Source organism: Baaleninema simplex PCC 7105, from assembly GCF_000332355.1.
Lineage (GTDB): Bacteria > Cyanobacteriota > Cyanobacteriia > Cyanobacteriales > Geitlerinemataceae > Baaleninema > Baaleninema simplex.
Map to the genome: position 1 here is coordinate 1634609 of NZ_KB235958.1, position 46817 is coordinate 1681425.

The 46817-nt window shown below is 53.0% G+C and carries 38 protein-coding genes and 1 pseudogene; 25 read left to right on the forward strand and 14 right to left on the reverse strand.

Features of this window, described 5'->3' with window-relative positions; translation table 11 throughout:
* The first annotated feature begins 155 nt into the window (after window positions 1-155).
* Together GEI7105_RS0109230 and GEI7105_RS0109235 are read left to right on the forward strand one after the other, a co-directional pair.
* On the forward strand, window positions 156-731 hold the full coding sequence (locus GEI7105_RS0109230) for a Uma2 family endonuclease (RefSeq protein WP_017660191.1): 576 nt from the start codon (window positions 156-158) through the stop codon (window positions 729-731).
* A 29-nt stretch (window positions 732-760) separates the two neighbouring features.
* Window positions 761-1093, forward strand: coding sequence for an MGMT family protein (locus tag GEI7105_RS0109235; protein WP_017660192.1), 333 nt, complete (start codon window positions 761-763; stop codon window positions 1091-1093).
* On the opposite strand, the gene GEI7105_RS0109240 is transcribed toward GEI7105_RS0109235, so the two are convergent.
* Both GEI7105_RS0109240 and GEI7105_RS0109245 read right to left on the reverse strand, forming a co-directional pair.
* Entirely contained in the window at window positions 1090-1914 is an 825-nt protein-coding gene (locus tag GEI7105_RS0109240; protein WP_017660193.1) for a Uma2 family endonuclease, read from the reverse strand. The genes GEI7105_RS0109235 and GEI7105_RS0109240 overlap by 4 nt on opposite strands.
* A gap of 44 nt (window positions 1915-1958) precedes the next feature.
* The gene (locus tag GEI7105_RS0109245) at window positions 1959-2696 is read right to left on the reverse strand and encodes a Uma2 family endonuclease (protein WP_017660194.1); all 738 of its coding nucleotides are present in this window, start codon (window positions 2694-2696) and stop codon (window positions 1959-1961) included.
* A 183-nt stretch (window positions 2697-2879) separates the two neighbouring features.
* Here GEI7105_RS0109245 and GEI7105_RS0109250 point away from each other — a divergent pair, with 183 nt between their 5' ends.
* The 3 genes from GEI7105_RS0109250 (at window position 2880) to GEI7105_RS0109260 (ending at window position 5913) form a co-directional block, all read left to right on the forward strand.
* A complete protein-coding gene (locus tag GEI7105_RS0109250) occupies window positions 2880-3485 on the forward strand; it encodes a nitroreductase family protein (protein ID WP_017660195.1) in 606 nt (201 codons plus the stop codon).
* Between the two features lie 81 nt (window positions 3486-3566).
* Complete coding sequence (locus tag GEI7105_RS0109255) at window positions 3567-4679, forward strand: alkene reductase (RefSeq protein WP_026097535.1); 1113 nt, start codon at window positions 3567-3569, stop codon at window positions 4677-4679.
* Window positions 4680-4800: 121 nt separating this feature from the next.
* Window positions 4801-5913, forward strand: coding sequence for an alkene reductase (locus GEI7105_RS0109260; protein WP_026097536.1), 1113 nt, complete (start codon window positions 4801-4803; stop codon window positions 5911-5913).
* A gap of 803 nt (window positions 5914-6716) precedes the next feature.
* Here the strand turns inward: GEI7105_RS0109260 and GEI7105_RS0109270 are convergent.
* Window positions 6717-6896 carry a hypothetical protein gene (locus GEI7105_RS0109270; RefSeq protein WP_017660198.1) on the reverse strand — a complete coding sequence of 60 codons (180 nt, stop codon included), beginning with the start codon at window positions 6894-6896 and terminating at the stop codon, window positions 6717-6719.
* Between the two features lie 41 nt (window positions 6897-6937).
* Here GEI7105_RS0109270 and GEI7105_RS0109275 point away from each other — a divergent pair, with 41 nt between their 5' ends.
* Window positions 6938-8137 carry an argininosuccinate synthase gene (locus GEI7105_RS0109275; RefSeq protein WP_026097537.1) on the forward strand — a complete coding sequence of 400 codons (1200 nt, stop codon included), beginning with the start codon at window positions 6938-6940 and terminating at the stop codon, window positions 8135-8137.
* A gap of 107 nt (window positions 8138-8244) precedes the next feature.
* Here GEI7105_RS0109275 and GEI7105_RS0109280 read toward each other — a convergent pair whose 3' ends face one another.
* Window positions 8245-10596, reverse strand: a complete 2352-nt coding sequence (locus tag GEI7105_RS0109280; RefSeq protein WP_017660200.1) for a heavy metal translocating P-type ATPase — start codon at window positions 10594-10596, stop codon at window positions 8245-8247.
* A 249-nt stretch (window positions 10597-10845) separates the two neighbouring features.
* Here GEI7105_RS0109280 and GEI7105_RS34650 point away from each other — a divergent pair, with 249 nt between their 5' ends.
* A complete protein-coding gene (locus GEI7105_RS34650) occupies window positions 10846-12192 on the forward strand; it encodes an RNA-guided endonuclease InsQ/TnpB family protein (protein WP_017660202.1) in 1347 nt (448 codons plus the stop codon).
* On the opposite strand, the gene GEI7105_RS37005 is transcribed toward GEI7105_RS34650, so the two are convergent.
* Window positions 12088-12849 carry a hypothetical protein gene (locus GEI7105_RS37005; protein ID WP_051044131.1) on the reverse strand — a complete coding sequence of 254 codons (762 nt, stop codon included), beginning with the start codon at window positions 12847-12849 and terminating at the stop codon, window positions 12088-12090. The two genes, GEI7105_RS34650 and GEI7105_RS37005, sit on opposite strands and share 105 nt — an antisense overlap.
* Before the next feature lie 546 nt (window positions 12850-13395).
* On the opposite strand from GEI7105_RS37005, the gene GEI7105_RS0109305 reads away from it, so the two are divergent.
* On the forward strand, window positions 13396-15231 hold the full coding sequence (locus tag GEI7105_RS0109305; RefSeq protein ID WP_202804392.1) for a ShlB/FhaC/HecB family hemolysin secretion/activation protein: 1836 nt from the start codon (window positions 13396-13398) through the stop codon (window positions 15229-15231).
* 137 nt (window positions 15232-15368) lie between these two features.
* Here GEI7105_RS0109305 and GEI7105_RS0109310 read toward each other — a convergent pair whose 3' ends face one another.
* Together GEI7105_RS0109310 and GEI7105_RS0109315 are read right to left on the reverse strand one after the other, a co-directional pair.
* On the reverse strand, window positions 15369-16274 hold the full coding sequence (locus tag GEI7105_RS0109310; protein ID WP_017660206.1) for a class I SAM-dependent methyltransferase: 906 nt from the start codon (window positions 16272-16274) through the stop codon (window positions 15369-15371).
* Window positions 16275-16327: 53 nt separating this feature from the next.
* Window positions 16328-17266 carry a hypothetical protein gene (locus GEI7105_RS0109315; protein WP_202804393.1) on the reverse strand — a complete coding sequence of 313 codons (939 nt, stop codon included), beginning with the start codon at window positions 17264-17266 and terminating at the stop codon, window positions 16328-16330.
* 1024 nt (window positions 17267-18290) lie between these two features.
* Here GEI7105_RS0109315 and GEI7105_RS33305 point away from each other — a divergent pair.
* The 3 genes from GEI7105_RS33305 to GEI7105_RS0109340 all read left to right on the forward strand — a co-directional run bounded on the left by GEI7105_RS33305 (window position 18291) and on the right by GEI7105_RS0109340 (window position 24292).
* Entirely contained in the window at window positions 18291-20579 is a 2289-nt protein-coding gene (locus GEI7105_RS33305; RefSeq protein WP_017660210.1) for an Ig-like domain-containing protein, read from the forward strand.
* Between the two features lie 79 nt (window positions 20580-20658).
* Window positions 20659-21414 carry a peptidylprolyl isomerase gene (locus GEI7105_RS0109335; protein WP_017660211.1) on the forward strand — a complete coding sequence of 252 codons (756 nt, stop codon included), beginning with the start codon at window positions 20659-20661 and terminating at the stop codon, window positions 21412-21414.
* Window positions 21415-22237: 823 nt separating this feature from the next.
* Window positions 22238-24292: a DNA polymerase III subunit gamma/tau gene (locus GEI7105_RS0109340; RefSeq protein WP_017660212.1), complete on the forward strand. Its 2055-nt coding sequence runs from the start codon at window positions 22238-22240 to the stop codon at window positions 24290-24292.
* Between the two features lie 251 nt (window positions 24293-24543).
* On the opposite strand, the gene GEI7105_RS0109345 is transcribed toward GEI7105_RS0109340, so the two are convergent.
* Window positions 24544-25956, reverse strand: a complete 1413-nt coding sequence (locus tag GEI7105_RS0109345; RefSeq protein WP_017660213.1) for a glycosyltransferase family 2 protein — start codon at window positions 25954-25956, stop codon at window positions 24544-24546.
* A gap of 128 nt (window positions 25957-26084) precedes the next feature.
* Between GEI7105_RS0109345 and ebsA the strand changes: the two genes are divergently transcribed.
* From ebsA to GEI7105_RS0109365, 4 genes are all read left to right on the forward strand, one after another.
* The gene (gene ebsA, locus GEI7105_RS0109350) at window positions 26085-26564 is read left to right on the forward strand and encodes a type IV pilus biogenesis protein EbsA (protein WP_017660214.1); all 480 of its coding nucleotides are present in this window, start codon (window positions 26085-26087) and stop codon (window positions 26562-26564) included.
* A 149-nt stretch (window positions 26565-26713) separates the two neighbouring features.
* Window positions 26714-27787 (forward strand): phosphotransacetylase family protein, encoded by a 1074-nt coding sequence (locus tag GEI7105_RS0109355; RefSeq protein ID WP_017660215.1) that lies wholly within the window; start codon window positions 26714-26716, stop codon window positions 27785-27787.
* Window positions 27788-27935: 148 nt separating this feature from the next.
* Window positions 27936-28442: a hypothetical protein gene (locus GEI7105_RS0109360; RefSeq protein ID WP_017660216.1), complete on the forward strand. Its 507-nt coding sequence runs from the start codon at window positions 27936-27938 to the stop codon at window positions 28440-28442.
* Window positions 28443-28465: 23 nt separating this feature from the next.
* On the forward strand, window positions 28466-28882 hold the full coding sequence (locus GEI7105_RS0109365) for an MAPEG family protein (RefSeq protein WP_035492494.1): 417 nt from the start codon (window positions 28466-28468) through the stop codon (window positions 28880-28882).
* 64 nt (window positions 28883-28946) lie between these two features.
* Here the strand turns inward: GEI7105_RS0109365 and GEI7105_RS0109370 are convergent, their stop codons facing one another.
* Complete coding sequence (locus GEI7105_RS0109370) at window positions 28947-29795, reverse strand: pentapeptide repeat-containing protein (protein ID WP_017660218.1); 849 nt, start codon at window positions 29793-29795, stop codon at window positions 28947-28949.
* Between the two features lie 249 nt (window positions 29796-30044).
* Between GEI7105_RS0109370 and ilvD the strand changes: the two genes are divergently transcribed.
* Window positions 30045-31733, forward strand: a complete 1689-nt coding sequence (gene ilvD, locus GEI7105_RS0109380; protein ID WP_017660220.1) for a dihydroxy-acid dehydratase — start codon at window positions 30045-30047, stop codon at window positions 31731-31733.
* A gap of 199 nt (window positions 31734-31932) precedes the next feature.
* Here the strand turns inward: ilvD and GEI7105_RS0109385 are convergent, their stop codons facing one another.
* Complete coding sequence (locus GEI7105_RS0109385) at window positions 31933-33201, reverse strand: vWA domain-containing protein (RefSeq protein ID WP_017660221.1); 1269 nt, start codon at window positions 33199-33201, stop codon at window positions 31933-31935.
* Between the two features lie 270 nt (window positions 33202-33471).
* On the opposite strand from GEI7105_RS0109385, the gene GEI7105_RS0109390 reads away from it, so the two are divergent.
* The 3 genes from GEI7105_RS0109390 to GEI7105_RS0109400 all read left to right on the forward strand — a co-directional run bounded on the left by GEI7105_RS0109390 (window position 33472) and on the right by GEI7105_RS0109400 (window position 35495).
* Complete coding sequence (locus GEI7105_RS0109390) at window positions 33472-34134, forward strand: ATP-dependent Clp protease proteolytic subunit (protein WP_017660222.1); 663 nt, start codon at window positions 33472-33474, stop codon at window positions 34132-34134.
* Window positions 34135-34241: 107 nt separating this feature from the next.
* Window positions 34242-34838, forward strand: a complete 597-nt coding sequence (locus GEI7105_RS0109395) for an ATP-dependent Clp protease proteolytic subunit (RefSeq protein ID WP_026097539.1) — start codon at window positions 34242-34244, stop codon at window positions 34836-34838.
* 63 nt (window positions 34839-34901) lie between these two features.
* Complete coding sequence (locus GEI7105_RS0109400; RefSeq protein WP_017660224.1) at window positions 34902-35495, forward strand: J domain-containing protein; 594 nt, start codon at window positions 34902-34904, stop codon at window positions 35493-35495.
* Here GEI7105_RS0109400 and GEI7105_RS34665 read toward each other — a convergent pair.
* Together GEI7105_RS34665 and GEI7105_RS0109410 are read right to left on the reverse strand one after the other, a co-directional pair.
* Window positions 35492-36334 (reverse strand): DUF3747 domain-containing protein, encoded by an 843-nt coding sequence (locus GEI7105_RS34665; RefSeq protein ID WP_071591996.1) that lies wholly within the window; start codon window positions 36332-36334, stop codon window positions 35492-35494. The two genes, GEI7105_RS0109400 and GEI7105_RS34665, sit on opposite strands and share 4 nt — an antisense overlap.
* Before the next feature lie 162 nt (window positions 36335-36496).
* Complete coding sequence (locus tag GEI7105_RS0109410) at window positions 36497-38110, reverse strand: B12-binding domain-containing radical SAM protein (RefSeq protein WP_017660226.1); 1614 nt, start codon at window positions 38108-38110, stop codon at window positions 36497-36499.
* A 392-nt stretch (window positions 38111-38502) separates the two neighbouring features.
* Between GEI7105_RS0109410 and GEI7105_RS0109420 the strand changes: the two genes are divergently transcribed.
* Both GEI7105_RS0109420 and GEI7105_RS0109425 read left to right on the forward strand, forming a co-directional pair.
* Entirely contained in the window at window positions 38503-38817 is a 315-nt protein-coding gene (locus GEI7105_RS0109420; protein WP_017660228.1) for a DUF6679 family protein, read from the forward strand.
* Between the two features lie 156 nt (window positions 38818-38973).
* The gene (locus tag GEI7105_RS0109425) at window positions 38974-39321 is read left to right on the forward strand and encodes a hypothetical protein (RefSeq protein WP_026097540.1); all 348 of its coding nucleotides are present in this window, start codon (window positions 38974-38976) and stop codon (window positions 39319-39321) included.
* A gap of 148 nt (window positions 39322-39469) precedes the next feature.
* Here the strand turns inward: GEI7105_RS0109425 and GEI7105_RS0109430 are convergent, their stop codons facing one another.
* Window positions 39470-39931 (reverse strand): DUF29 domain-containing protein, encoded by a 462-nt coding sequence (locus GEI7105_RS0109430; RefSeq protein ID WP_017660230.1) that lies wholly within the window; start codon window positions 39929-39931, stop codon window positions 39470-39472.
* 78 nt (window positions 39932-40009) lie between these two features.
* Window positions 40010-42640 (reverse strand): alanine--tRNA ligase, encoded by a 2631-nt coding sequence (gene alaS / locus GEI7105_RS0109435; protein ID WP_026097541.1) that lies wholly within the window; start codon window positions 42638-42640, stop codon window positions 40010-40012.
* A gap of 327 nt (window positions 42641-42967) precedes the next feature.
* Here alaS and GEI7105_RS0109440 point away from each other — a divergent pair, with 327 nt between their 5' ends.
* From GEI7105_RS0109440 to GEI7105_RS0109450, 4 genes and pseudogenes are all read left to right on the forward strand, one after another.
* Window positions 42968-43216, forward strand: a complete 249-nt coding sequence (locus GEI7105_RS0109440; RefSeq protein WP_017660232.1) for a hypothetical protein — start codon at window positions 42968-42970, stop codon at window positions 43214-43216.
* Window positions 43213-45273, forward strand: coding sequence for an AAA family ATPase (locus tag GEI7105_RS0109445; protein ID WP_017660233.1), 2061 nt, complete (start codon window positions 43213-43215; stop codon window positions 45271-45273). The genes GEI7105_RS0109440 and GEI7105_RS0109445 overlap by 4 nt, the downstream gene beginning before the upstream one ends.
* Window positions 45274-45846: 573 nt before the next feature.
* Window positions 45847-46071: pseudogene (locus GEI7105_RS39790) on the forward strand (RNA-guided endonuclease TnpB family protein); the annotation flags it as partial.
* A gap of 383 nt (window positions 46072-46454) precedes the next feature.
* Window positions 46455-46817, forward strand: a 363-nt coding sequence (locus tag GEI7105_RS0109450) for a helix-turn-helix domain-containing protein (RefSeq protein ID WP_017660234.1), incomplete at its 3' end; no start/stop codon positions are given.

Here is a 46817-nt window from a genome sequence, read left to right on the forward strand (position 1 = left end):
CCTTACCTCATGTCATCAGGAACGTTTGAATACCGAAACATCCAAATCTTTTTACCTGAAGATACAGTTGCATTGCCTAGATTTGAGGATTTACAATTAGAACTGTCTCGAATTTTTCCAAATCGTCCAACTACCAATAAACCCTAAATTTAAAAATGTTAGCTACTAAAAAGTTTTCAATCGAAGACTACCACCGCCTAATTGAGTTAGGTTTTTTCAAGGAGGGCGATCGCATCGAATTAATTCGAGGAGAATTGGTGGAAATGGCAGCTAAAGGCAAGCGTCATACGGTGTGTTGTATGAATTTACTAGAAGAATTAGCCAGTCTTCTCAAAGGAACAGCGAAAATTCGCTGTCAAGATCCTATCGAACTTCCCAATCTCAGCGAACCCGAACCGGATTTTGCGATCGTGAGAATGCGCGAAGATAACTATCTTACAACTCATCCTCAACCGGAAGATATTTTTCTCGTCATCGAAATTGCTGACTCTTCACTACAGTTCGATCGCGAGGTCAAACTTCCCGTTTACGCCGAAGCTGGAATCGAAAACGTTTGGATTTTTAACTTAATCGATCGTTGTCTCGAAACCTATACCCAACCCTGTCAAATGCCGAACGGAAGATTTGAATATTGCCAACGCCAAATCTTGTTACCTGAAGATACGCTAACATTACCTGGTTTTGCCAATAATAATCTAGATCTATCGACGGTTTTTCCGACAATAAGCTGACAGAAATTTACTGAATCTTAGAATTTTGAATGTCTACCTACGATCGCATCTATCAAATCGTTCGTCAAATTCCCCCCGGACGAGTGGCCACCTACGGACAAATCGCAACCCTAGCCGACTTACCCGGACAAGCCAGACTCGTGGGTTACGCACTCTATCGCGTCGATCTGGCAAATTCCGACGTACCCTGGCATCGGGTTATCAATGCTAAAGGCTGTGTTTCTCATTCACCACAGCGACGAGGAACCGATTACCACCAACAAGCACTTTTGGAAGCCGAAGGAATTGAATTTGACGAGTCGGGAAAACTCAACTTGAAACAGTATCTTTGGCGATCGCCTCCGACTTCAACTTCAGTTTAAAGGGTGTCTGGATCTTCTCCCAATTCTCGCAGTCGTGCCGCCAGTCGTTCGGCGCGCTGTTGTGCTTCTTCAGCTTGTTGCTGTGCGGTTTCAGCTTGTTGCTGTGCGGTTTCAGCTTGTTGCTGTGCGGTTTCAGCTTGTTGCTGTGCGGTTTCAGCTTGTTGCTGCGCCGCTTCTTCAGGAAGTGGGACGACGTTACCCTCCGTATCGTAAAACCGCAGCCAGATCGCCGTTTCTCGATCGATCGTTCCCTGCCAAGTTCCCAGCCAAAATCCGAGCGTTTCGCACCACAACCAACCGTTTTCTTGAGTTTCGAGAGGTTGGTAGTTAAACTGTTTGTCGAGTTGCCAACCTTCGAGAGAATTTTCGTCGAAGGGATCGTAAATAAAATAATTACGCGTGTGGAAGGTTTGTGAATACAACTCTTTTTTAACCCCGCGATCGACCTTGGCTGTCGAAGGCGACATCAACTCGACGATAACATCAGGATAGCGTCCCTCTTCTTCCCAAATCACCCAACCCTGGCGCGATCGCGTTCCGTCTACGTTCAACACCACGAAAAAGTCCGGTCCGCGAAAATCTCGATTCAGCGCCTGCTGGCGACTGTAGTAGACGAACATATTGCCGCCAGTGAAATAGTCGTCGCGATCGCACCAGGCTTGCTGTAGCGATCGAATTAACAGATTCATGGCGATGCGGTGTCGGTTGCTTTCCAAGGGTTCCCCGTCATCGAAAATCAAATCCGTCGGTGGCATTGGCGGTTGCCACTCTTCTACTGTTGCCGGTTGAGGGAGTTGAGAGGGGGTGGCGTTAGCTGTCATAACAATTTTCCCTCGATCGAACGTCTCTTTGAGTTTAGCGCCTGTTAAACTTCATCGGGATCTTCTCCTAGTTCTCGCAATCGTGCCGCCAGTCGTTCGGCGCGTTGACGTTCGGTTTCAGCTTGTTGCTGTGCCGCTTCTTCAGGAAGTGGGACGACGTTACCCTCCGTATCGTAAAACCGCAGCCAGATCGCCGTTTCTCGATCGATCGTTCCCTGCCAAGTTCCCAACCAAAATCCGAGCGTTTCGCACCACAACCAACCGTTTTCTTGAGTTTCGAGGGGTTGGTAGTTAAACTGTTTGTCGAGTTGCCAACCTTCGAGAGAATTTTCGTCGAAGGGATCGTAAATAAAATAATTACGCGTGTGGAAGGTTTGTGAGTACAACTCTTTTTTATCAGTCCGATCGACCTTGGCTGTCGAAGGCGACATTAACTCGACGATAACATCAGGATAGCGTCCCTCTTCTTCCCAAATCACCCAACCCTGGCGCGATCGCGTTCCGTCTACGTTCAACACCACGAAAAAGTCCGGTCCGCGAAAATCTCGATTTAGCGCCTGCTGGCGACTGTAGTAGACGAACATATTGCCGCCAGTGAAATAGTCGTCGCGATCGCACCAGGCTTGCTGTAGCGATCGAATTAACAGATTCATGGCGATGCGGTGTCGGTTGCTTTCCAAGGGTTCCCCGTCATCGAAAATCAAATCCGTCGGTGGCGTCGGATGCCAATCTTCCAACCTCTCGGCTAGAGGGAGTTGAGGCGGTGTCGCGTTGGCTGACATAATATCGTCCCTCGATCGCTCGTTTTCTCGAGTTTAGCGCGATCGCCTCTCTCGCAATCTTTCTAAGGATAGGTTTCGTCGAGGCATTCGGTCTGTCATACTGCCATCAGGAAGACTCCGAAACGCTTCCGCAATCGAGAATCTCTGCGATCTTGCGACTTGAAATCAGGAGTAGGTTAAAGCATGGACACGATAGAAGCGATTCGATCGCGCCGCTCTGTCAAACATTACGATCCCAACCACGAAATGAGTCAGGAGGAGATCGACAAGCTGCTTTCCCTGGCGATGCTGTCTCCGACTGCCTTTAACATTCAAAATTGGCGGTTCCTCGTGATTCGCGATCGCCAACTGCGCCAAAAAATTCGCGAAGTGGCTTGGAATCAAGCGCAGGTGACAGATGCCTCGCTGCTCGTAATTCTCTGTGCCGATCTCAAATCCTGGGCCGAACAGCCAGAACGCTACTGGTGCAACGCACCACAAGCAGTTCGAGATTTTCTCGTTCCGGCGATCGCTCAGTATTACGACGGTCGAGAAACCGTACAGCGAGACGAAGCCATGCGCTCTTGTGGCATCGCCGCACAAACGATTATGCTCGCGGCGAAAGCGATGGGGTACGATTCCTGTCCGATGGACGGGTTTGACTTCGAGAAAGTGGCCGAGTTGGTTCGTCTTCCCGAAGACCACGTTATTTCGATGTTCGTCGTCGTCGGAAAAACCGTACAGGAAGCGCGGCCTCGTGGCGGACAGCTTCCCATGGAAGACGTGGTCGTGTTCGATCGATTTTCCTAAACCGATCTCGCGCCATGAAGCAGGATAGAAGCCTGCGTCGCGACTGGGTTGTCCTTTCGTTCACTGCCGACTCAAACTCAGATGACTTCAACTCTTTCTCCCCACTTACTTTCTCCTTTTAATATGGGAGACTTATCGCTGAAAAACCGCGTCGTCATGGCTCCCCTAACGCGAGCGCGAGCGGGAATCGAACGGATGCCGAACGCACTCATCGCCGAACACTACCGACAACGAGCCTCGGCTGGATTGATTATCAGCGAAGCCGTGGCGATTTCGACTCAGGCTCTCGGCTGGGAGCGATCGCCGGGAATCTACACCGACGCACAAGCTGAAGCCTGGAAACAAGTGGTCGAAACCGTTCACAGCCAAGGAACGCCGATCTTTTTCCAGCCGTGGCATTGCGGACGCGCCTCTCACAGCAGCTTTCACCCAGAAGAAGGACTTTCCGTCGCGCCGTCTGCCATTCCCATTAATTACCCTTACATCGACACGCCAATCGGGCCGCAAGACCACGAAACGCCTCGTCCCCTAGAAACTGAAGAAATCGGACAGGTCGTTGAAGATTACCGCCAGGCGGCGATTCGCGCGAAAGCGGCCGGGTTCGACGGCATCGAAGTAGACGGCTCTAACGGCTATCTCATCGATCAGTTTTTACAGTCGAAAACCAACCACCGCCGCGATCGCTATGGGGGAAGTTTAGAAAACCGCTTTCGCTTGTTGCGCGAAGTCCTCGAAGCGACGATTTCGGTATTTCCCGCCAACCGCGTCGGCGTGCGGATTTCTCCCAACGGTAGCTTTAACGATATGGGATCGCCAGACTACCGCGAAACCTTTCTCTACGTCGCCAAACAATTGAACCCATACGGTTTGGCCTATCTCCACGTCATCGATGGATTGGGTATCGGCTTTCACGAACTCGGCGAACCCATGACGCTGGCAGAGTTGCGGCAGGTGTTCGACGGGCCGTTAATGGGAAACTGCGGCTACACCCAGGAAACGGCAGAGACGGCGATTCGCGAAGGAAATGCCGATCTGATCGCCTTCGGACGGCTGTATATGAGCAATCCCGATTTGGTGGAACGGTTCGCCAACGGTTGGGACTTGAATCCTCTTCCGGATAAGTCGATTTGGTATTCGCCGGGTGAAAAAGGATACACGGATTTTCCAACCTATCGAGAGGCCGAAACCACTTAGGTATCGAGCCTCGTCGTTAACTGGAGATGCGATCGCCAAACCCGTGAAGCATAGCGATCGCACCTTCTAAGCAGGCGTTTTGTCCTGCGCCACCCTTTGTTGTCCTTCAATTCAAACTCAGATGACTTCGACTCTCTCTACCCACTTACTTTCTCCTTTTAATATGGGAGATCTATCATTGAAAAACCGTGTCGTCATGGCTCCCCTGACGCGATCGCGAGCGGGGATCGAACGGATGCCGAACGCACTCATGGCAGAATACTACCAACAACGAGCCTCGGCAGGGTTGATTATCAGCGAAGCCACCGTCATCTCCACTCAGGCGATCGGTTGGCAACAATCGCCGGGAATCTATACCGACGCACAAGCGAAAGCCTGGAAACAAGTCGTCGAAGCCGTTCGCAGCCAAGGAACGCCGATGTTTTTACAACTGTGGCACTGCGGACGCGCTTCTCACAGCAGCTTTCACCCCGAAGACGGACTTCCTGTCGCACCGTCTGCGATTCGCCTCGACGACGACTACATCCACACGCCGACGGGGAAACAGGACTACGAAACCCCTCGCGCCTTGGAAACCGAAGAAGTCGAACAGGTCGTTGAAGATTACCGAAAAGCAGCCGAACGTGCAAAAATGGCGGGTTTCGATGGCATCGAAATTCACGGTGCCAACGGTTATCTGATCGATCAGTTTTTACAGTCGAAAACCAACCACCGCAGCGATCGCTATGGGGGAAGTTTGGAAAATCGCTTTCGCTTTCTTCGCGAAATCGTCGAAGCCACAACTTCCGTGTTTCCCGCCAACCGCGTCGGCGTGCGGATTTCTCCCAACGGCGACTTTAACGATGTGGGATCGCCGGACTACCGCGAAACCTTTCTCTACGTCGCGCAACAGTTAAACGCCTATGGTTTGGCCTATCTCCACGTCATGGACGGTTTAGAATTTGGCTTCCACGAACTCGGCGAACCCATAACGCTGAAGGAGTTACGGCAGGTGTTCGACGGGCCGTTAATGGGAAACTGCGGCTACACCCAGGAAACGGCAGAGACGGCGATTCGCGAGGGAAATGCCGATCTGATTGCCTTCGGACGACCCTACATCAGCAACCCCGATTTGGTAGAACGCTTCGCCAACGGCTGGGAACTGAATCCTCCGGCAGATATGTCAGTGTGGTACTCGTTCGACGAGGAAGGATACGCCGATTTTCCGATGTATCAGAACGGGAAAAATACTTAAGTTAGGGCTGGCTGAAAAAGTATTAAAGTTAAAGTGAGGGAAGGCAACGGGGAACGGGGGATCGGAGGTTGAGGAATGCGAGCGGCTCGCGATTTTCTCCCGAATTTTGGTCTCATTATGACCGAAAACTCGGGAGTTTTTTTCAAGTTAATTTCCTTAAACTCCTTCAGGAGTCACGCATCTACATCATTTGTAGGGTGAGTGCATCTCAAAAATGTAAATTCATCGGAGACAAGCTTTTGTACTCGATAGTGCTACGCACCGATCGACACTTTCCAAGCGGCTGTTGGGTTCCACGGAGGTTCGCAAAACCTACCCAGAGCCTCGTGTTTTTACATCCATTGAGATGCACCCGTTTCAGTTTTATTCAGCATATTCTAAGTAAGAATACAGCGTAAGAATACAGCGGAATCCGTTTCCGATAAGCTAGGTTTCAACAAGTCTTCACCACATCCCCCCTTAGCCCCCTATCCCCCCTTCGCCCCCCTTTGAAAGGGGGGGGATATAGGGGCTTGTCTGACTGAGTAAAACCAGTATTTGAGTCCGAGCGGAGTCGAAGCGAGCGAAGTCGAAGCGAGCGAAGTCGAAGCGTTGAAATTCGGATTCCGTATAACCCGATCGTTTTCTCACCTCTCGAAATTAAACGATCGCCAATTCTCCCAACTGTTCCTAAATCCGGCGATCCCTGTTCCCAACTTCAACCAACCGTCTTTTTCGGCAAACCCTAATTATATTCACCGATCGCCAAAAAATACGCGATCGCCCCCAAAGAAAACCACGTATGATCCTCCCTCAAAGAAATGTCACGAAACGATATCGTCCGAGAGATTCGATCGCTCGAGTAAATTGTCAACGATCGCTAACACAGAAAGCTGTAACGGAGCGAAAAAACTTCCGGTCACGTCGCGATCGCAGCCCCAGCGGGGTAAAATCCCAGCCAAGTCTGCCAAGAACGGGGAAAATTCCTCCAGAATATGCCCCATAATAAAAGACTGGTTGTTTTGAGACGGAGAACGAAACGCACATGGGTCGTGCTACTAAAGCCGTACTAGCCTATTCCGGTGGCGTCGATACGTCAGTGTGTATCCCCTACATGAAGCAAGAATGGGGAGTGGACGAGGTAATTACCCTCGCCGCAGACTTGGGACAAGGAGAAGAACTCGGGCCAGTTCGCGAAAAAGCCTTGACTGCGGGGGCGAGTCAGTCCCTCGTGGCGGATGTTCGAGAAGAATTCATCGCCGATTACGCCTTTCCCGCCATTCAAGCCAACGCCCTCTACGAAAACCGCTATCCCCTCTCGACGGCTTTGGCCCGTCCCCTGATCGCGAAGAAACTGGTAGAAGTCGCCGCAGAATACGGAGCGGACGCCGTCGCTCACGGATGTACGGGGAAAGGGAACGACCAAGTTCGCTTCGACGTCGCGATCGCCGCTCTCAACCCCAACCTAAAAGTACTCGCCCCAGCTCGCGAGTGGGGAATGAGCCGCGAAGAAACCATCGCCTACGGAGAACGCTTCGGGATTCCCTCTCCCGTCAAGAAGTCTTCCCCATACAGTATCGATCGCAACCTTCTCGGACGCAGCATCGAAGCCGGGCCCCTCGAAGATCCCTGGAACGAACCCCTCGAAGAAGTGTTCGCGATGACGACCGCGATCGCCGAAACGCCCAACGAACCCGAATACGTTGAAATTGGCTTTGAGGAAGGATTTCCAGTCGCCATCAACGGCGAAGCCCTCTCTCCGGTAAAACTCGTCGCCACCCTCAACGACATCACCGGACGCCACGGTGTCGGTCGCATCGACATGATTGAAAACCGCCTGGTGGGAATTAAATCGCGGGAAATCTACGAAGCTCCCGCGTTGATGACGCTGATTCAAGCCCACCGCGACCTCGAAAGTCTGACACTGACGAAAGATGTCACCCAGTACAAACGGGGAATCGAGGAAACCTACAGCCAACTGGTGTACAACGGACTGTGGTTCAGTCCCCTAAAAGGGGCGTTAGATGCGTTCGTCCGAGAAACCCAAAAACAAGTCACTGGGGTAGTCCGGGTCAAACTCTTTAAAGGAACCGCTACCATCGTCGGCCGCAAATCCGCCAACACCCTGTACACCGACGAACTGGCCACTTACGGCTCTGACGACCAGTTCGACCATAAAGCCGCTGAAGGCTTCATTTACGTTTGGGGTCTCCCCACGCGGATCTGGTCGCAGAAGATGCGGTAGTTTGGAGGGGAAGAAGGGGAGAGGGGGAGAGGGGGAGAGGGGGAGAGAGGGAGAAACTGTTAGCTGTTCCCTGTTCCCGATTCCCTGTTCCCTGTTCCCAATTCTCTTCACCGAAACTGTCTCCGCAGTAAAAGCGAGTTGGTGACGACGCTAACGGAACTCATGGCCATGAACGCGGCGGCGACGGCGGGATCGAGAAGAATTCCGAAACTGGGTAACAAGACGCCAGCGGCGACGGGAATTCCAATAGTGTTGTACGCAAACGCCCAAATCAGGTTTTGGCGGATTTTGTTGAAGGTCGCCCGACTGAGGCGAATCGATTGGAGAATGTCGTCGAGTCGATCGCGCATGAGGACGATTTGAGCGGTTTCGACAGCCACGTCGGTTCCGCCGTGGAGGGAAATTCCCACGTTCGCTTTAGCTAAGGCCGGGGCGTCGTTCATTCCGTCGCCGACTAACGCCACGTTGTACCCCTGTTCTTGTAACTCGACGATCGCACGAGCTTTATCGTCGGGACTGACTTCAGCGAAGACATCTTCGCCTAGCAATCCCACCTCACGGGCGATCGCGTCGGCGGCTTCTCGGCGATCGCCGGTGAGTAACTTCACGCGCAATCCCAATTTTTGTAAGTGTCGCACGGTTTCGGCGGCGTCCGATCGCAACTCGTCTCGCACGGCGATAACTCCGGCCACTGCTCCATCAACGGCGACGTAAACCGCTGTATTTCCCCGACGAACGAAGGATTCTGCGTGTTGCGATACCTCGTCAGTCACCGAAACGCCATGTTTTTCTAGCCATAGCCGATTTCCAACCAGAACGTCTCGATTCTCGACGATCGCCGAAACGCCGAGTCCGGGTTCGGTGTGGACGTTTTCGACGGGGTGTAACGAAACCCCCGTGTTTTTAGCGTGACGGACGATCGCCTCGGCTAACGGATGACTGGTATTCTGTTCGACAGACGCCGCCATCGACAACGCCGAGACGGATTGAACGTTCCACACTTCCGTTACTGTGGGTTCTCCTCGCGTCAGGGTTCCCGTTTTATCGAAGACGACGGTATCGAGTTTGTGGACGTTTTCGAGAACGTCGCCGCCCCGGATTAACAATCCCCGTTCGGCCCCGATTCCCGTTCCCACCAAAATCGCCGTCGGTGTGGCTAATCCCAACGCACAGGGACAGGCGATCGCCAACACGTCGATGGTCAGCTTCAAACTCAACAATACTGGAGAAGTGGGGCGATCGAACATCTCGTGAACCGGCCCCAAATTGGGAAACTCGCGACTGACAGACAACACCTGCGGAAACCAATCCGTCCCAAACCCGTACCAAAACAGGAACGTCAAGGCGGCGATCGCCATAATTCCATAAGTAAAATATCCCGCCACAGTATCGGCCAACCGCTGAACCGGGGCTTTTCGGGTTTGCGCCTCCTGAACCAACCGGACGATGTGGGCGAGTGTCGTGTCTTTCCCCGTCCGCTGCGTCTGTACGACGATGCTTCCCGACTGGTTTAGGGTTCCCGTCGTCACCGTATCTCCCACCTGTTTGAGAACCGGCATCGGCTCCCCCGTTAACATAGACTCGTTAATAGCAGTTTGTCCGGCGACGATCTCGCCATCGACGGGAATTTTTTCCCCAGCCCGCACTTGAAGGAATTCCCCCACTCGCACCTGGTTCGCCGGAAGGTCGAGAAGCGAGTTTCCGTCGAGGTGGTGTATCTTATCGGGATTCGTTACCAAACGAACTGTTTTCGGTTGCAACCCGACTAAAGATTTCAGCGACGCCGCCGCTCGATTTCTCGCCCGTTTTTCGAGCGATCGCCCCAACAGAACGAACCCCAGCAACATCACGGGTTCTTCAAAAAAGCAATCCCAACCCAAATTGGGAAACAACAACGCCGCACAACTGGCGACGTATGCAGTCGTCACCCCCAACCCGACGAGAGTGTTCATGTTGGGGGCGTTGTGCGTCAAACCTCGCCATCCATCCAGCAACAGGGGACGCCCCGGAACCAACAACGCCGCCGTCGCCAGGGTGAAGTGAAACCCAATGTTACTCAACCCCGGAATCGCCGGAAGTCCCAACATTTGAAGGTGTCCGACGACCGACAACACGATGAGGGCGATCGCCACCATCAGTTGTTGTTGCTGTTCTCGGGCGGCGTCTCGGTGGCGTTCTTCTGTCGCTTCCAAATCCTCTACGGACAATCCCGTCGCGGTACGCGGTTGGCTGGGAAATCCCGCTTCGGTGAGCGTTTGGGCGAGATGGTTCGGTTCGACGCGGTTCGGTTCGTATTCCACCGTCGCCATTTCCGTGGCGAGGTTGACGCAGGCGGATTTGACGCCGGGAATTTGGCTGAGTTTGCGTTCGACGGCTTTGACGCATCCCGCGCACTTCATCCCCCCGACATCGAGTGCGAGGGTTTGCGGGGTGTCGAGTTGGGATTGACTCAGTTGCATAGGGGACAGAGAAACGTCTGTACTTTAGGATAGCGAGTCGAAACGAGGTTTACGAGTGTTTCAGGGAGACGAGACGAGAGCCAGCGATCGCCGGGATCGATCGAGGTTGCTTTCGGGGCGATCGCTGCGGGTTCGCCACTAGACTGTCGTTATCAAAAAATTTGGGTCTAAAACCCCGCCCTTCTAGGGCGGCTTTTGACAATCCTGTTTTTTGTTCTAAAATATTCAGAACAATCAAGCTAAACGACAATGCTTGTTCTCGAGTTCAAAGTCAAAGGTAAACCCCACCAATACGCAGCGATTGACGAAGCGATCCGAACCGCACAGTTCGTTCGCAACAAGGCACTGCGCTATTGGATAGATAACCGAGGTGTTAACAAATACGACCTCAACAAATACTGTCGAGTCCTGGCTCGAGAGTATGGCTTTGCCCGAGAACTCAACAGCACGGCTCGTCAAGCCTCAGCCGAACGCGCTTGGTCGGCAATTTCTCGTTTTTTCGAGAACTGTCGCAAGTCTGTTCCTGGACACAAAGGATATCCCAAGTTCAAGAAAAACAGTCGTTCCGTTGAGTACAAAACTTCCGGTTGGAAGTTACTCGACCCCAAGCATATTGTCTTTACGGATAAGAAAAATATAGGACGACTAAAACTGGTTGGAACTTGGGATTTGGCGTTTTACAGTACAGAACAAATTAAACGGGTTCGACTGGTTCGCAGGGCTGACGGTTACTACGCACAGTTCTGCGTTAGTGTCGAGGTTCGAGAAACACTCGAACCGTCAGGAAATACCGTGGGGTTGGATGTCGGACTCAAGGAGTTCTACACCGATTCAAACGGAGAATGCGAACCGAATCCGAGGTTTTACCGAAACGCTGAGAAAAAGCTGAAACGCGCTCACCGAAGGGTGAGCAAAAAACAGAAAGGCTCTGCCAACCGGAAAAAAGCCGTCAATCAACTCGGGCGAGTACACCTCAAAATAAGTCGGCAACGTGAAGAACACGCCAAGAGACTGGCGCGTTGCGTAATCCGATCTAACGATCTGGTGGCCTACGAAGACTTGAGGATTAAGAATCTGGTAAGAAACCACTGTCTCGCCAAGTCGATTCACGATGCAGGTTGGTATCAGTTCAGGAAGTGGTTGGAACAGTTTGGAGAAAAGTTTGGCAGGATAACCGTTGCGGTCGAACCTGCCTATACCAGCCAAGCCTGTTCGAGTTGCGGCACGGTGGTCAAGAAAAGTCTCTCGACTCGAACTCACGTTTGCCAGTGTGGGTGCGAGTTGGATAGAGACCACAACGCAGCCATCAACATCCTGAACGCTGCCTTGAGTACGGTAGGGCATACCGGAACTTTGGTTCGGCTTCGCTCACCGAGCGCAGTCGAGGTGAACGCTTCTGGAGATTTGACCGCTACTTTGGCTGGTGCAAACCTGTCAGAGCAAGTCGGATCGTTGAAGGAAGAATCCCCACGCCGTGATAGCTGGGGAGTGTCAAGCTGCGACTTCTGGAGTGGGGGCGTTTCGCACGTAATCGAGGTTGAGGAAAAGCATCGTATACACCACGGACATAAAATATCCCGCCAGCGCGATGACTAAGGATAGCAGAACGTTCAAAACCAGTTGTACGATGGGGAACGCAGCAAAGATACCCACCAAAAAACCGACGATAAATCCCAGAACGATAAAGATAATCAAAAAGCCGATTCCAATGATAAGAAAACGACCGAAGACTTTCCACCATTGTCCTTTTACGAGATTCCGGCTGTATTGAAAGGCATTAAATCCACAATCTCGCAGCGCGATCGCTTGTCCGATAAAGGCGAGGTTGACCGCTAAATAAATTCCAGGCACGACCAACAGCACTGTCCCGACACCGATAATTAACGAGGCAACTAAGCTGACGACAACCGTAATTGCAATTTTAGGAACTGCCAGTTGTAACGCGGTCTTCGCATCGATAGACTGTCCGAGAACGGCTCGTTCTGAGACGATGTGTGTTGCCAATGCAGACATCGTTCCTAATACGATCGCCAAAATGTAAAAAACGACTAAAATTGTAATATTTGATGATGTAAACTCAATCGTCTCTCCAGGAGTTTCGGGTTGTGGAATAAATTGACTGATGACAATCAGTGGAAGGTTGACGATGAGAGTAAAAGTCGCGAACGTTGAGATATTTTCTTTGAAAATCGTCCAACCGAGGTCGAAATAATCTCCAACTTCTGCATTGGCTTTTTGTAAAGTTTGTTGCATGGTTCTTAATCCAATTTTGAGAAGTGTTTAAAAATTTATAATTGAAATCAAGCGAAGACTTTTATGGTATACTTAAATTGTTGAAAATTTCTAGTTTTTCGAGATTTTTTTAAGATTCCGAACTGTCTCTGACTACTGCATCGTCTTGTCGCGGGCGATCGCCAGTCTCAGCCCAATTCGGTAAATTCAGAAATTGATAACTCTAATGATGCTGGTCAGTTACGATCCTTTCGTGATAAGGATTCAAAAAAAGTAACATTACTCCTCATTACTACCTGGACAGGTTCTTATTTCGTGGCTTCCTGTGGCGGTGTGACCGTCGATCGGCTCAAAGCGTATGTTTAAAGCCAAAACACCCCGTCCTCCAATTCCCCTCTCGTTATAGCCGACAGCCGACAGGCCATAACGGAAGGCCCCTTAGAGATTAATGTTGGCAGTTTCGCAAGGCGATCGCGACGGGTCGGAAAACTGAGCTGCATAGCGAATTCCTGAGAGGGTGGTATCGTCGTAGGAAATAACAACCACAGACAAATCGAGGAGGCGTGAGTGAAAGGTTGGCGATCGTGGTGTGGTGTCAGTGTCGGACTTGCGATAACGTGGCTGTCAACTGCTGAATCTTTGTCCGCTCGCGTCGTCCCGAAAACAACTCAAGCGCTTTTAGAGATGCCGAAAAAGCGCTCGTTCGGGCTGGAAACGCAGCAACCGACCCAAAAACAGCACGCCCAAAACGTGCCGTCGATTCCGCCGATTCAAACAGATCCCGAACCCGATCCCGGCGATCGATTCGGATCGCCCGAACCGGAAGCCGAACCCCTCGAACCGGACGACGAAACCCTACCGACTGAACCCGAACCGCCTCCCCCGACTCCCGAAACCGATCCCGACGCACCTCAATTCTTCGTAGAAACGGTCGAAGTCGTCGGAAGTAGCATTTTCACGCCCGAAGAACTGAGCGCCTTCACCGCCGCCGTCGAAGGGCGAGAGGTGACGTTACAAGACTTACAAGCTGTCGCCGACGCCATTACCCAAGAATATCTCGATCGCGATTACATCACCTCTCGCGCGATCGTCCCCAACCAAGATATCGAAGGGGGCGTCGTGACCATCCAAATTATCGAAGGGCGTCTCGGGGAAATCCGCATCGAAGGAACCGAACGACTCAGCGAATCCTTCGTTCGCAGTCGCATCGAACTCGCCGCCGACGTTCCTCTCGATACCGCCGCCCTTGAAGACCAATTGCGCCTGTTGCGGGCCGATCCCCTCTTTGAAAGCGTCGAAGCCAGCTTGCGGGCCGGAGACGACATCGGCGAAAGCTTGCTCGTCGTGCGCGTCACCGAAGCCAATCCCTTCGGGTTCCGCGTCGCCACCGACAACTACTCGCCCCCTAGCGTCGGCGGCGAACGGGCGATCCTCGGCGTGCGCCATCGAAACTTGGCCGGGTTCGGCGACGAAATCGACATTGAATATAACTTTACTTACACCAACGGGTTAGACTTCTTCGATATCGCTTACCGCATTCCCGTCAACCCGATGGAGGGAACGCTTCAGTTTCGCGTCTCCCCGAACCGCAACGAAATCACCCAAGCCCCCTTCGATGAATTTGACATTCGCGGCGAGTCGAACCTCTACGAAATCGATTTTCGACAGCCCTTGATTCGTACCCCTCGCGAAGAATTTGCCCTATCGGTGGGGTTTTCTTGGCAAGACAGCCAAACTTTTCTCGACGACGACCCCGAACCCTTCGGTATCGGCCCCGACGAAGACGGCCGCAGTCGCACGCGATCGCTCCGCTTCAGTCAAGATTACGTGCGTCGGGACACGAGCGGGGCGTGGGTATTGCGATCGCAAATGCGCTTCGGAACCCGAATGTTTGACGCCACCATCAACTCGGGAGACGACCCGGACGGGCAGTTTTTCAGTTGGTTGGGACAGTTCCAACGCATCCAACGCCTCGGAGACGACCACCTCCTCATCGCTCGCCTGTTCGCCCAACTATCCCCCGATCCCCTGCTTCCCTCCCAACAGTTCGTCATCGGCGGCGGTCAGTCGTTACGGGGCTATCGCCAAAACGTCCGGGCGGGAGATAACGGCTTTAGCTTCTCCATCGAAGACCGAATTACCCTGCTGCGGGACGCTTCGGGACTGCCAAAACTGCAAGTGTTGCCCTTTTTAGACATGGGGGCGGTGTGGAACCACGACGATAACCCCAACGCCCAAGCGAGCCAACGATTTTTAGTGGGTTTGGGAGTTGGGGCAATTTGGGAAGCCTTTCCCGGCTTCGTCCTTCGTGTCGATTATGGCGTTCCCCTCGTCGATTTGAGCGATCGCGGCGAGAACATACAAGATGACGGGTTTTACTTCAGCGTCGGATACGAGTTTTAGAGTCACCAGTCACCAGTCACCAGTCACCAGTCACCAGTCACCAGTGGGGAGATGGGGAGATGGGGAGATGGGGAGATGGGGAGATGGGGAGATGGGGAGATGGGGAGATAATGTGAAACGTTCTCCCCATCTCCCGGTCATTTCGATACCTCCCTTTGGGCGACGCACATCAGCGACAACGCTGCTTCGGGAGAATCGGGGTCGATTCCCGAGAAACGCTGGGCGATGCGGTATTTGGACGCCGATCGCCCGATGTTACCCTGGAAAATTTCCGCCCCTAGGTCGTGGTTGTGCGGAAAGATGCGGGTAGAAAAGCCCACAGGATCGAGAACCGAACGAAACCAATCCGCCGTCACGCCGTCGCCGGGGACGTGGTGTGCTTCGCTGGCGAGGGCGCACTCTTGCTCGCATTTGGAGGCGTGACCGCCCCGTTCGATCCAGCGATAGAGGGGCAAACGGGCTTCCCAGATAAACCGGGCCAGTCCCTTATAATGCCACGCCGTTTGTTGGGGGTCGTGGTCGCACACCAAGACGCCACCGGGTTTGACCAGACGTGCGGCTTCTCGCAAGGCTTGGGTCATGTCGTCGCAGTGATGCAGGGTGGCGTTGACGACGACGATATCGGCAATTTGCGATCGCAAGGGTAACTGTTGCGCGTCGGCTAGAAGCGGTTGATAGCCCAGTTCGGCGGCCATTTTTAACGCCCCGAAACTGATATCGACACCGATTAACAGTTTGGGACGACCGCCGACGGAGGCGAAAACGTTCCCCGGACCGCAACCGATATCGACGACGATTTTATCGTCCCAGGAACCGGTGGCCGCCTGCCAGCGATCGATAAACGCGCGATCGCGATGGCACGCCTCGAAGTACGATCGCCCCCATTGGGGATGGCCAAAGTATTGAGCGTTCGCAGCTAAAGCGAGAGTGAGGCGATCGGGCGAAACGCTCGTACAGGAAATTCCATCGATGTACTCGGGCGTCACGCCCTCGTGCAAGGCATCCTCGAGAGAGGAGATAACGGATACAGTGCTATAGGTCATCGTTTCAGATAAAAGTCGTCGGTGAAACCTATCGAACGGAAAAACTATGGCGACTAGGAATAGCGAACTTGCAGCAGCAGGCGATGCTGGCGAGTCGGGGCTTTGAGTTTGTGGAAGCAAGAGGGGTCTTGAAAGAAGCCAAATCCAGCGTCGCCGCAAATGACGAGTTCCCGATCGCTACCGTAACGGGCTGCGATCGCTTCGTCGGTATGACGTCCAGACTTCAGTAACATTCCCAAGGGTTTATGGTGGTGGGAACCGCGAACCATCACGTGAGGACCGGACAGTTCGTCTGCGACGGGAGTGATGTAGAAGTAAGCCGTCACGAAGTTGTATCCGGCGATGTCGTAGTGATAGTTCGTCGGCGGATAGCCGGTGCGAAGTTCGGTTTCGGGTAAGTCTGAGGCGAGACTCCAGGTCAGATGGCTGGTGATTTGCGTTGGGGAATACCGCAGATAGGTCGAGGCGATTTGATGTAGCAGGGGATCGCTGGCGACTTCTGCAACCCCCGGACAGGTTTCGGGTTCGATCGCCAGGGCCCGAAGGGGACGGTGTCCGTCAGGTAAGCGGCCGGTTTCGTCGAGTTCGCCGATAAAAAAGGGGCGATCGTAACCGGGTTCGGTACATGCGGTTCGGTTGGCGTAGTTCAGACAGGCCGAAACAGTCGCCTCGGGAATTCGCAAGCCGAAGGCGACGGCGTGGGTTTTGACTTCCGAGACGATTTCGCCGAGGGAGGCGTCTGCGAGGACGACGGGCGATCCTGGGTTAAAGGCGTTTGTCTCGACGCCGAGAGGGAGTTTTTGGCGAATATTTTGCAGCCAACTGTAGGACTGGCGAAACCAACGAAATCGACTAAATCGCTGGGTGATATCGCCACGCATCAGTCGTTCGATCGCGTTGGGGGAGGTACTCAACCGTCCGTTTAAGCGAATCATGGTTCGAGCTTTTAAGTTGGGCGATCGCTCGCTCTGCAAGACTTTTGTTGCGCTCATAATACTCTCCTAGGTTTTGTTGAAAACAAGATGAAAGCCGGTTCGTGTCGAACGGCCTCGCTTGGCTTCTTCTTAACACTCACAAGCCTTGGAAGTTTTTCCAGACAATTTGCGTCGAAAATTATTTTTTTTAATTTTCTGTTTTTCGTTCTAATTACAATATTTTTTGACATGAGAAAATTTCGCGTCTCGATTGAGATTTTAAACGCGATTTTCAAAATGCAAGAAAATAAAAAACGAGGCTGTTACGGGAAGTTTATTACAGTTTAAATTTTAAATTCTTCGATTTAGAGTCATATTCCAGCCACCGCGAGATGTTCGATATATTTTCTATGTGCGATCTGAGATTTGCTTGAAATTCTCTGGCGTATCCTATTGAGTTTCATATCTGCAACCTCCTGGTTTCACAGTTAATATAGGATCGACCTCAGAACAGACGAAATTAGTTCTCGTTCGTTCCCGCACTCTGCGATCGCCGCCTCGACTGGATCTCAAACAATCTGAAGTCGCGATCGGTTAGCAAACCTCGGATAACTCGACCAGCGACTTTCTTTTCCTGTAAATACGCAAGCGATCGCCTTTTTCTCAGTTCCGCCAGTTCGTTCGTTCCAATATTAAAGAACTGTCACTTACTAAAAATACTTTTCTATTTGTCTGTATAAATCGCTACAAATATTATTATTTTTAGAATATTTGTTTGAGGTAAGTTCAGAAATAAGTCTTATAAAGTATTCAGGCGATCGCGAACAAAAAAAGCTTTGAATTTTTATCAAAAATCGAAATAGAGACAGTTTTCAAAAAACACAAAAAACATTCTATCTTACTTTTATATCTAACTGCGAACTCAATTGTGCCGTTGCAGACAATTCGATATATATTGGGAATAGCATCGAGTATCCTCAGCCACAGAGCAAGAGGTTACCGCTCTCAATTTTTCAATCCCCAACGTTAGAAACAGTTATATTTTCTCAAACACACCATCCAGTCCGTTTCCCCAACCTTCTAACTCGACTCCCCTAAAATCATGGACGTTCGACTCGATTTCGCAGAACTCGGCGACCTCGACCCCATTGGCAACCGATACGCCGATCGCGGGTTGACCTTTTCTAGCAACGCCGTTAGCCTGATCGATCGCCAAGCGGGAGGACAGGGAAACTTCGAGATCGCTGAAGAAACCGGCGATCGCACGATTTTGACCTATACCGACGGCGATGCCATCGAAGTGGGCGTTAACAATAGCCTGCCCGCCATCGTTTCCGGACAACTGACCCTACGCTACACCTCGCCCCACCTCAACCATGCCGTTGAAATTCGCGACGGAAACGGAACCCTCCTCCAAACCACCCTGCTACCCAAAACCGCCCCGAACTTTGGCGGCGGCAGTGAATTCGGGAACTTCCAAACCGTCGTACTCGACTTCGTCGGCGACGGGCGAGCGATCGCGATCGGCAGTCTGGCCAACCAACTCGGACTCGACGACTTCGACCTCACCCTGAACTTCGAGCCATCCGGCGGTGCGAACGCTCCCCCGATCGCCCTCGACCTATCGAGCGATCGCGTCTTTGAAAACAGTTCCAACAACACTCTCGTCGGCGTACTCACCACCACCGATCCCGATGCGGGAGACCTCCACACCTACACCCTCCTCGACGATGCAGGCGGACGCTTTACCCTCGACGGCGATCGACTCCTCGTCGCAGATGGAACCCTCCTCGACTTTGAAACCGACACCGTCCATACCGTCACCGTCCGCACCACCGACAGCGGCGGACTGAGTTTCACTGACACCTTCGACATCCAAATCGACGATATCGACGAAACCCAACCCAACCAACCCCCGATCGACATTCTCATCGATCCGCCCAGTCTCGACCTGGCCGAAAACAGCCCCACGGGAACCGTCTTCGGTACTCTCGACGCGATCGATCCCGACGGCGACGCTCCCCTCACCTTCACCCTCATCGACAATGCAGGCGGACGCTTCGTCCTCAACGGAAACCAGATCGTCGTGGCCGATGGAAGCCTCCTCGACTTTGAAACCACCCCCAGCCTCGACATTACCGTTCGCGTCGCAGACCCCGGAGGCTTGAGCTTCGACGAAACGATCGCCGTCAACCTCACGGACGTTCCGGAACCCCCCACCGCCACCGACGACACCCTCAGTCCTACCGACATTCTGGGAACCCCCGACGACGACACCCTGGTTTACGGAGAACTCGTCCGAGTCTCGATTCCCGACAGCCAACTCCTCGCCAACGACAGTGACCCCGACGGCGATACGCTGCAAGTTGTCGGGGCGATCGCGCCTTTCGTCGGCGGATTGGCGTTTCGCGATGCAGCCCTCGGCGCAATCGTCTTTGAACCCGACGATATTTTCTTCTCCACGGGATCGGGACAGTTCGGCTACCTCATCGACGACAACAACGGCGGAACGGCGGCGGCGACCGTCACGGTTTTCGGAGACGCGATCGCTACCCAAGACGCTCTCGGTGGAAATGACGTTTTAGTGTTAACCGACCCCGTCGCGGTGGATTTGAGCCAAACGGACGACCAAACCCTCAACGACACCCTCACAGTTCTCGGATTTGAAAACGTCATCGGCTCCCCCGGCGACGACACCCTCGGCGGCGACGACAACCCCAACCGCCTCAGCGGTGAAGCTGGAAACGACAGTTTGGTCGGGGATGACGGCCTCGACACCCTCGACGGCGGCGACGGCGACGATATTATGTTCGGCGAAGTGCAGGATCTGTTTTTTGGCGGAAACGGGATCGATACGATCGTCATTGAAGAAGATTCCGATAACATCGTCACCGTTCCCATCGATGTTGAAGTTCTCGTGACGGGAGAGGGAGACGACTCGATCTTCGGTAATGTCGGCGACGAAACGATTTTCAGCGGTGACGGAGACGATATCGTCTCTGGCGAACTCGGCGACGATGCGATCGCCGGGGGGTTTGGAAACGACGTTCTCGAAGGGGGGTCGGGAGCGGATATCTTCGTGTTCGACAGCCCCGACGAGGGAGTCGATACCTTGGTGGATTTCGAGCCGTTTTTCGGAACTGGAGGCGGCGATCGCATTTTCGTCTCCGCCAGCGGCTTCGGTGGCGGACTGACTCCCGGCGTTTTAGGTTCGGAACGGTTCGCCTTCGGAGCAGCCAGCGACGCGGACGATCGCTTTATTTTCCAACTCTCTACGTTGGGGGGGGCGCTGTTCTACGACCCCGACGGGATCGGGGCGACGCTACCGATACAAATCGCCGCGATTCCCACGACGACCTTCTTCGTCGCCGAGGATATTTTCGTGTTCTAGGGCGTACCTCTAGTCGCGATCGAACCGAAAATGTCAAAATGGCAGCGTTGAAAATGTTAGTCCTAGAGAGCGAGCGACTGTGAGCGAAAATTTTATTACCATTGACGACCAGGCGATTTCCCTGAAAAAAGCGATCTCCTACCTCAATACGACCGGAGACCTACCGAAATTCATCCAAAATATCCTGCATCGTCACGTCATCGAACAACACCTACAGGAGCGCAGCGACCTCGAGGTGGATTCTCAGCAAATCGAGCAGGCTCTGGTCAACTTCCGCATTCAAAACCGCTTGACCGAACCCGGCCGCTTCGAGCAGTGGCTCAAAAGCCAAAATCTCACCTACGAACAGTTTCGCGATCGCGCCGCCGAATCGCTGCGTATCGAACAGCTCAAGCAAGAAACGATCGCCGCGACCGTTTCCACCTACTTTCAGGAAAACAAACCCGATCTCGATCGCGTGATGCTGTCGCGAATCGTCGTGTTAGCGAGAACCCTGGCCGACGACATTCGCGCCTCCATCGAGGCGGAAACCGAGACGTTCGAGGCGCTGGCGAAACAGCATTCCGTTACCAACGACAGCAACGCCAACGGCTTGATGGGAACGTTGCAGATGGGACAACTTCCCCCGGAAATTCGCGAACAGTTGCGCGGTCGCGAGGTCGGTGAGTTAGTCGGCCCCATCGAAACGGAAGGTCGCTACATCCTGTTGAAAATCGAGCAGTGGTTCCCGGCGGCGTTAGAGGGTCAGCTCAAACGCCAACTCGACGATCGCTTTTTCGCGCAGTGGCTCCAAGAACAACTCAAAGATAAGAAAATCAAGCTCAATATCGAGTAATCTCCGGGTTTTCTCGACGGTGCGCCGACCGACGCCCCTATCGGATTTGCCCGTTTTCGTTTAAGATAAGCGATCCCTCTCTGGCGATCTGGCCTGAGGGGGAGCGTTGTGCGGCGCGATCGGCGTCAGTTCATTTCTGTTTCTGGCCGAGCTGAGGAGGTGGACGAGATCGTCGGTGTGGCGATCGCACCAGTTTTACACTCAACCCCGCCAACGACTGCCAAAACTCAGCGAAAATCCTAAATGAGACGTTTTTATCGCGTCAATTCAGCGTTTAGCAGAGTTGCCGATCGCGACCTCCCAAAATATATTTTGCGATCGCGGTAGATTTGATATAATCGTAAAATGACAAGGTTGCCGAGGTAAGCTTTTTCTATTGCTTACACGGATTTATTTGTAAGTAACAACGCTTCGACTCCGCTCAGCGTTGAGAATTTCATAAAATTTTATAAGTTTTGATAAAGACAATTTTGAAGTACTCGGCAAAAGAACGGCCGGGTATTGCCTTGAAATGCCGTGTTTTTTAAGTTTTTATAATCGTACAATATTTATTGCCAATCCATCGCGAGCTGAACCATCAAGAAAAAAACAAATCCCAAAAATATATTTCTTTGATTTAAACTACAAATAAAATAGTGTTTTATTTCTGTTTTTTTATGTCAAATAAATAATTTTAAAAAAAACAACGATTATCAAAATTACATTAATGCTTCGATCGAGCATTAAACAAAAAATAAGCTAATTTCTTTTCGATTTTAGTGTGCTGTCCGACGATTTTTTGCCATCCGAACTAGCGATTTCTCCGCCTAACTCAAATCCCGAGATGACGACCTACGAACCCCTTCACCACAAATATCGTCCTGCCACCTTCGGCGATTTAGTCGGCCAAGAAGCGATCGCCAGCACCCTCACCAACGCCCTCGAAAAACAGCGTATCGCTCCAGCGTACTTATTTGCCGGGCCGCGAGGAACCGGGAAAACCTCCAGCGCCCGCATCATGGCGAAATCCCTCAACTGCTTAGCCGTCGATCGCCCCACGGCTACCCCTTGCGGAACCTGCCCGACCTGCCGAGCGATCGCCAACGGATCGGCATTAGACGTCATCGAAATCGACGCCGCCAGCAATACCGGAGTCGATAACATTCGCGAACTCATCGAACGCGCCCAATTCGCCCCCGTCCAATGTCGGTATAAAGTCTACGTCATCGACGAATGCCATATGCTGAGTACGGCGGCGTTCAACTCCCTACTAAAAACCCTAGAAGAACCGCCAGAGCAAGTTATCTTTATCCTCGCCACCACCGATCCACAGCGAGTTTTACCGACGATTATTTCCCGGTGTCAGCGGTTCGACTACCGCCGAATTCCCCTCGAGGCTATGGTGTCCCACCTCAAAACCATTGCCGAAAAAGAAGCGATCGCCATAGCCGACGACGCCGTTACCCTAGTCGCACAAATTTCCCAAGGCGGCTTGCGAGACGCCGAAAGTTTGCTCGACCAACTGAGTTTGCTCCCCGAACGCATCACCGTCGATCGCGTGTGGGATTTAGTCGGTGCCGTTCCCGAAAAAGACTTGTTCGATCTCCTCGAAGCCATCGCTTCCAACAATCCCCAGTCCGTCCTCGAACGCTGCCGCAACCTGCTCGATCGCGGACGAGAACCCCCCATCGTCGTGCAGAACCTCGCCGGATTTTACCGAGACCTGTTAATTGCCAAAACAGCCCCGAATCGCAGCGATTTAGTCGCTGTAACGCCGCCGACGTGGGCGAAGCTGTGCGAATTTGCCCAGCAGTGGGACGCCTCGATAATTTTGGGCGGTTCCCAACACCTTCGTCAGTGCGAGATTCAAATCAAAAACACCACCCAACCGCGACTGTGGTTAGAAGTGAGCTTACTGGGATTGTTGCCGTCAGCGTCGAACCCTGCCACCGCTGAAGCGACTGCCCCCAGTATGCCCGCGACAATGCCCGCCAGAGCGATCGCGCCGCCAACCGTCTCTGGTGGGACACCCCAAACCGCGACGCCACCCACGACAACCGCGATCGCATCTCCTCAAACCCACGAGAGCGATCGCGCCGCAACTGGAACGACGCCATCGTCCCCCGTTCGTCCTGAAGCCGAAGAACCCGCTTCAGCAAACTCGACTGCGCCATCTCAGCCCCCTTCCGAACCGGCGATCGCAACCCCTCCCGCCACCACCCACGAACCCGTCCCGTCAGAACCCGACGACGCGGCGGACGAACCGACCTCCTCAGAACCCGTCGCTTACGATCTGCCCCAGATTTGGCAACAGGTTCTCGACAACATAAAAATGCGAGCGACGCAAGAATTATTGCGGCAACAGGGTCAATTACTGGGATTCGACGGAACCATCGCCCAAATCGGCGTCAGTTCGGGGTTGATGAAACTCGCAGAACGAAAAGTTCCCGACATCGAAGCGGCCTTTCAGCGGACATATCAACGAACCGTTCGCGTCCAACTCGAAGCCAACCGTGGAAACGCTCCCGCCTCGGCGCAGTCTTCCCGTACCGTCCATCAGACTTCACCGCCACCCCAGCCTCAGCAACCCCCTGTCGTGCCAACTCCAACGCCGCAGGCTCGACCCATTCCGACAACTGAAACAGTTGCCCCACCAACGCCGTCGCCACCGATCGCTGCGAGCCAATCCCAACCGTCGAGTTCCGACAATCCCCCCTGGGACACGCGAGCCACGACGCCGTCTCCCCCAGCACACAACGATCCGGTTCAGCACGCACCGGCTCCCAACGAGTCTCGCGTGTGGGAAGAAGACGAACTCAGCAACGTGGCCGATCGCTTTGCTGAATTTTTCAACGGGGATGTCGTATCGGTTGACGACGATCTAGATTTTGAGTTTTAGCTCCTCGTCCCGTCATCTCATCATCCCGCTCAGTGGTGCAGAAAACTTTTCGAGATCGGGGATTGACAAAATACATGAAATCTGTATTGGGAGTCAAGCCAGATCCCCGGCATCTCCAAGATGCCGGGGATCTCAGGCAGCCATTTACCGATCTGGGATTTTGCGGCCAACCCTTTAATACGGCGATATGTTTTCTAACAAGGGTTTCAGGACTTTTCTGCACCACTAAGCCTCGTCCCGTCATCTCATCATCACCGATGTCCCTGGTGGAGCGTTTTGACCCATTTGAGTCGTTTGGGACGCACGGCGAGACGAGCGGTGGTACTGGCCATGACGACGAGCCAGTGCATCATGTAGAGGGTTCCGCGCAGACTTTGGAGCAAAATAACCCACAGGGGTTGTTGTTTTCCGTGCAGGCGATCGCAACGACGCAATCCTAAAAACATCCACAACATCGACAGGCCGATGGTTAAAGTGGTCAGGGGACTGAAGATAGGTAAGCGGGTACGGACGATCGCCATAACCAAATCGGGAAGTGCCGCCGTCGGGAGGATATATTGCATCAACACGAAGACGAACAAATCCAACCGCTTCGCAAAACTCAGCCGCGAACCGAACAACAGTCGCCAGTAGTCGAGATAACGTTGATAGCCACCTTCGGCCCATCTCGAGCGTTGGTGCCAGAGGGCGAGCGGTTGCGTCACCGCTTCTTCCGACACCGTAGGTAGCGTCACACATTCAATATCCCAGCGATCGAGATGGAGGCGCAGCGTCAAATCCAAATCGTCGGTAATCGTTTCCTCGTTGAAATGGCCACAGCGTTCGAGGGCGCTGCGACGGATCAGTTGACCGTTGCCTCGCAGTTCGCCGATACCGCTGAGGGCGACTCGTTTTTCTTGAACGTAGGCATCGAGAATCATTTCCGTAGTTTGACCCTGCGTCCAAAAATTATCGTTGGCGTTGTCGATGGCTTTGCGAACCTGCACTGCACCGACGCGATCGCGCTCGAACAGGGGCAACACGCGCCAAAGGAAATCCGAATTCACCTTGGCGTCCGCATCGAACACCGCGACGATATCTCCTTTAGCAAATTGTAGGGCGTTGTTGAGAGCGCCGGACTTGCCGCCTCGGGCCGTACCGTCGCGGTGGAGGACGCGCAGGCGATCGTAACGCTGTGCCAAGCGATCGAGCAGTTCCGGCGTACGGTCGCTGCTGTTGTCGTCGATCGCCCAAACCTCGTAACAGTCTTCAGGATAATCGAGGTCGCACAACATTTCGACGAGGGATTCGACGACGGCTTCCTCATCTTTCGCCGCCACGAGAAACGAAACGTAAGGCAGTTGAGATCGATCGAGATCGCGACCCCACGAGACCTCAGAGCGAGGCGTGGCGAAGATTAACCGCATGGCGTGTAACCCCAACAGTCCCGTCAGTCCCATGACGAACCAAGCACCCCAAGACACCGAATGTAAAACGATCGTTCCACCCCACACCAGCGTCAAGACTATAGCTGCTTTGCGCCGTCGTCCGGCATAGCCGCGATAGGAGACTGGCACCTCCGACTCACCACCTTTGCGTTCCTCATCCTCGCGGTCGAACAATATAGCTTGAAGCGGTTCCCCCGCTCGAGACGAATTCCGATCGAACCAAAAATTTGCAGGCATAGTTTAGAGTTGCGTTCGCTGCACTCACCAACTCGAACAGCAGTCGATCTCAAGCGCCAAAGGCTCAAAGAACCGATTAAAGTATAAGTTGGTTATTCATCTTATGGTAAGTTCTCAGTTCCCATTTCGTGCGAAAGACGGTTCGACAGCGGGGCAGACGCGGCCTGCCCGTCGTCGTCCCGGTCGAGTCAGTTGTCAATCCCCTAGTTGGAGGAAATCGCGACACGATGCCCGCTTTAGAACACTTGCAACCCGCCCCGAAATCCAAGGTGATGGTGTACTTGCCGTACTACAAAACCAACAACCAGCGGAGCGCTCTTCCCTTGGCGATCGGGTTGTACGAAACTGGAAATCTCGAAGGAGAACGTCAGATCGAAGGCGGTAAAAACATCCCCTTTGTCGCGACCTGGAGCGTGTCGAGCCTTCCGGCCGATCCGACCCGCTGTCGGTTGCAGTTCGACGGAAATGCCGATCTCAGTTACGAGACTACGATGGCGAACTACGAGTTCATCAACCACTTGATCGAACTGTTAATTTTCTACAAGAAAAATCGCTGCATCGATTTTTCCAAAGGGTTTTATCACAAACTCCTCGATGTAGACGAGTAAGATTCCAGTCAGAGAACGCCGCTCGGAAAAATGCGATCGCAACCGAATCGGGCAATAGTTCTCGGATACAGGGCGATCGCCAGGGTCGGCCGTCCGAACGAGACTGTTAATCTTAAGAAAAGGATTTGCGATAAAGAGGAGTTTCAAGCGTGCCAACATCCGCCAAGTATCTGATCGTCGGATCGACCGAACCCTACAGCGGTAAAACTTCCACCCTGTTGGGACTCGCCCGTCAGTTTCAAGAAAAAGGATTTCAACTCGCCTGCGGACAGCCTATCGCCTCGGGAACCACCGATCCGTGGCTGGGACGTCCGCCTGAAGATGAAGTACAGTTCTTGGCGCAACAGTTAAGCCTCGATGCCGATCGCACGCTGTCTCCCCTGTTGCGGACGAACGAGGAAGCGATTCACAAGCGCATTCGCGGCGAAGATACCACCGACTACCACCAGCACATCGCCGAGTTATCGACACCCGACGTCGATTTCGTGTTGTGGGAAGGGGTGGGAACCCTCGATGAAGGGAGTGCGTTCGACCTGTCGTTGCCCCAGTTAGCCGCAGTGGTGGACGCGCGAGTGATTCTGGTGGCTCGCTACGGTTCCCCGAACGCTCTCGAGAAAATTTTGGCAGCAAAACAGCGTCTGGGCGATCGCTTAGTCGGTATTACCCTCAACGACGTTCCGAACGACGAACTCGATACCACCGTGACCGAACTGAAGGCGTTTTTAGAAGGACGAGGAATTCCCGTGTTGGGAACGATGCCCCACAGCGCTCTCTTACGCGGCGTCAGCGTGGCGGAGGTGGTGCGCCAACTCAACGCCGAGATTCTCTGCGGGAAAGAACGGCTCGATTTGAAAATCGAAGGCATTCAAATCGGGGCGATGAGCGTCAACTCGGCCGTGAAGTATTTCCAGCAGCGCCATAACACGGCCATCGTCACTGGAGGCGATCGTGCCGACATTCAACTGGCCGCCTTAGAAACCGCCACCCACTGTTTGATTTTGACCGGCCACCGCTTGACACCGCCAGAACTGGTTCTCAGCCGCGCCGAAGAAGTTGAAATTCCCGTGATTTCTGTCGAACTCGATACTCTGACGACCGTTGAAATTCTCGATCGAATGTTTGGCAGAACCCCCGTTCGCGATCCTCTCGAACTCGATTACATCTACCAAACCGCCGCCGAACACTTCGACTTCGATCGCCTTCTCGAGTGCCTCGGGGCATAGTGATAGAGAACGAGCAGGGGAGACAAGAGGACAAGGAAGACTTTAACTGTTCACTGTCCCCACTGTTCACTGCTGACTGTTCACTGTAAAAAGCCTCCCCATCTCCTGTTACAATAGCGAGGTCGTTCAGTTCCGGTCGTACTGTCCTTTGAGTCAAGTTACAGAGACCTCCGATAAAGTTGATGTATTTTTGCAGGAGCTGGCTGCCATCCAGCAGCCTGGCTCTAAACGGATCGCCATTTTGGGGTCGCGCCACGTTCCCATCACACACCAACACCTGATCGAGGTGATGAGTTATGCGTTGGTTTTGGGAGGCAATCGTTTGATTACCTCCGGTGCTACGGGAACGAACTCGGCCGCCATTCGCGGTGCGATGCGTGCCGACCCCAACCAACTGACAGTAATTCTCCCTCAGAGTCTCAAACGTCAGGGCAGCGAATCTCGCAAGCAACTCGAACAAGTGATTCATTTGGTCGAACATCCCGAAAACGACCATCTCTCTCTTGCCGAGGCCAGTGCTACGTGTAACTTGGAAATCGTGTCCCGCTGCCAGCAACTGATTTGTTTTGCGTTTCACGACAGTCACACGCTACTCCAAACCTGTCGCGACGCCGAAGACCAGCGTAAAATCGTCACGCTGTTCTATTTCGACTAAGTCTCGTTTTCGTTTGGGTAAGTATGATGACGGCGTTAGAGTTGTCCGATCCGGCGGTGTTGCTGTACGCGATCGCCGTCGCTGCTGCTTCGATTTATTTTCCATACTTGTTTGTTGCGTATGCCCGGTTTCGCATCGGCTACGACTTGTCTGCCCCCCGTGCCATGTTCGACAAACTACCTCCTTACGCCCAACGTGCCGCTTGGGGCCATCAAAACGCGTTGGAAAGTTTTATGCCTTTTGCGGCAGCAGCGTTAATCGTTTACGTGGTGGGTGTCAGCTCGCCTTGGGCGTCGGCAGCAGCGGTCACGTTTGTCGTTGCGCGGTGGCTGCACGCAATATTTTATATTCTCGATGCTGCTCTGTTGCGATCGGCCTCGTTTGTCGTTGGAGGGTTGGCGACGCTGGTGTTGTTCGTTTTGGGATTGCTAGCCGCTTAGACGACGGGTAGTATTTCTCAGTACGGGCAACCTCTGGAGACCAACCAGTCTAAATTTTCGCTCGTTAGCGATCGTCGCCGAAGGTTTTGCCGTCGGGCATAATTGCTCGAGTCAAAACGGCGTCGCGAAAATTGGTTTTATAAATTTTCGCACTCATTAAAATGGCTTCGGTGAGAATCGCGCCCGTCAAGTTCGACCAACTCAGTTTAGTGCGGTAAAGACTCGCCCCCGTCAAATCTGCACCTCGGAGCGTTGCCCAACTGAGATTGGCCGCTCGAAGCTGGGATTTCGACAAATCGACGCCTGCTAAATTCGCACCGCTGAGTTTGGCAAAACTCAGATCGGCACGAGCCATTTTCGCTTGGGATAAATTTGCACCGTTCATCACCGATTTCATCAAGTTGGCATCTTCTAAATTGGCTTGAGTGAGAACGGCGATCGAAAGATTCGCACTTTCTAGCATCGCACCTTTTAACGAGGCGTTGGTCAGGTTCGAGCGGCTTAAGTTGGCTTCCCGTAAAATTGCATCGTTGAAGTTCGTACTACTGAGATCGGCTTCGTTTAAAATTGTTTCGATTAACGTCGATCGCGCCAGAGAAACACCGCGCAACTTTGCTCCCCGTAAATTCGCTTCGGTGAGTTGAGCGTCAGAAAGATCGGCTTCAAATAATTTGCAAGAAATCAAATTGGCATCTTGCAAGTTCGCCCCGTTAAAACTCGCACCTTGCAACTGACACTCGCGTAAGTTCACCCCTCGAAGGTTGGCATTTTGAAAATTCACGTAAGCGAGGTTGGACTCTCGTAAGTTCGCCCCTTGTAAGTTCGCTCCCGCTAACATACTGTGGGCAAGGTCGCTCTCTCGAAAATCTCGCTCCCCGGCTTCGTATCGCTGTAGTAGTTCGTCGGCGTTCATGCTGGTTCGATTCGCTAAATTTCAGTGTAGATGACGTTGACAATCTTCTCCAAACGCGGTCGGTTTTAATTGTCTAACGGGGACTCCCCGCCAGGAGAGGTGATTTCACCTTTTAATACCATCTGCGATCTTTTCGTCGCTGCCAAGTGTTCGATATTCTGACAAAATCGAAACAGAGCGTGATTTCGTTCGCCGAGTTGAAGAAACACAGCGATCGCCTATTCTATACGTTCGGGGAGAAGACGGAAAATGCCGGATAATTTGCGTAGTCGAATCGTTACGGAAGGAGACGCTCGAACCCCCAACCGTGCGATGTTGCGGGCGGTGGGCTTTGGTGACGAGGATTTTTCTAAACCCATCGTCGGCGTGGCCAACGGGTTCAGCACCATTACCCCTTGCAATCTGGGACTCGACGATTTAGCCAAACGTGCTGAAGCTGGAATTCACGCGGCCGGTGGAATGCCACAGAAATTCGGCACGATTACCATCAGCGACGGCATTTCGATGGGAACGGAAGGAATGAAATATTCCCTGGTGTCTCGGGAAGTCATCGCCGATTCGATCGAAACGGTCTGTAACGGTCAAAGTCTCGATGGCGTCATCGCTCTCGGCGGCTGCGATAAAAATATGCCTGGGGCGCTCATCGCGATCGCTCGCCTCAATATCCCGTCGGTGTTCGTCTACGGCGGAACCATCAAACCGGGACATCATAACGGGCGCGACCTCAACATCGTCAGCGCCTTTGAAGCGGTCGGCCAGCACAGTGCTGGTAAAATTGACGACGACGAACTCAAAGCCGTCGAACGCAACGCCTGTCCGGGGGCGGGATCTTGCGGCGGAATGTACACGGCTAATACTATGTCGTCGGCGATCGAAGCGATGGGGTTGAGTTTGATGTACTCCTCGACGATGGCCGCCGAAGATGCCGAAAAAGCTGAAAGCGCCGAAGCGTCGGGAAACGTTCTGATCGAAGCGATTCGCCAGCAAATCTTACCCGAACACCTGCTGACCCGCAAAGCCTTTGAAAACGCGATCGCCGTCATTATGGCCGTTGGCGGTTCTACTAACTCCGTCTTACACCTGTTGGCGATCGCCAACGCCATCGGTGTCGAGTTAACCATTGACGACTTCGAGACCATCCGTCAAAAGGTTCCCGTGTTGTGCGACCTCAAGCCCAGCGGTCGCTATCTGACGGTAGACTTTCACCGCGTTGGAGGCGTACCGCTGGTGATGAAAATGCTGCTCGATCGCGGCTTAATTCACGGCGACGCCCTCACCGTCACGGGAAAAACCATCGCCGAACAACTGGCCGACGTTCCCTCGGAACCGCCAACTGGTCAAGATGTGATTCGTCCTTGGGACGATCCTGTCTATCAGAAGGGACACTTAGCGATTCTCAAAGGCAATCTAGCGACGGAAGGGGCAGTGGCCAAAATCAGCGGCGTGAAAAATCCCAAAATCGTCGGTCCGGCGCGAGTGTTCGAGTCCGAGGAAGACTGTCTCAAGGCGATTCTCGCAGGAAGCATCAAAGCCGGAGACATCGTCGTCGTCCGCTACGAAGGTCCTAAAGGCGGCCCGGGAATGCGGGAAATGTTAGCGCCGACTTCTGCCATTATCGGGGCGGGATTGGGCGATTCTGTGGGCTTACTGACGGACGGACGCTTTTCTGGCGGAACTTACGGCATGGTGGTCGGTCACGTCGCCCCTGAAGCGGCGGTAGGCGGCAACATCGCCCTCGTCGAAGAAGGAGACACCATCACGATTGACGCCCATCAGAAATTGCTTCACCTGCACGTTTCCGACGAGGAGTTAGCGAAGCGGCGCGAGGCTTGGAAACCCCGAGAACCGCGCTATCGTCGTGGCGTCTTGGCCAAATATGCCAAGTTGGTGTCCTCGAGCAGTGTCGGTGCGGTAACAGATCTGAATTTGGATCTGTAGCGGTTAAGATTCAGGAGTTACGCATCTACACCATTTGTAGGGTGGGAAATGCCCACCGACCTCTCCATTTAGTGTGATTTCCGTCGAACTGCGTAAGTCTTAAGATTGTTGGTGCGTGACGAGCGATCGCTCTCACGATTCACACTCGATTTTTCAAGTCACGCACCCAACGACTGGTGACTGTCTCGACGATCGACTATCAATTAACAAATACACTTTTCGAGACAATTCGTGTTTGTTTGCAATCGCGATCGGATAGTTGTTTCCCCATCTTGAGGTGTGATACCGTCGTTTTTAACACTTCTGCCGCTCGGGTGTCTTTTAACTGCAACGCTGTTTTAATGGCTGCTTGTAACATCGTTACGGCATCGCTGCGATCGCCTTGACGTAGCTTGGCTTCTGCAATTTGAATTTGACGGTATTTTGCCAGTGCCAACACCCAGCGGGTGACGTGGGGTGCTTCCGAGGGAATGTAGGGATAGGTGACGTTCGCCTCGACGGAGGAAACCTGAGAGACGAACGGGTTTTCAGTCGATACTGGATTGGTGTAGCGTACCCGCACCTCCGCCACGGGATGTTGTCCTTCGGGGAGTCCCTCAAGGTAGAGGTTGGCGATCGCCACTCGCGCCGCGTTCGTCATCACATCTCCCAAGCGCACGGACACCCAACCCTCTTTTGAGATTTCTGGGGGCAGTTCGTCGGCCGATACGGGAGATAATTCTTTGGTTTCGGGTTCCACTTGCGCTAGCGGTTTGAACTGTGCCAGACGCACCCCTGGGGACAAGCGAAACTCTAAATAGGCGTTCGTTAAGGCGACAGAACGCGCGCGATCGAACAATCGGCCCAAAGCCGCGATGGCGTCGTTGGGGGTTTCGACGTACACCAAACTTCCCCCACTCGCGTCGGCAATGCGTTCTAAAATATCGGTATTCCAGCGATCGCCAAACCCCAGCACGTTCAACGTTAGGTTGTTTTGTGCGGCCAGTTGCGCCAATTTCAGACAGCGATCGTCGCTACCGTGTTCGTTGTCGCCGTCGGTCAGGACGAACGCTTGGGAGACGCGATGTTGTCTGCCTTTAAACAGTTCGTGAATTCCTCGTTTTAACCCTTCGTCGAGCGCCGTTCCGCCTCGCGCCTGAATTTTACCGATCGATCCCTTCACCCACGCCGGATACAACAGGGGTTGGTTGTTGACTAGCACCGTCGCCTGACGGTCGAAGGCGACCACAGACAAGTGATCGAGCAGAGACAGGCGATCGACGAGGCGCTGTGTCGCCTGTTTGACTGTGGCGAGGGGATAGCCTGCCATCGACCCGCTGCGATCGACGATCGAACAAAGATTGAGCGGAATCGGTCGTGCGGTCGAATCCGCCACCGCAGCAACAGAAACGGCCAGTTGTCGCTGATGGATCGAGCGCGTCGCATCCAGATTCGGATCGCTCAGAGCAGTTTCGAGACGAACGTTCATAGACGGTTTGACGGATAAGAGTCGCGATCGGTTCCAACCCCACGGCCGATCGCCCCGATTCCGTGAATCTACGTAAAAGATGACGCGAGCAGTTGGCGATCGCCCGTGATTTCAATTACTGTAGGCGATGAAGCGATCGCTCGGATGAGGAAATCGGGCGTCTGTGGACTCACCGGAAAAGCTGTCTCGAATCCCTCAACAAGTTAAGATGTATTAAAGACAGCGCGGTTCGGACAACCGCAGCACGTACACCGAGCAAGGGAAGCGCCAATGAACCTACCGATTCAAGCCGTTCAATCTCCCTACTACGGCTCGCCACCCAACCGTACTCCGCCCCCCGATTTACCCTCTCTGCTACTCAAAGAGCGGATCGTGTATTTAGGGATGCCCCTCGTTCCCGCCGTGACGGAATTGATTATCGCGCAGTTGTTGTATTTGCAATACGACGATCCCGATAAACCCATCAAAATCTATATCAATTCCACGGGAACCTCCAATTACGGCGGGGAGCCGATCGGCTTTGAAACCGAAGCATTCGCCATTTGCGACACCCTCCGTTACATCAAACCCCCCGTTCACACCATCTGTTTGGGAACGGCTATGGGAATGGCGGCGATGTTGCTCTCGGCAGGCACGAAAGGCTGTCGGGCCAGTTTGCCCCACGCCTCGATCGTCCTTCACCAGCCGAAAAGCTTCGCACGAGGTCAGGCGACCGACATTCAAATCCGAGCCAAAGAAGTGATCGCCAACAAAGATACGATGTTGGAGATTTTGTCGCAAAATACCGGGCAATCGAAAGAGAAAGTTGCTAAAGACATGGATCGGATGCTCTATATGACGCCGGAAACCGCCCAGGAATACGGCATCATCGATAAAATCCTCGCCAGCGAAAAAGGCGACAAACACTCGAAGAAACTGGCTGGTGTCAACTAGGCGATCGCCGATTGTCCTCTGTCGTGTTGGGCAGCACTCGTTAGAACTGCACTCGTTAGAACTGCACTCGTTAGAACTGCACTCGTTATAAGGGAGTACTCACAGCTATGCCGATCGGCGTACCTAAAGTTCCGTATCAGATGCCTGGGGATACTTATACCCAGTGGATCGACATTTACAACCGTCTGTATCGCGAACGTATTATCTTCATCGGTCGCGATATCGACGACGAGCTGGCGAACCAGGTCATCGCCGTTATGCTCTATCTGGCTTCGGAAGATCCCGACAAAGATATTATGCTCTACATCAACTCTCCCGGTGGGTTGGTGAGTGCGGGCATGGCGATTTACGACACCATGCAGCACATTAAATCTGACGTGGTTACGATCTGCGTTGGATTGGCGGCGTCGATGGGGTCGTTTCTCTTAGCAGCGGGAACGCCGGGCAAGCGTTTGGCTCTGCCCCACTCGCGCATCATGATCCACCAACCCTCTGGGGGAACGCGCGGTCAAGCCAGCGACATTCAAATCGAAGCTAAGGAAATTTTACGGATTCGCCAGCAGTTAAACGAAATTTACGCGACGAATACCGGACAGCCCATCGAGAAGATCGAAAAGGATATGGATCGCGACTTCTTTCTGTCCGCAGCGGAGGCGAAAGAGTACGGATTGGTCGATCGCGTCCTTGAAGGAAACCCTGTCTAGATTCCGATTGTGTTTTTCCCTCGGTCACAGCCGGGGGAATCCTTTTGTCTTGTAATCCGAGAGATGGAGCCGATCGACGACTATCGTGTTTTAGGATTGACCGCCAACGCCACCCTCGAGGACGTCAAAGCCTCTTATCGGCGTTTGGCTCGGCGTTACCACCCCGACCTCAACCCAGGACTCCCGGCGGAAAAATTCGTCGAACTACACGCAGCGTACCAACGGTTGTTGCAAACTGCTCGAGCGAGCGGCGATCGCCCAGTCACGCCGCCCCCAAAACCCCAACCCCAACCCCAACCGAAATCTCCGTTTCGGCACAATCCCCATTTGTCGGAACTCGAACGTCAGCTTAAAACCCAAGCGTACTATCGCTTGCAACGGCTGTTTCGCCAGCAGAAGTTCCCTCACGCCATCGCCCTCGTAGAAGGACTCGCTCACCGACTTTCATCTGATGTTGAAGTGCGTCAGTGGCAGGCGGTCACGTATCAGAAGTTCGGCCGCTACTGCATCGAACGGCGGCAGTTCCAAAAAGCGCGGATTTATTTGAAAAAATCCCTGCGAACCGACCCCCATAACCGCGCCTTGTGGCTGGAGGTCGAACGGGATTTTCGCCGTTTGGAACGGTTGATGTCTCAGAAGGTACGGCGATCGCGTTAGCGTTCGGGACTGACCAGTTCCGGTAACGGTGACGGAGGGTTCCGAAAGGCTTCTCGGGGTTGCAGCGGGGGAACGACGGAGGCGTCGTCGGGTTCGGTCTCTTCCAACATCGTCTCGTCGAGCAACTCCTCGTCGGAAACGGCTTCGGGGACGGTCGGGGTTTCCCCGAACTCGATCGTGATGTCGGGGTCTTCGGCCTCGTCGAGGGTCAGCGTCGCATCGACGGGAACCTCGGGAGTCGTCGTCGCCGTGGCGGGTTGAGAAGGGGTCTCGAGTTGGGTAAATTCCGCTAACGTCAGGTCGTGGGTAAGATAGATATGGCCCAGCGTTCGCCCTTGATAGGTTCGTCGCGTCAACCGCCAACCGGGATCGAGGTAAATCCGTGTAAAGCCGGAGGTCAACCCTCGGGTGCGACCGATTTCGAGTTGAGGTAAATTCCGGTTGAGACCGAAGGGCAATCCGATTAAGACGAGTTCGCTGCCACGCTGAACGACCCGCAGGCTGTACTGCATTCCGAGATCGCGATCGCCCATGCGAATGGAGTAGCCGTTGCTGTCGGTGGCACGTCCGCAAATTCCAGTAAAGTCAAAGTCGAGAAGTAACGGCTCGACGGCAGTGGGATTCGTGCCGCGTTCGGTCCAACAGGGTCGCGTGTCGGCAATTTGCTCGACGAGGAGCAGTTGGTAGCCGTTGGTTTGACCGATGGGTGCGGCGATGGCGATAAAATCCGCGCGTTCGACTTCGCTAGACTCGAAGGCGGTCGCCAAGGCCGAGCCAGTCGTTCCCACAGTGGAAAATACTACTGTAGCTAGAGCAGTCAGTCGTCGGGCTAGTTTCATGAATTCCCCCCACTTGTGCTTCTCGTGATGGTTGAAGATATTTGAGAGATCGTGGAACCTCGAAGCCGGTTTCACAGTCTAGTCTTAGTTAACTCGTTCGAGCGAACGAATCTTTGTTAACCATACATCGTTATTCGGCGATCGAAAACCGGTTTTTTTCGGTTAGGGTACCTTCATCAATTTGCGGGCGTCTTCGAGATGTTTCAGCAGGGTTTCGGGGGGAAGCGGCCCCTGGAGGTGATGCCAGGGCAATACGCGATCGCTCTCGTAATCGTTGCGAACGTAATCGTCTAAATCTGGGAGTTTTCCGCGTAATTGCTTGAAGGCGCGTTTGTAACTGCCGATCGAGTCGCCGTAGCCTCGTACGAGTTCTAAAACGGTCGAAATGCGTCGGTCTCCGCGCGAAATTAAGGCTTGGATCGTCGACCAGTTATAACTTTCGGGACGGAAATCGATACCGCGCGATCGCAGTTCTTTTTGTAAGGTTTTCAGGCGTTTTTTGGCTTCGGGACGGACGCCAAAGCCTTGAAATGGCGTATGGGCTTTGGGGACGAAGGTACTGCACCCGAGGGTCAACCGCAGTCCTGGGGCGGCTTTTTTTACCTGTACCATCATCTCGACGGTTTGGGCGAGGTCGTCCTCGGTTTCGCCGGGAAGTCCTACCATTCCGTAAAGTTTGAGGGCTTTGAGTCCGCCCGCTTTAGCGTTGACGGCCGCTCGCACGATTTCGTCGTTTTCCAGTTTTTTGTTGATAATTTTCCGAACCCGTTCCGACCCGCTTTCCACGGCGATGGTGATGGATTTGGTGTCCCGTTTGCTGAGGATCTGCGCCAGTTTGGGGGTGACGGTGTTCGTCCGCACCGATGCGATACTCAGGCGGACGTTATCGTATTTGTCACTGTCGAGGCGATCGAGTAACGCTTCAAATTCGGGATGTTGGGTAATGGAGGCTCCCAACAGTCCCAGGCGATCGCTCACTTGCAACCCGCGATCGATCGCTGGAATTAAAGACCCCTCGAGACTGGCGGTTCGGAACGGCAACGTCAGGTAACTGGCCAGACAGAAGCGGCACATTTCCGGACAGCTTCGCACCACTTCCACCATATAGATGTTCGGCCAGGCGGCGAGTTCGGTGACGACGGGAGAGGCGGAGAGGGTATTGCCGCGATAGGTTTGTTTGCTGACCTGGGAGGGAACGTCGGCGTCGATGGGAACGATGGCGGCGATCGCACCGTCGGGGGCAGTGTAACGCACTTCGTAGAGACTGGGAACGTACACCCCCGGAACTTGCGCCAGTCGCCGCAGTTTTTCGTCTCGCGAGGCGTGGCGGACGTCTTTATACGCGTCGAAGAACGCTGGAACGAGGTCTTCACCGTCCCCGAGCAGGACGATATCGAAGAAGTCGGCGAAGGGTTCGGGATTGGCGGTGAGGACGGGGCCGCCGCCGAAAATTAGCGGGTCGCTGTCGCTGCGGTGCTGCGATCGCACGGGAATATCGAGCGATTCGAGCAGGGTTAAAACGTTGGCGTAGTCCAATTCCCAAGACAGGGAAAATCCCAAAATTTCCGTATCGCTGGGAAGGGATTCGCTGAGATCCGTAAACAGACGGCGCACGGCCACATCGGAACGCATGGCCAAGGTAGCCCAAACTAGCTGGTAGCCGAGACTCGTGATACCGACGCTGTAGGTGTTGGGAAAGGCGAAAACCACAGGAATCGCGTCGGGGTCGGGGGTGGCGGGATCGAAAAGGAGGCGTTCGGCGGAAAAAGGAGTCACGATGGCGATTGTAAGGACAGACCCGGTTCAAAACAGTAGCCTATCTATCTTAACGAGATGTCCCGAAGCCTCGACGACCGCTCGAATATTCGTCTGCCTCCGACATCGACGAAGGTTCGGCAACACGTTAGAATAACGTTGAGCTATAGGCCAGTCTCTTTTGAACCCGAATGAAATTCTTTCCTGGTTGGATGTTTGACATCAACGTTCGTTGTTTACCCTCCCTCCATACGTTTTCCCGCGTTACGACCTCGGTTGAAACAACTTGCCTCGATCGCGCGGGCGATCGCTAAACGACTCGCCCCGAGAGACAAGCGAAACTGCCTCTTCAAGCTGTTTTCGTTTGTCCCAAAACCACCAAACTGGGTCAAATGCTGTAGGAGAAACGAAATATGCTACACCGAAAGTTGTATCAACTCTGCTGTGACGGTCGGGAAGTTTGTATCTTTTTGAGAGACCAGCAACGTTGGATCGATCGCGCTCAAATTTTGGACATTGAAGGCGATTTAGTGACCCTGCGTTACGAATCCGACGAAGAAGATGAAATTTGCGCTTGGGAGGAAATGGTTCGCCTCGAAAGTATCGGATCTGTCACTCAAAAGTTAGCCAGTATCCCCAAAGGAAACGTCGAACCCCTCGTGTGCGAGGATTGTCCCGAAGAGGAAAAAATTCGGAACATCCATCCCGACTCCGATCGCGATCGCTAGGCTCGAAGCCCTTCTCGTCGCCCTCGACTCTCAGCCCAGTTCTTTCGAGAGAACTGGGTTTTCGCCATCTTTTGAGACAACCGATCGAATTCCCGAACGCCACGATCGGCTCTGATATGATATGGTGAGTTCAATGTCGCCCCTCCAAGTTAACCTATGGCTCGCTACACTGCTCTATTTGTTGTAGCCGCTCCCGTGCAGCACGTGCGGCAAGTTCTTCCCGACTTGCTCAAGTCGTGCCACTTCGAGCCGATTTATCAAACTGAAGATTACGTGATGGGTCGCGAGACACCGGGACGGGTCGCTTATGCGAAGTTGGTCACTGTTGAAGTTTTAATCGACGTTCCCATCGACAACGACTGCGAGGTTCGGCTGAGTTTCGTAGTGAAGAACGAAGAACTCCCGCTTCAGATTAACAACCACTGTCAGGAAATGTTCGAGTCTTTGAAAACCTCAGTGGTAGAGAGCGAACAGTGGCAACTCCTCGAAACTGTCGCGGGTTGACGGTTCGCTATTCAATACAAAAAACACGGGAATCGAGCAGTCTCCTGGTATTTTAGAGATACCGGAGGGTTAGCAGGTAAACCGAGATCGGGTCTCATTTTTAAAATTTTCTGTGTTCTCGGCGTCTGATGGGGTGAACAACTTCCATTTAAGGCAGATATTCTAAATCCAAGGTTTCCTGACTAGAAAACGGCGACTTTTCAGGAAATATAGCTTTTGATAACCCCGTTTCAGCCGCCGCTAAAGCGATCGCATCTCGATAAGATTCCTCAAAAATTTCTTCAGCGTAACGCTTTAAACTCGGACTCTCTCGAAACAGATGATGCAAGCGTTGCCGATGTTCGACGAGGGTAGAACACCAACTGTTCGATCGCTTTTCGGGTTGGTAACGGTATTTGAGAAGATGGGAAAGTACTATTTTAAAATTACTATAAACCGCACGTTTTTCGCGTCTTCCCATCTCTTCAATTTCTTCGATTAAATTTTCGAGATCGAGTTGGTGCAGTTCTCCAGTTTTTAACAAACTCGCCGTTTCTTGCAGCCAGCGAGAATAGTCGCGATCGTACAGCGACACTAACGCTTGTTTCGAGAGAGGAAGATTAGAGGTCATCCTTAATTTTTCTCGTGAAAAATGGTCGAAAGAAAGAACCCCGGCATCTCCAAAATACCGGGGTCGCGATCGGAAAAACTACTTCAATCCATCCGCTAACTGCTGTTTCGCCGCCTCTAATGCTTCCGGTAACTTACTGGCATCTCGTCCCCCCGCCTGTGCCAAATTGGGACGACCGCCACCGCCACCGCCGCAGAGTTTGGCAATACCGCCGATGAATTTTCCAGCTTGCAAGCCTTTCTGATTCACGCCTTTACTAAAGGCCGCCACCAGACTCACTTTCCCAACGCTTGGAATTGCCCCCAACACCACCGCTGCTTCGCCGAGTTTCTGTTGCAAGCGTTCGGCGGCGGTTTGCAAGGATTTCGCGTCGGCGGTTCCCAAATTCGCCACCAACACTTTAAACTCACCCACCGATTCCGCTTCGGATACCAAACTGTCGGATTTGGCCACGGCGAGTTCGGCTTTGACAGCGTTGAGTTCCTTTTGAGTTGCTTTGAGTTCCTCTTGCAGACTGGTGATGCGATCGCTGACTTCTTCGGGTTTGACTTTGAAGCGATCGCACAAGTCTTTCACCACGCGATCGCGCAAGTTCAAATAATCCAACACCGCCGGCCCCGACACCGCCTCGATGCGACGCACCCCCGAGGAAATCCCCGATTCCGAAATAATCTTGAACGCGCCGATTTCCGCCGTGTTGTGGACGTGGGTTCCGCCGCACAACTCCATCGACACCCCCGGAAAATCGATGACGCGGACGACATCGGCATATTTTTCCCCAAACATAGCCACGGCACCTTTGGCTTTAGCGTCTTCAAGCGGCATTTCCGCCACTTGCGCCGAATGTGCTTCTGCAATCCAAGTATTCACCAAGTCTTCCACCTGTTGTACTTCATCTGGTGTCAAGGCGCGGGGACAGTTGAAGTCGAAGCGCAGGCGATCGAACGCGACCAAAGACCCCGCTTGAGATACGCCGTCATCGATAATTTGCTTCAACGCCGCTTGCAACAAATGGGTGGCGCTGTGGTTGGCTTGTGCGCGACGGCGACAGGCGCGATCGATCTTGGCGGCGATCGCTTCTCCACTGTTGAGGGTTCCCCGTTCCACCCGGCCGAAGTGAACGAAAATGTCGTTTTCTTTCTTCACGTCGTCGATGCGAACCACCACGTTATCGCCAGAGAGATAGCCGCGATCGCCGATTTGTCCGCCGGATTCGGCGTAGAAGGGAGTGCGATCGAGAACCACTTGCACCTCGCTTCCCGCCTCCGCCGACTCGACGATTTTTCCATCGACTAACAAGGCTTCAATTTTCGCCGTAGACTGCACGTCGGTATATCCTAAAAACGCCGTGGCGTGAATATGTTCGGCGAGTTTGTCCAAACTTCCCTGAACTGTCAAATCGATGGTTTCGTGTGCGGCGCGAGCGCGTTCTCGCTGTTTTTCCATTTCCGCCTCGAACGCCGCCACATCGACACCGATGCCGTTTTCCTCGGCGATTTCCTGGGTCAGTTCTAAGGGGAAACCGTAAGTATCGTACAGCGTAAAGGCATCTTCCCCAGAAATCTGTTTCGGCTTGGCTTCGAGGATTTCTGCCAACAGTTTTTCGCCGCGTTCCAAAGTTTTGAGAAACTGCGTTTCTTCCCGTTCCAATTCCGCTTTAATGAAACTTTCGCGATCGCGAACGTTGGGATACACCGCTTCAGAAAGCTGCATCGCCGTTTCTGCAACTTGGTTGATAAACGCGCCGTCGATTCCCACCAAACGACCATGACGCACCACCCGACGAATTAGGCGACGCACCACGTATCCCCGTCCGATGTTGGAGGCAGAAACCCCGTCGGCGATCGTGTGAACCACCGCGCGAACGTGGTCGCCGATTACTTTTAACGACACTTTGGTTTTATCGTCGGATTGGCTGTAGTCAATTCCGGCAATTTCCGCCGCCGTTTTAATAATCGGAAAAATCAGATCTGTTTCGTAGTTATTGGGGACGCTTTGCAGCACCTGCGCCATCCGTTCCAATCCCATCCCCGTATCGATGTTTTTGTTTTGCAGGGGGGTAAGATTGCCGTCGCTGTCGCGGTTGTACTGCATGAAGACAAGGTTGAACAGCTCGATGAAGCGGCTGTCGTCCTCGAGATCGATATTGGTATCACCTTTTTCGGGGTGGAAATCGTAGTAAATTTCCGAACAGGGGCCGCAGGGGCCGGTGGGGCCGGATTTCCAGAAGTTATCGTCTTCCCCCATCCGTTGAATGCGGTGTTTGGCGATGCCGATGTCTTGATGCCAGATGTCGAAGGCGTCGTCGTCGTCTTTGTAAACGCTAACGATGAGGCGTTCTGGGGGTAAGCCGTACACTTGCGTCATCAGTTCCCAACCCCAGGCGATCGCTTCTTTTTTAAAGTAGTCGCCGAAGCTGAAGTTCCCCAGCATCTCGAAGAAGGTATGGTGTCTGGCGGTGCGTCCGACGTTTTCGATGTCGTTGGTACGGATACACTTTTGCGAGGTGGTGGCGCGAGGATAGTCGCGTTCCTTCTGTCCCAGGAAGATGGGTTTGAAGGGCAACATTCCGGCGATGGTGAGTAATACCGTCGGATCTTCGGGAACGAGGGAGGCACTGGGAAGCCGTTGGTGTCCGCGTTTTTCAAAGAATTGTAGGAATTGTTCGCGGATTTCGCGACCGCTCATGTACTGGGGTTGGAAAGACATCGTGGGTTTGACTTCGGTGGACTGCGGTGAAGGGCATTTTACCCCGTTCTATTGATATATTGTAGGGTTATGGGTGAGGAAAGGGCCGGGGAAGTCAACGGGGATTGACCGTTGGCAACGAGCCGAACTTGGTGCGATCGCGTGCGGGTTCGTTTAATCTGATTCGTTGGCTGTGTCTGTGGCTGTGTTTAACTCGATGGCTGGGTTGGGAGTTCTGTTACTCGAGCCGTGTTGTTAATATTTTTGAAATCTCCGTCAAAATACCCTGTCTTGTTTGAGGGCGATCGGTTACAATAACTGAATCGGTATTTCAAAATCTCACCTGAGATGACACTTCAATATTCCATTCCCGAAACAGATAAAATCGGCTCGGCGATCCTGTCAGAAAAGCGATCGAAGTACGGCGCAAAAAAAAGCCTCGAAGATGTATGGGAACCCGTCGAAACCGCCAGTCCAGAAGTCAAAAAAATTATTGAAGACGTTTTAAAAATCGAACGACGTCGCCTCTACACCCAAAAAAAATACGGCGTCACCCACGACGTTTTACAAGTCATCTACAACGTCATTCCCGAATGAAGCTGATTTCCATCAAGTTGAAAAACTTTCGTCAGTTTTATGGCGAAACTCCCGAAATTGCCATCGCGGGAGGTCAACTCAACACGACAGTTTTCCACGGAAACAACGGTTCGGGAAAAACCGCCTTAACCAATGGCTTCACCTGGGTTCTCTACAACCGTTTTAGCGCCGCTTTCGCTTCAGAAAACCAACTCGTTAACAAACGCGCTTTAGCCGAAGCCGAACTGAAAGAACCCGTCGAATGTCAGGTGGAAGTCTGCTTCGAACACGATCGCGTCCGCTATTTAGCAAAACGCTGGTGTCGCGCCTACAACACGAAAACTGGCGTTGAATACGGCGACAGTCAGTTTAGTTTGCAGTTCGCGCGGGAAGACGGACGTTGGATGTTTCCCCAAGAACACCCGGAAGACGTGGTGGCGCGAATTCTCCCCGAAAGCCTGCATCGCTACTTTTTCTTCGACGGAGAACGCATCGAACAACTGATGCGAAACGACAAACGTTCGGAAATCGCTCAAGCGACGAAAACTCTGCTGGGAATTAACGCGATCGATTTGGGAATTCGACATCTCAAAGAAGCGCGAAAATCCTTGGAAAATAACCTCAAGGGAATTGGAAACCCGGAAACCAAAAAGTTTATACGGGAAAAGCAAGGAAAAGAACAAGAATTAGAACAGTTAGAACGTCGCGCCGAGGAAATTCAAGCAGAACTGGTGCGACAGGAGGAGTTGAAACATACTCTCAACGGACGCTTACTAGAGTTGAACGGCGCGGAACAGTTACAAACGACACGAAACACTTTGGAGGCGCGACGTCAAGAATTGGTCGATCGCATCGCTACGGCGCGGCGAGATATCGCACAGGTAGTTTCAACTGAAGGCTATACAGTGTTTTTGTCCGACGCGACGGAGACATTTCGCCAGTGGGTGCGCCAGTTGCGGGAACGGGGGGAGTTTCCCCGAGGAATTCAACGGGAATTCGTGGAGGATTTGTTGGAACGCCAACGCTGCATTTGCGGAAGCGATCTCAAACCGGGTTCGTCACTGTTCGAACGGGTGCGGGGTTGGACGCAGAAAGCGGGAAGCGCCGATGTGGAGGAGGCGGCGATTCGCACCAGTTCGCAAATTGAGGAAATCGACAAACAAGTGGAGTCGGTGTGGGAACGGCTCGATCGCCTACAGGAAACTTTGCGCGACGGGTACGATGAACTCGAACAGGTGAAAGCGCAGTTGGAGGAGACGAAAACCCAGTTGCGGGACTTTCCCGACGAGGATATTCAGCAGTTACAGCAACGCCTCGATACGGTGGAAGCGCGATCGCAAGAGTTAAACCGAGAAATTGGCGCGAACCAACAGCAACGCACCACCTTAAAACGCGAGATTACCAAGTTAGGAAAACAGGTCGACCAGCAGCAGATGAACGAACGCCGCCAACTGTTGGCCCAGCGGCGCATTGCGGCGACGGAGGAGGCGATCGAACGGACGATCGCCGTTAAAGAACGGTTTGAGGAGAAATTTCGACTGTCGTTAGAAGAGCGAGTTCAGGCGTTGTTCCGTGATATTTCTTTTACGCCGTACCGTCCCAAGTTGAACGAAAATTACGAGTTAATGTTAGTCGAAGAAACCTCGGGACGAGAGCAATTGGTGGCGGCGTCCACGGGAGAAAATCAGATTCTCAGTTTGTCGTTTATCGGCGGAATTATCGACGGGGTTCGAGAGTGGAGTCAGCGCAATACGTTGATGGGTCCCGATAGCAGTACCTATCCCATCGTCATGGATTCGCCGTTTGGGAGCCTTGACGAAATCTATCGGCGTCAGGTGGCGAAGTCGATTCCCCGGTTGGCGAATCAGTTGGTGGTGTTGGTGACGAAGACGCAATGGCGCGGTGAGGTGGCGGAGGAAATGCGCGATCGCATCGGTTGCGAGTACGTGTTGCTGTACAACTCTCCCAAACCGGATTGCGAGGAGGACGCGATCGCACTTCACGGAACGCGATATCCCCTCGTCCGCCGCAGTCCCAACGACTTCGAGTATACGGAAGTGATTCCGGTAGCGAAGTAGCGAGTCGAAGCTTTTGAAACTGAACTTACGCAATTAAACGTTAATCACACTAAATGTAGGGTGTGGTGGGCATTGCCCACCCTACAAATGGGGTGAATGCGTAAGTCTTGTGGGTACCTCGATTAATTCAAGCTTACTGAGAAAAAGGCTCTGCTGTCGAGAATAGAGAACGAGATTTTAAGGGTTTCAGCCGTTGAGTTTTGAGCTAGAATCAATTTTTCGAGGTTCCCCTTATCAAATCGAAGCAATTAACGAGGCGATTCGGACGACTCAGTTCGTCCGCAATAAAGTCTTGCGTTACTGGATGGATAATCGAGGCGTGGGGAAGGCTGAGCTATTTCGGTACAACACACGACTGAGAAAAGAGTTTAAGTTTGCGGTGCGACCCCGCGCCGTACGACGGCGCAAGGGCTTGCCCTGCTTGCCCTGCTTGCCCTGCTTGCCCTGAGCTTGTCGAAGTGAGCTTGTCGAAGTGAGCTTGTCGAAGTGAGCTTGTCGAAGTGAGCTTGTCGAAGTGAGCTTGTCGAAGTGAGCTTGTCGAAGTGAGCTTGTCGAAGTGAACGCGCACCAAGAGAGGGTTATCCTCGATTCAAGAGGAATACCCGTTCAGTTGAGTACAAAATCTCGGGTTGGAAATTATCAGAAGACAGAAAACACATTGTCTTCACGGACAATAAGGGTATCGGACATCTGCGGTTAATCGGGTCTAGAGATTTAAATTATTATCATCCCGAGCAGATTAAGCGAGTCAAAATACTCAGAAGAGCCGATGGATACTACATCCAGTTTGGGTGCATCTCAAAAATGTAAATTCATCGAATTGGGCGCACTCAATTTCCAGATCCCCGGCATCTCCAAGATGCCGGGGATCTTATACCGGAAGTGCTAATCGGGAATTTTGCCACCCCAAACTGATGTTTTTGCAAAAGTGAGATGCACCCGATTAGAATTTCTATCCCCCGATCCACATTTTTCGTTACCAAAAAATCCCCTACCCGAAAGTAGGGGAAAGTCCGGTAACAGAAGTGTTGAAATCGAATCGGTTAGAAACCGTCTATCAAGAACAGCTCAGTACTGAGCGCCATAATCTCTGATTTGGCTGGTGGTGTAGGGCGCGTGGATTGAGCGGCTCAATGCCGCGAAAATTCACAACCTACACAACTTTTTGTTATAGTGTAGGTATGCTGGATCTGACGTGGGAATTCAAACTCAAACCGACTGCCGAACAAGTTTCAGAGATCGAGCACATTCTTGATGTGTGCCGCCATGTCTGGAACTTTGCGCTGCGGGAACGCAAAGACTGGCTAAATTCTCGCAAGTCTCCCGTAAATGCGTGTTCTATCATGCAGGAATATATTCTGCTTGCGGACGAACCATTCCCCAGTTACCATGTCCAAGCCAAACGGTTGACGGCAGCTAAGGCTGAATACCCGGCATTAAAGACCGTCAACGCTCAGGTCTTGCAGCAGGTTTTGAGGAAGCTAGATGGTGCTTGGGAATCGTGGCGATTAAAGCGTTCGGGATTGCCTCGGTTCAAGAAGCCG

Excerpts from the sequence above, each read along its gene's own strand:
- GEI7105_RS33305 (WP_017660210.1), top strand. The coding sequence starts at position 18,291 with ATGGACGTTCGACTCGATTTCGCAGAACTCGGCGACCTCGACCCCATT.
- GEI7105_RS0109275 (WP_026097537.1), top strand. The coding sequence starts at position 6,938 with ATGGGTCGTGCTACTAAAGCCGTACTAGCCTATTCCGGTGGCGTCGAT.
- GEI7105_RS0109395 (WP_026097539.1), top strand. The coding sequence starts at position 34,242 with ATGCCGATCGGCGTACCTAAAGTTCCGTATCAGATGCCTGGGGATACT.
- GEI7105_RS0109255 (WP_026097535.1), top strand. The coding sequence starts at position 3,567 with ATGACTTCAACTCTTTCTCCCCACTTACTTTCTCCTTTTAATATGGGA.
- GEI7105_RS0109240 (WP_017660193.1), bottom strand. The coding sequence starts at position 1,914 with ATGACAGCTAACGCCACCCCCTCTCAACTCCCTCAACCGGCAACAGTA.
- GEI7105_RS0109310 (WP_017660206.1), bottom strand. The coding sequence starts at position 16,274 with ATGACCTATAGCACTGTATCCGTTATCTCCTCTCTCGAGGATGCCTTG.
- GEI7105_RS37005 (WP_051044131.1), bottom strand. The coding sequence starts at position 12,849 with ATGCAACAAACTTTACAAAAAGCCAATGCAGAAGTTGGAGATTATTTC.
- GEI7105_RS0109425 (WP_026097540.1), top strand. The coding sequence starts at position 38,974 with ATGGCTCGCTACACTGCTCTATTTGTTGTAGCCGCTCCCGTGCAGCAC.
- GEI7105_RS0109250 (WP_017660195.1), top strand. The coding sequence starts at position 2,880 with ATGGACACGATAGAAGCGATTCGATCGCGCCGCTCTGTCAAACATTAC.
- GEI7105_RS0109385 (WP_017660221.1), bottom strand. The coding sequence starts at position 33,201 with ATGAACGTTCGTCTCGAAACTGCTCTGAGCGATCCGAATCTGGATGCG.
- GEI7105_RS0109345 (WP_017660213.1), bottom strand. The coding sequence starts at position 25,956 with ATGCCTGCAAATTTTTGGTTCGATCGGAATTCGTCTCGAGCGGGGGAA.
- GEI7105_RS0109245 (WP_017660194.1), bottom strand. The coding sequence starts at position 2,696 with ATGTCAGCCAACGCGACACCGCCTCAACTCCCTCTAGCCGAGAGGTTG.
- GEI7105_RS0109280 (WP_017660200.1), bottom strand. The coding sequence starts at position 10,596 with ATGCAACTGAGTCAATCCCAACTCGACACCCCGCAAACCCTCGCACTC.
- GEI7105_RS0109400 (WP_017660224.1), top strand. The coding sequence starts at position 34,902 with ATGGAGCCGATCGACGACTATCGTGTTTTAGGATTGACCGCCAACGCC.
- GEI7105_RS0109340 (WP_017660212.1), top strand. The coding sequence starts at position 22,238 with ATGACGACCTACGAACCCCTTCACCACAAATATCGTCCTGCCACCTTC.
- GEI7105_RS0109270 (WP_017660198.1), bottom strand. The coding sequence starts at position 6,896 with ATGGGGCATATTCTGGAGGAATTTTCCCCGTTCTTGGCAGACTTGGCT.
- GEI7105_RS0109365 (WP_035492494.1), top strand. The coding sequence starts at position 28,466 with ATGATGACGGCGTTAGAGTTGTCCGATCCGGCGGTGTTGCTGTACGCG.
- GEI7105_RS0109370 (WP_017660218.1), bottom strand. The coding sequence starts at position 29,795 with ATGAACGCCGACGAACTACTACAGCGATACGAAGCCGGGGAGCGAGAT.
- ilvD (WP_017660220.1), top strand. The coding sequence starts at position 30,045 with ATGCCGGATAATTTGCGTAGTCGAATCGTTACGGAAGGAGACGCTCGA.
- GEI7105_RS34650 (WP_017660202.1), top strand. The coding sequence starts at position 10,846 with ATGCTTGTTCTCGAGTTCAAAGTCAAAGGTAAACCCCACCAATACGCA.
- GEI7105_RS34665 (WP_071591996.1), bottom strand. The coding sequence starts at position 36,334 with ATGAAACTAGCCCGACGACTGACTGCTCTAGCTACAGTAGTATTTTCC.
- alaS (WP_026097541.1), bottom strand. The coding sequence starts at position 42,640 with ATGTCTTTCCAACCCCAGTACATGAGCGGTCGCGAAATCCGCGAACAA.
- GEI7105_RS0109315 (WP_202804393.1), bottom strand. The coding sequence starts at position 17,266 with ATGAGCGCAACAAAAGTCTTGCAGAGCGAGCGATCGCCCAACTTAAAA.
- GEI7105_RS0109235 (WP_017660192.1), top strand. The coding sequence starts at position 761 with ATGTCTACCTACGATCGCATCTATCAAATCGTTCGTCAAATTCCCCCC.
- GEI7105_RS0109420 (WP_017660228.1), top strand. The coding sequence starts at position 38,503 with ATGCTACACCGAAAGTTGTATCAACTCTGCTGTGACGGTCGGGAAGTT.
- GEI7105_RS0109260 (WP_026097536.1), top strand. The coding sequence starts at position 4,801 with ATGACTTCGACTCTCTCTACCCACTTACTTTCTCCTTTTAATATGGGA.
- GEI7105_RS0109430 (WP_017660230.1), bottom strand. The coding sequence starts at position 39,931 with ATGACCTCTAATCTTCCTCTCTCGAAACAAGCGTTAGTGTCGCTGTAC.
- GEI7105_RS0109445 (WP_017660233.1), top strand. The coding sequence starts at position 43,213 with ATGAAGCTGATTTCCATCAAGTTGAAAAACTTTCGTCAGTTTTATGGC.
- GEI7105_RS0109390 (WP_017660222.1), top strand. The coding sequence starts at position 33,472 with ATGAACCTACCGATTCAAGCCGTTCAATCTCCCTACTACGGCTCGCCA.
- GEI7105_RS0109230 (WP_017660191.1), top strand. The coding sequence starts at position 156 with ATGTTAGCTACTAAAAAGTTTTCAATCGAAGACTACCACCGCCTAATT.
- GEI7105_RS0109440 (WP_017660232.1), top strand. The coding sequence starts at position 42,968 with ATGACACTTCAATATTCCATTCCCGAAACAGATAAAATCGGCTCGGCG.